At 70.0% G+C, this 56,555-nt stretch carries 48 protein-coding genes and 8 pseudogenes (2 of these 56 only partly in view); 21 read left to right on the top strand and 35 right to left on the bottom strand.

What is annotated here, in order from left to right; genetic code table 11:
* Window positions 1-491, top strand: partial view of a nucleotidyltransferase domain-containing protein gene (locus tag ACIQCJ_RS19235; protein ID WP_401722332.1) — the 3' portion only. Its footprint begins 271 nt before the window's first position; only the last 491 of its 762 coding nucleotides appear in the window; its start codon lies off the left edge, out of view; it ends in the stop codon at window positions 489-491.
* Window positions 492-760: 269 nt separating this feature from the next.
* On the opposite strand, the gene ACIQCJ_RS19230 is transcribed toward ACIQCJ_RS19235, so the two are convergent.
* Window positions 761-1,153, bottom strand: coding sequence for a VOC family protein (locus ACIQCJ_RS19230; RefSeq protein ID WP_401853989.1), 393 nt, complete (start codon window positions 1,151-1,153; stop codon window positions 761-763).
* A complete protein-coding gene (locus ACIQCJ_RS19225; RefSeq protein ID WP_401722329.1) occupies window positions 1,150-1,452 on the bottom strand; it encodes an ArsR/SmtB family transcription factor in 303 nt (100 codons plus the stop codon). The genes ACIQCJ_RS19230 and ACIQCJ_RS19225 overlap by 4 nt, the downstream gene beginning before the upstream one ends.
* A gap of 317 nt (window positions 1,453-1,769) precedes the next feature.
* Here ACIQCJ_RS19225 and ACIQCJ_RS19220 point away from each other — a divergent pair, with 317 nt between their 5' ends.
* From ACIQCJ_RS19220 to ACIQCJ_RS19210, 3 genes are all read left to right on the top strand, one after another.
* The gene (locus ACIQCJ_RS19220) at window positions 1,770-2,975 is read left to right on the top strand and encodes a S8 family peptidase (RefSeq protein ID WP_402711997.1); all 1,206 of its coding nucleotides are present in this window, start codon (window positions 1,770-1,772) and stop codon (window positions 2,973-2,975) included.
* Between the two features lie 356 nt (window positions 2,976-3,331).
* On the top strand, window positions 3,332-4,057 hold the full coding sequence (locus ACIQCJ_RS19215; RefSeq protein WP_402711996.1) for a dienelactone hydrolase family protein: 726 nt from the start codon (window positions 3,332-3,334) through the stop codon (window positions 4,055-4,057).
* A 276-nt stretch (window positions 4,058-4,333) separates the two neighbouring features.
* Entirely contained in the window at window positions 4,334-4,723 is a 390-nt protein-coding gene (locus ACIQCJ_RS19210) for a PPOX class F420-dependent oxidoreductase (protein ID WP_391045309.1), read from the top strand.
* A gap of 414 nt (window positions 4,724-5,137) precedes the next feature.
* On the opposite strand, the pseudogene ACIQCJ_RS19205 reads toward ACIQCJ_RS19210, so the two are convergent.
* Window positions 5,138-5,407, bottom strand: a pseudogene (locus tag ACIQCJ_RS19205) (transposase); the annotation flags it as partial.
* Here ACIQCJ_RS19205 and ACIQCJ_RS19200 point away from each other — a divergent pair.
* Complete coding sequence (locus ACIQCJ_RS19200) at window positions 5,370-5,903, top strand: hypothetical protein (protein WP_402711995.1); 534 nt, start codon at window positions 5,370-5,372, stop codon at window positions 5,901-5,903. The pseudogene ACIQCJ_RS19205 and the gene ACIQCJ_RS19200 overlap by 38 nt on opposite strands.
* Before the next feature lie 244 nt (window positions 5,904-6,147).
* Here the strand turns inward: ACIQCJ_RS19200 and ACIQCJ_RS19195 are convergent, their stop codons facing one another.
* From ACIQCJ_RS19195 to ACIQCJ_RS19170, 6 genes and pseudogenes are all read right to left on the bottom strand, one after another.
* Entirely contained in the window at window positions 6,148-7,161 is a 1,014-nt protein-coding gene (locus ACIQCJ_RS19195) for an RCC1 domain-containing protein (RefSeq protein WP_402711994.1), read from the bottom strand.
* 46 nt (window positions 7,162-7,207) lie between these two features.
* Complete coding sequence (locus ACIQCJ_RS19190) at window positions 7,208-8,509, bottom strand: hypothetical protein (RefSeq protein ID WP_402711993.1); 1,302 nt, start codon at window positions 8,507-8,509, stop codon at window positions 7,208-7,210.
* Window positions 8,510-8,601: 92 nt separating this feature from the next.
* The gene (locus ACIQCJ_RS19185) at window positions 8,602-9,567 is read right to left on the bottom strand and encodes a hypothetical protein (RefSeq protein WP_402711992.1); all 966 of its coding nucleotides are present in this window, start codon (window positions 9,565-9,567) and stop codon (window positions 8,602-8,604) included.
* Window positions 9,564-10,094: a hypothetical protein gene (locus tag ACIQCJ_RS19180; protein WP_402711991.1), complete on the bottom strand. Its 531-nt coding sequence runs from the start codon at window positions 10,092-10,094 to the stop codon at window positions 9,564-9,566. Before ACIQCJ_RS19180 ends, ACIQCJ_RS19185 begins: the two co-directional genes overlap by 4 nt.
* Before the next feature lie 854 nt (window positions 10,095-10,948).
* A complete protein-coding gene (locus ACIQCJ_RS19175) occupies window positions 10,949-11,230 on the bottom strand; it encodes a hypothetical protein (protein ID WP_402712146.1) in 282 nt (93 codons plus the stop codon).
* Window positions 11,231-11,237: 7 nt separating this feature from the next.
* Window positions 11,238-11,455 (bottom strand): annotated as a pseudogene (locus ACIQCJ_RS19170) (IS5/IS1182 family transposase); the annotation flags it as partial.
* 598 nt (window positions 11,456-12,053) lie between these two features.
* Between ACIQCJ_RS19170 and ACIQCJ_RS19165 the strand changes: the two are divergent.
* Window positions 12,054-14,453, top strand: coding sequence for a SufS family cysteine desulfurase (locus ACIQCJ_RS19165; protein WP_402711990.1), 2,400 nt, complete (start codon window positions 12,054-12,056; stop codon window positions 14,451-14,453).
* Window positions 14,454-14,809: 356 nt separating this feature from the next.
* Here the strand turns inward: ACIQCJ_RS19165 and ACIQCJ_RS19160 are convergent, their stop codons facing one another.
* The 8 genes and pseudogenes from ACIQCJ_RS19160 to ACIQCJ_RS19125 form a co-directional block, all read right to left on the bottom strand.
* Window positions 14,810-15,640: a hypothetical protein gene (locus tag ACIQCJ_RS19160; RefSeq protein WP_402712137.1), complete on the bottom strand. Its 831-nt coding sequence runs from the start codon at window positions 15,638-15,640 to the stop codon at window positions 14,810-14,812.
* Window positions 15,641-16,432: 792 nt separating this feature from the next.
* Window positions 16,433-17,794 carry a hypothetical protein gene (locus ACIQCJ_RS19155; RefSeq protein WP_402711989.1) on the bottom strand — a complete coding sequence of 454 codons (1,362 nt, stop codon included), beginning with the start codon at window positions 17,792-17,794 and terminating at the stop codon, window positions 16,433-16,435.
* 170 nt (window positions 17,795-17,964) lie between these two features.
* Window positions 17,965-18,714 (bottom strand): class I SAM-dependent methyltransferase, encoded by a 750-nt coding sequence (locus ACIQCJ_RS19150; protein ID WP_402711988.1) that lies wholly within the window; start codon window positions 18,712-18,714, stop codon window positions 17,965-17,967.
* Between the two features lie 113 nt (window positions 18,715-18,827).
* Window positions 18,828-19,025: an MbtH family protein gene (locus ACIQCJ_RS19145; protein ID WP_355345479.1), complete on the bottom strand. Its 198-nt coding sequence runs from the start codon at window positions 19,023-19,025 to the stop codon at window positions 18,828-18,830.
* 13 nt (window positions 19,026-19,038) lie between these two features.
* On the bottom strand, window positions 19,039-20,487 hold the full coding sequence (locus ACIQCJ_RS19140; RefSeq protein WP_402711987.1) for a thioester reductase domain-containing protein: 1,449 nt from the start codon (window positions 20,485-20,487) through the stop codon (window positions 19,039-19,041).
* Window positions 20,488-20,651: 164 nt separating this feature from the next.
* Window positions 20,652-22,088, bottom strand: a pseudogene (locus tag ACIQCJ_RS19135) (amino acid adenylation domain-containing protein); the annotation flags it as partial.
* Window positions 22,085-25,330, bottom strand: a complete 3,246-nt coding sequence (locus ACIQCJ_RS19130) for an amino acid adenylation domain-containing protein (RefSeq protein ID WP_402711986.1) — start codon at window positions 25,328-25,330, stop codon at window positions 22,085-22,087. The gene ACIQCJ_RS19130 and the pseudogene ACIQCJ_RS19135, both read right to left, overlap by 4 nt.
* Before the next feature lie 424 nt (window positions 25,331-25,754).
* Window positions 25,755-26,509, bottom strand: a pseudogene (locus ACIQCJ_RS19125) (transposase); the annotation flags it as partial.
* A gap of 117 nt (window positions 26,510-26,626) precedes the next feature.
* Here ACIQCJ_RS19125 and ACIQCJ_RS19120 point away from each other — a divergent pair.
* Window positions 26,627-27,028: a hypothetical protein gene (locus ACIQCJ_RS19120; protein WP_402711985.1), complete on the top strand. Its 402-nt coding sequence runs from the start codon at window positions 26,627-26,629 to the stop codon at window positions 27,026-27,028.
* 286 nt (window positions 27,029-27,314) lie between these two features.
* Here the strand turns inward: ACIQCJ_RS19120 and ACIQCJ_RS19115 are convergent, their stop codons facing one another.
* A complete protein-coding gene (locus ACIQCJ_RS19115; RefSeq protein ID WP_355345467.1) occupies window positions 27,315-27,704 on the bottom strand; it encodes a hypothetical protein in 390 nt (129 codons plus the stop codon).
* Window positions 27,705-27,959: 255 nt separating this feature from the next.
* On the opposite strand from ACIQCJ_RS19115, the gene ACIQCJ_RS19110 reads away from it, so the two are divergent.
* Together ACIQCJ_RS19110 and ACIQCJ_RS19105 are read left to right on the top strand one after the other, a co-directional pair.
* Window positions 27,960-28,367 (top strand): DUF3224 domain-containing protein, encoded by a 408-nt coding sequence (locus ACIQCJ_RS19110; RefSeq protein ID WP_402711984.1) that lies wholly within the window; start codon window positions 27,960-27,962, stop codon window positions 28,365-28,367.
* 139 nt (window positions 28,368-28,506) lie between these two features.
* Window positions 28,507-29,075, top strand: a pseudogene (locus ACIQCJ_RS19105) (transposase family protein); the annotation flags it as partial.
* A 132-nt stretch (window positions 29,076-29,207) separates the two neighbouring features.
* Here ACIQCJ_RS19105 and ACIQCJ_RS19100 read toward each other — a convergent pair.
* The 3 genes and pseudogenes from ACIQCJ_RS19100 to ACIQCJ_RS19090 form a co-directional block, all read right to left on the bottom strand.
* Window positions 29,208-29,543 carry a hypothetical protein gene (locus tag ACIQCJ_RS19100; protein WP_355345461.1) on the bottom strand — a complete coding sequence of 112 codons (336 nt, stop codon included), beginning with the start codon at window positions 29,541-29,543 and terminating at the stop codon, window positions 29,208-29,210.
* A 58-nt stretch (window positions 29,544-29,601) separates the two neighbouring features.
* Window positions 29,602-30,084 (bottom strand): hypothetical protein, encoded by a 483-nt coding sequence (locus tag ACIQCJ_RS19095; protein ID WP_402711983.1) that lies wholly within the window; start codon window positions 30,082-30,084, stop codon window positions 29,602-29,604.
* Window positions 30,085-30,407: 323 nt separating this feature from the next.
* Window positions 30,408-30,545: pseudogene (locus tag ACIQCJ_RS19090) on the bottom strand (IS5/IS1182 family transposase); the annotation flags it as partial.
* Between the two features lie 117 nt (window positions 30,546-30,662).
* Between ACIQCJ_RS19090 and ACIQCJ_RS19085 the strand changes: the two are divergent.
* Window positions 30,663-31,292, top strand: a pseudogene (locus tag ACIQCJ_RS19085) (IS5 family transposase); the annotation flags it as partial.
* 70 nt (window positions 31,293-31,362) lie between these two features.
* On the top strand, window positions 31,363-31,692 hold the full coding sequence (locus tag ACIQCJ_RS19080; protein ID WP_402711982.1) for a hypothetical protein: 330 nt from the start codon (window positions 31,363-31,365) through the stop codon (window positions 31,690-31,692).
* Between the two features lie 11 nt (window positions 31,693-31,703).
* Here the strand turns inward: ACIQCJ_RS19080 and ACIQCJ_RS19075 are convergent.
* Window positions 31,704-31,805: pseudogene (locus tag ACIQCJ_RS19075) on the bottom strand (IS5/IS1182 family transposase); the annotation flags it as partial.
* An 871-nt stretch (window positions 31,806-32,676) separates the two neighbouring features.
* On the opposite strand from ACIQCJ_RS19075, the gene ACIQCJ_RS19070 reads away from it, so the two are divergent.
* A complete protein-coding gene (locus ACIQCJ_RS19070) occupies window positions 32,677-33,699 on the top strand; it encodes a hypothetical protein (protein WP_402711981.1) in 1,023 nt (340 codons plus the stop codon).
* 374 nt (window positions 33,700-34,073) lie between these two features.
* Window positions 34,074-35,198 carry a hypothetical protein gene (locus tag ACIQCJ_RS19065; protein ID WP_402711980.1) on the top strand — a complete coding sequence of 375 codons (1,125 nt, stop codon included), beginning with the start codon at window positions 34,074-34,076 and terminating at the stop codon, window positions 35,196-35,198.
* Between the two features lie 362 nt (window positions 35,199-35,560).
* Here the strand turns inward: ACIQCJ_RS19065 and ACIQCJ_RS19060 are convergent, their stop codons facing one another.
* From ACIQCJ_RS19060 to ACIQCJ_RS19035, 6 genes are all read right to left on the bottom strand, one after another.
* Window positions 35,561-37,327 (bottom strand): thiamine pyrophosphate-binding protein, encoded by a 1,767-nt coding sequence (locus tag ACIQCJ_RS19060; protein ID WP_402711979.1) that lies wholly within the window; start codon window positions 37,325-37,327, stop codon window positions 35,561-35,563.
* Window positions 37,320-38,159, bottom strand: coding sequence for a hypothetical protein (locus ACIQCJ_RS19055; protein WP_402711978.1), 840 nt, complete (start codon window positions 38,157-38,159; stop codon window positions 37,320-37,322). The genes ACIQCJ_RS19060 and ACIQCJ_RS19055 overlap by 8 nt, the downstream gene beginning before the upstream one ends.
* Window positions 38,152-38,913, bottom strand: coding sequence for a hypothetical protein (locus ACIQCJ_RS19050; RefSeq protein ID WP_402711977.1), 762 nt, complete (start codon window positions 38,911-38,913; stop codon window positions 38,152-38,154). Before ACIQCJ_RS19050 ends, ACIQCJ_RS19055 begins: the two co-directional genes overlap by 8 nt.
* A gap of 255 nt (window positions 38,914-39,168) precedes the next feature.
* The gene (mdlC, locus tag ACIQCJ_RS19045; protein WP_402711976.1) at window positions 39,169-40,722 is read right to left on the bottom strand and encodes a benzoylformate decarboxylase; all 1,554 of its coding nucleotides are present in this window, start codon (window positions 40,720-40,722) and stop codon (window positions 39,169-39,171) included.
* Window positions 40,713-41,402: a hypothetical protein gene (locus ACIQCJ_RS19040; protein ID WP_402711975.1), complete on the bottom strand. Its 690-nt coding sequence runs from the start codon at window positions 41,400-41,402 to the stop codon at window positions 40,713-40,715. The genes mdlC and ACIQCJ_RS19040 overlap by 10 nt, the downstream gene beginning before the upstream one ends.
* Before the next feature lie 9 nt (window positions 41,403-41,411).
* The gene (locus ACIQCJ_RS19035) at window positions 41,412-42,452 is read right to left on the bottom strand and encodes a UbiA family prenyltransferase (RefSeq protein ID WP_402711974.1); all 1,041 of its coding nucleotides are present in this window, start codon (window positions 42,450-42,452) and stop codon (window positions 41,412-41,414) included.
* Window positions 42,453-43,292: 840 nt separating this feature from the next.
* Between ACIQCJ_RS19035 and ACIQCJ_RS19030 the strand changes: the two genes are divergently transcribed.
* Window positions 43,293-43,904 carry a flavin reductase family protein gene (locus ACIQCJ_RS19030; protein WP_355350251.1) on the top strand — a complete coding sequence of 204 codons (612 nt, stop codon included), beginning with the start codon at window positions 43,293-43,295 and terminating at the stop codon, window positions 43,902-43,904.
* On the opposite strand, the gene ACIQCJ_RS19025 is transcribed toward ACIQCJ_RS19030, so the two are convergent.
* Both ACIQCJ_RS19025 and ACIQCJ_RS19020 read right to left on the bottom strand, forming a co-directional pair.
* A complete protein-coding gene (locus tag ACIQCJ_RS19025; RefSeq protein ID WP_355350249.1) occupies window positions 43,861-44,664 on the bottom strand; it encodes a VTT domain-containing protein in 804 nt (267 codons plus the stop codon). The two genes, ACIQCJ_RS19030 and ACIQCJ_RS19025, sit on opposite strands and share 44 nt — an antisense overlap.
* Window positions 44,665-44,832: 168 nt before the next feature.
* The gene (locus tag ACIQCJ_RS19020) at window positions 44,833-46,068 is read right to left on the bottom strand and encodes an MFS transporter (RefSeq protein WP_355350247.1); all 1,236 of its coding nucleotides are present in this window, start codon (window positions 46,066-46,068) and stop codon (window positions 44,833-44,835) included.
* 507 nt (window positions 46,069-46,575) lie between these two features.
* Here ACIQCJ_RS19020 and tuf point away from each other — a divergent pair.
* Window positions 46,576-47,763 (top strand): elongation factor Tu, encoded by a 1,188-nt coding sequence (gene tuf, locus ACIQCJ_RS19015; RefSeq protein WP_402711973.1) that lies wholly within the window; start codon window positions 46,576-46,578, stop codon window positions 47,761-47,763.
* A gap of 371 nt (window positions 47,764-48,134) precedes the next feature.
* Window positions 48,135-48,935: a spermidine synthase gene (locus tag ACIQCJ_RS19010; protein WP_402712136.1), complete on the top strand. Its 801-nt coding sequence runs from the start codon at window positions 48,135-48,137 to the stop codon at window positions 48,933-48,935.
* Here ACIQCJ_RS19010 and ACIQCJ_RS19005 read toward each other — a convergent pair.
* A complete protein-coding gene (locus tag ACIQCJ_RS19005) occupies window positions 48,875-50,275 on the bottom strand; it encodes an MFS transporter (RefSeq protein WP_402711972.1) in 1,401 nt (466 codons plus the stop codon). The two genes, ACIQCJ_RS19010 and ACIQCJ_RS19005, sit on opposite strands and share 61 nt — an antisense overlap.
* A gap of 115 nt (window positions 50,276-50,390) precedes the next feature.
* Window positions 50,391-51,656, bottom strand: a complete 1,266-nt coding sequence (locus ACIQCJ_RS19000; protein ID WP_355341310.1) for a hypothetical protein — start codon at window positions 51,654-51,656, stop codon at window positions 50,391-50,393.
* Window positions 51,657-51,728: 72 nt separating this feature from the next.
* Between ACIQCJ_RS19000 and ACIQCJ_RS18995 the strand changes: the two genes are divergently transcribed.
* Window positions 51,729-52,181, top strand: coding sequence for a DUF4442 domain-containing protein (locus ACIQCJ_RS18995; protein ID WP_402711971.1), 453 nt, complete (start codon window positions 51,729-51,731; stop codon window positions 52,179-52,181).
* 163 nt (window positions 52,182-52,344) lie between these two features.
* Entirely contained in the window at window positions 52,345-53,007 is a 663-nt protein-coding gene (locus tag ACIQCJ_RS18990) for a DedA family protein (RefSeq protein ID WP_355341304.1), read from the top strand.
* Window positions 53,008-53,135: 128 nt separating this feature from the next.
* Here ACIQCJ_RS18990 and ACIQCJ_RS18985 read toward each other — a convergent pair whose 3' ends face one another.
* Entirely contained in the window at window positions 53,136-53,648 is a 513-nt protein-coding gene (locus ACIQCJ_RS18985) for a gamma carbonic anhydrase family protein (protein ID WP_402712135.1), read from the bottom strand.
* A 143-nt stretch (window positions 53,649-53,791) separates the two neighbouring features.
* On the opposite strand from ACIQCJ_RS18985, the gene ACIQCJ_RS18980 reads away from it, so the two are divergent.
* Together ACIQCJ_RS18980 and ACIQCJ_RS18975 are read left to right on the top strand one after the other, a co-directional pair.
* On the top strand, window positions 53,792-54,544 hold the full coding sequence (locus tag ACIQCJ_RS18980) for an acyltransferase (protein WP_355341301.1): 753 nt from the start codon (window positions 53,792-53,794) through the stop codon (window positions 54,542-54,544).
* Window positions 54,545-54,608: 64 nt separating this feature from the next.
* On the top strand, window positions 54,609-55,139 hold the full coding sequence (locus tag ACIQCJ_RS18975) for a YbaK/EbsC family protein (RefSeq protein ID WP_401721862.1): 531 nt from the start codon (window positions 54,609-54,611) through the stop codon (window positions 55,137-55,139).
* 33 nt (window positions 55,140-55,172) lie between these two features.
* Here the strand turns inward: ACIQCJ_RS18975 and ACIQCJ_RS18970 are convergent, their stop codons facing one another.
* Together ACIQCJ_RS18970 and ACIQCJ_RS18965 are read right to left on the bottom strand one after the other, a co-directional pair.
* On the bottom strand, window positions 55,173-55,409 hold the full coding sequence (locus ACIQCJ_RS18970) for a hypothetical protein (RefSeq protein WP_355341295.1): 237 nt from the start codon (window positions 55,407-55,409) through the stop codon (window positions 55,173-55,175).
* A 22-nt stretch (window positions 55,410-55,431) separates the two neighbouring features.
* Complete coding sequence (locus ACIQCJ_RS18965; protein WP_402711970.1) at window positions 55,432-55,839, bottom strand: CoA-binding protein; 408 nt, start codon at window positions 55,837-55,839, stop codon at window positions 55,432-55,434.
* Window positions 55,840-55,947: 108 nt separating this feature from the next.
* Between ACIQCJ_RS18965 and ACIQCJ_RS18960 the strand changes: the two genes are divergently transcribed.
* Window positions 55,948-56,555 carry the 5' portion of a YigZ family protein gene (locus tag ACIQCJ_RS18960; RefSeq protein WP_391045207.1) on the top strand. Its footprint extends 25 nt past the window's final position, so 608 of the gene's 633 nt are visible here — the first part of the coding sequence; the start codon lies at window positions 55,948-55,950; the stop codon falls past the right edge of the window.

The following is a 56,555-nucleotide window of genomic DNA, read 5'->3' as shown; positions in this document are numbered from 1 at the left end:
AGGTCGAGACGCACCATGTCACCTGGGCACACAGCATGATCCTGGAACGCCCAGTGACACCGGTCACCCGCCGAGAACTGCTCGACGGCGGGCTCACCCTCCATGGTCCGTCGCCGACGGAACTGCTCCCGCCGCTCACGTGCGGGCAGTTGGAGGACTTCATCCGGCGCGACCTGGGACAGTTCTGGCTTCCGGCCACAGGCAAGCCCCTACTTTGGCTCCGGGACGTCTGGGTGGATCTGGGCCTGCTGGTCCTGGCCCGAGCCACCGTCACGCTACGCGACGGACGGCTGATCACAAAGGGTGAGGCCCTCGCGGAACTGCTGGAACTGGGTGCCCCGGCAGATGTGGTTCGAGACATCCATGAGCGCCGGTACGCAGATCCCAAGCCGATCAGCCCTTTGCGGCGAATCCGCCGAGCGATGCGGGCCCGCGCCTTCGTGCGGCGTGGTATCAAGCGCACTCTGGCCATGGGCGGAAGCCCCGAGTAGGCGTCGCCCAGCGTGGATACGTCATGACGGGCCGCCGGATGCACCTTCGGCTGATCGGATGAGTAGCAGGCCAGGTGGCGACCGGGACGTTCAAGGTCGTGAGCGTCTACGACGGCACCACCGACCTGTCCCGCTCCTGGCCGCACTACAACGAATGGAAACGCTTCGGCGTCGCGGGCGACTCAGGACTCGACGTACTGCTCTGCCTGTCCATGAACTACCCCGACGACGCCGGATACGCGACGCAGGCGGGTGCGCGGGGCGGACGGCTACTGGGGCTGGGTCGCGATCTGGATGAGGTTGCCGCAGGTGTCGTCGAAGACGGCGGTGGTCACGGGGCCCATTTCCAGGGGCTCCTGAGTGAAACGGACGCCGAGCCCGGACAGGCGCTCGTACTCCGCCTTCACGTCGCTGACGGCGAACTGGGCGAGCGGGATGCCATCCTCGAAGAGCGCGTCGCGGTAGGGCGTGACGGCCGGGTGGCCGGCGGGCTCCAGGAGGAGCTCGGCACCGCCGGGCTCGTCGGGTGAGACGACGGTCAGCCACCGGTCCTTCTCGCCCACCGGCACGTCGTACTTCTTCACGAAGCCGAGGACGTCCGTGTAGAAGGCCAGGGCCTTGGCCTGGTCGTCGACGAACACACTGGTCAGATGGATCCTCATGGGGTGCTCTCCCTTGGTTCGGACGTGCCGCGGACAGGCCAGCGCTCGGTGATCTGCCGCAGTGGGTCGGTGTTCAGGTCGTGGAACTTGTAGCGTCCCTCCCGCCGGGTCTCGACGAGCCCGGCCGCCTCCAGCACGGCGAGGTGCTGCGAGACCCCCTGACGCGAGAGCCCGAGCCGATGCTTCATCGCCAGCCGCGAGCAGATCTCGAACAGCGTCTGTCCTGACTTCTCTGCGAGCTCGTCGAGGATCGTCCTGCGGGTGGGGTCGGCCAAGGCTTTGAACAGGTCATCGGCCACGCTCCCATGATAGGCAAGTCCCCACTTGCCTATCAAGCCGAGGCACACGGCGGAACCGTCGATGACCAGGCGGTGGTCACGGACCCGACGGCGGCGTGAACCTCGCCGACGGGCCCGGCCGAGGGTTTGAACCTCGCCAAGACGTCCGCTCGGAGCTGTTCCGGCAATCGCCGGTAGTCCGCCGGGCGGTCCGGCTGCGGAGCGAGCGTCTGCGCGCTGACCCCGAGGTATCGGGTCAGAAGTCTCAGGAGCAAGTCGCGCGAATCGCCGGGAGGTGTCCTTGGGAGGGATCGTTTCCGCGTGATCACCTGAGCCGAGTGAACACTCGTAGCAACATCGCTCTCGCCGGTGCCGTCGTGCTCGCCCTTACCGGGCCTCTCGTCGCCGGTACGCCCTCTGCTTCCGCCTCCGCTTCGGCCTCGGGGCCCGCACCGCTGGTACGCGCGGCGGACCGGGTGCCGGGCGAGTACATCGTCACCCTCGACAAGAGAATCGACCCCGCCGGAACGGCGGCGAAGCTGGGTCTGAAGCCGGCCTTCTTCTACAACACGGTCCTCAACGGCTTCGCTGTCCGCCTCACTCCCCAGCAGTTGACGCTCGTCCGCGGCAGCCTCGGGGTGGAGGCGGTGGAGGAGGACGGGAAGGTCGCTGTTCCCGACCCGGCGACCGCGTCCACCCCGGCGGTACGCCTGGGCCCGGCGGCCTCGTCCTGGGGCCTGGACCGGATCGACCAGCGCGATCTGCCGCTCGACGGGAAGTTCATCACCACCGGCAACGGCGCCGGAGTGACCGCCTACATCCTCGACACCGGCATCGACTACGGCCACTCCGAGTTCGGCGGGCGCGCCACGTTCGGCTTCGACGCGGTCGCGGACGGCAGGGACGGAGCCGACTGCAACGGCCACGGCACGCATGTCGCGGGAACGGTCGGCGGCAAGACCTACGGCGTCGCCACCAAGGCGAGTCTGGTCAGTGTCCGAGTCCTGGACTGCCGGGGCAACGGCGACGACTCCGCGGTGATCGCGGGCCTGGACTGGGTCGCCAGGCACGCCGTGCAGCCCGCCGTCCTCAACGCCTCCATCGGCGGCGAGAAGTCCCCGGCGCTCAACACCGCCACAACCGCCCTCTCCGACGCGGGCGTCCTGCCGGTCCTCGCGGCGGGCAACGACGCGAAGGACGCCTGCGAGCAATCCCCCGCCTCCGCGCAGCGGGTGGTGACGGTCGCGGCGAGCAACAGGTCCGACGAACAGAGCACGTTCTCCAACTGGGGCCCATGCGTCAATCTCTACGCCCCCGGAGAAGGCATCCTCTCAGCCAAACTCGGCGGCGGCTCCGCCTCCCGGAACGGCACCTCGATGGCCGCACCGCACGCCACCGGAGTCGCCGTCCTCTACAAGCAGGAACATCCCGCGGCCGACCCCGCCGAGACCGCCGAATTCCTGGAGACCACGGCCACCCGGAACGTCCTGACCAAGCTCAACCCGACGTCCCCCAACGCACTTCTGTTCACCGACGGACTCTAGCCCGGACCAGCCGTCGGCATCGTGACAGGCGGATCGCGCCACCCGGCCGTCAACCGTGCCCCCGCCCATGTGGTGGCCGACCGGGATACGACGGCCGGTGGACTGGCGGCATCCGCCACCGGCGCCCGGCGCCCCTCCACGGCTGCGGCAGCCCCGCCATCGTCCGCCTCGCCGCACCCTCACCGGGCGACGCCAAACGACCCGCTCGGCTTGTCCGTCATCTACCAGGACCTGCCAGGTCTACCGATGACTTGGGAACTCGGGCCGGGCGGGCGCGAGGTGTGCGCGGATGTTTCTGTTCCGCCGGCGGAGAACAGCGCCCCGACCGGGCTCGACGGCCACTACGGTCCAACCGTATGACGACGGTTACCACGCGTACGGTCGAGTACCCGGCTGACGGTTTGACGATGGTCGGGCACCTCGCGCTTCCGGCCGGTACCGACCGCCGGCCCGCGGTGCTGCTCGGGCCTGAGGGCATGGGGCTCAGTGACGTCGAGCGCCGCCGGGCGGATGCTCTCGCCGAGCTGGGATACGTAGCGCTGGCCTTCGACCTGCACGGCGGGCGCTATCTGGGGGACCCCGAGGAGATGCTGGCCCGTTGCCTGCCGCTGCTCGCCGACCCGGACCGGATGCGGGGGATCGGCTACGCGGCGCTGGACGTGCTGCGCGCCGAACCGCGCACCGACCCCGACCGGATCGCCGCCATCGGTTACGGCACCGGCGGCGCCATCGGGCTGGAACTCGGGCGCGACGGCGCCCACCTGCGCGCGATCGGCACCGTCAACGCGACGACCACCGGCCGGCCGGGCGAGGCAGCGCGCATCCGCTGCCCGGTGTGGGCGGGCGTCGGGTCGGAAGACCCGATCATGCCTCCCGCGCAACGCAACGCGTTCACCGCCGAGATGCAGGCCGCCGGCGTCGACTGGCGCCTCGTGGTCTACGGCGGCGCCCTCCACGCCTTCCACCACCCGCCGGTCGACCACCCCATGGTCCCCGGCGTCGGCCACCACCCACAGCACGCACAACGCGCCTGGCGCGACGTCATCGACCTGCTCACCGAGTGCCTGCCCGTAACGGAGTGATCCGGCCGGCAACCGCCCTTCCGGGCCGCGAACCAGGCCGGTAGATCGCCACCGGCTCTGGCGGCTCCGGTTTGCAGGACATCACCGCAGCTCGGATTCGCTACGAAGACACCAACTCCACAAATCCACTCCGCCGTTGGACGGAGGCAGCACGTCACCACCGCGCGGCCGACGATCGCCCAACTCCGTTCTCGCACCCACGACCTGGTCTTCTGCTCAAGCGCATGCCGGGCACGCAGAGGGAGGCTCCATCAAGCCGTGACGTACCCTTCCGCCATGACAGATGGTCAAACGGACCTTGAGCGGCTGGCATCGGGCAAGTACGTCCGGGTCACTACCTTCCGTCGGGACGGCACAGAGGTTCCGACCCCGGTGTGGGTGATCCGGGATGGTGACGCCCTCGGTATCTGGACGGTCGCCGACTCCGGGAAGGTCAAGAGGATCCGCAACCGCGCCGACGTCCTGGTGTCCGCCTGCGACATTCGCGGCAACCCCTCGGGCGAGCCCGTCCCAGGACGGGCGGACATCCTCACCGGCGAGCAGACCCAGCACTACCGCCGTCTGCTGGCCCGCAAGTACGGGTTGACCGGAAGACTCACCCTGCTGGGCAGCCGCCTGCGCCGCGGCCTGGACGGCACCGTCGGCATCCGGATCACCCTCGCCTGACCGTGCGGCAGCGTCCCCGCCCGCCAACGCGATCCCGACGTCGCCGAGGCGGTCGGCGGAGGAGCTGGGGCCGGGTGGTGTCGCGATCCGGCGTGGGGATCGGTGGGGGTGCATGGATGCTGAGGACCCGAAATCTGCTTCAGCCGGTGGCTCGGTCTTCGTCCTGCCGACCGCAGAGACCAGGTGACCGCACGTCCGCACAGTGAGGCCCGGCTCCGCAACCGGCGGGTGCGCGTAGGTATGCATCGTCTCGTTGAACTCCCTGTGCCGGGAGAGCGCCTGCACGGCCTCGGGGTTCAGGCCAGAGTCAAGGAGCCATGTGGTGGAGAAGTGCTTCAGGCGGTAGGACCGGGTTCTCTTCGGCAGCCCGGCTAGCTTTACCGCTAGGCCGTTTCGTTTGGATCGGCTGGCAGGCCAGAGGAAGATCCCCGCGATGTGCAGTCCAGCCAGGTAGATGGTCCCTGTCCTGTCGTCACGGGCGGCCATGCCCCGTCACTGCTTCAAGCGGTTGATGCAGCCTTCAACGGTGTCGCGCTGTTTGTACGCCTCGCGGTCAAAGGCTGGTGGCCTTCCGCGTCGCAGGTGGTGGTCTCGTTGATCGGCCGGAACGGGGATAACCGCCCGAATGCCACGCTCGCGCAGGTGCTTGCGGATCGCGCGGGAGGAGTACGCCTTATGGGCCAGGCCACGTCCGGATGGGGACGGTGATCCGACCGCGTTCACCGCGGCCTCCGGCGGCGGGTGGAAGCCCGAACCGGGCGCGGAGGACCTGACGCTGAGCGGCTCCCTGCTCACCGGCACCTTCACCCTGAAGGACGCCGAAGGCACGACCACCACGTTCGCGAAGGTCGACCCCTCGGCCACGACGTGGCGGGTCACCTCGACGTTCCTGCCGACCACCAACTCCACCTCCCAGGTCGTCTCGGAGAAGATCCCGGTCGGCAATACGTTCCTGGCCCGCCCCAAGTACGCCATCGCACCCACGTCCGCCGTCACGCAGGCCACCTGCTCCACCACGTCCGCGACCAAGTGCTGCCGCGTACTGGAATACGTCTACGCCAACGCCACCACCGCAGGTGGGCTGGGTGCCTTCTTGCTTGACCAAGCCGGGGTTGACGCCGAGCTAGAAGCTGCCGGGCAGCGGCTTGCCGTCCTTGCAGGCCAGGACGTCCAGCGCTGAGGGGCCGTCGGCGGCGTAGACGACGCAGTCGGACAGGACCGCGACCGGGTACTGGCCGGTGGACGCGGCGTGCTTGATGATTCGAGCCGCGCGGTGTTCTGCCCAGCCCGGTAGCGGTAGTTGGGGAGATCCTGAGCGGGGTTGCGTGGCGGAGTGAGGCATGTGAACCGGCTGCCGCGTGGCCTTTGGCGAGCGGCAGCCGGTCTACGTCGGGGGCCTGTTGCGCGATCGGCGTTTCAGGTGGTCATGGCTGGGCGGGCGGGTCGCCGCGCAGGGCGAGGGAGTGGTAGCCGCCCGCTGCGATGGCCTGCACTTTGGTGGCGGCGTCGGTGGTGAGTGCGGTGAGGGCCGTGGTGTTGGCTTTCCATTCAATGGCCTGGCCGTTGTCGCGCAGGGCGACGATGCGGTCGTATCCGGCTGCCACCGCGACGACCCGGGTCTGGGCGGTAGTCGGCACCCACTGGTTGGTCATCGCGGTGCCCCAGGCGTAGACGCGACCGCCTACGACTGCGACGGAGAAGTCCTTGCCGGCGGCGATGGCCGTGGCCGTGCCGTTCTTGACCGGGGTGACGACGTCCGTCTGCTTCTTGCGGTTGTCGCCCCACGCGATGACTTTGCCGTCGTCGGTGAGGGCGAGAGCGTGGTAGGCGCCGGCGGCGATCGCGGTGATGCCGGTGTGGGTTCCCTCGGGGGTCTGGGTCTGGCCGTAGCGGTTGTCGCCCCAGGCCAGGACTTGGCCGTGCTTCAGGGCGAGCGAGAAGAACTGGCCTGCCGCGACGGCGTCGACGCCGGTCTGCGCGGCGGCGGGGACGGCTGTGGAGCCGTAGCGGTCGCTGCCCCAGGCGATGACCTGGCCGTTTTTGACGGCGAGGGAATGGAGATAGCCGCCGGAGACGGCGGTGACGTCGGAGTGGAGCGCGGCCGGGACGTCTGTCTGGTGGTAGAGGTTGCTGCCCCAGGCGGTGACGGCGCCGTCCTTGACGGCCAGCGAGTGGAAGGCGCCGGCGGCGATGGCGCTCGCCCCCCGCAGCGCGGCGCCGGGGATGGCGGTCTGGCCGTAGGTGTTGTCGCCCCAGGCGAGTGTTGCCCAGTCGGTTGCGGCGCGCTGGGCGGGAGCCGGCGTCACGACGGCGGGGGCGGTCCCCGGGGTGGCGGAGGCCGGCTGGGTGAGGGCCGGCAGGGGGCTGACGGCGGCCAGGGCGATCAGTACGGCCGCGGGTCTCCAGTGGCGTCGGCCTGCTTCACGGCGGGTCGGCATGGGGCGGTTTCCCTTTCCCTGGGAACTCGGGGAGGTGGTGGTCACGTCAGCCACGGTCGGCTCCGGCTGCCGGCGCGCCCGCGTCGACGGGGGTTTCGGCAGAGGGACGGTTGGAGCGGCAGCGTGCCTGCTCACCGGAGGTGAGGGGACCGGTGCGCTGGTAGACGCGGTCGGCGAGCTGGGTGGAGGGGTGGTCGACGACCGTGTAGAGGCGCCAGTCGAGGTTCGGGTCGGCGGGTGTGGGATTGGAGGTGTACCAGCCTTCGGTGCGCTGGCGTCCGCTCTGGGTTTCGATCCAGGAGACCTCGCCGGGGCTGATGACCTCACGGACCGTCCGGTCGGCCGCCGGGGCCCATGCGGGGGTGGTGCCGGTGCCGGTGGTGAACTGGCCGTTCATGTTCGAGCGTGCAGCCGACCCGGGGGCCGGGGGCAGTCCGGCGGCGGCGGGCAGGTCGCTGATGGTGCGTGAGGAGATCCGCAGCGGCCGTTCTCGGGTGATGGTCGCGCGGGTGCAGTTGATGTATCCCTCCTCGGCCTGCCTGGCGGGCTCGTAGTACGCGAAGGAGTAGTCGGACTCGGCCGTGAACGTGCAGCGGCTGGCGGCGGTGTTGCACTCGGTGACGGCCTCGGTGACGGTCCGCTTGTCGTTGCCCCTGAACGCCAGCGAGGGCGGCAGTTCGTTGTTGCGGATGGTCTTGTCCAGTGGGGGCGGAACCTGGACCGCCGTGATGTTGGTGATCATCGGTCCGCACTGTCCGCCGTTGGTGCCGGTGCCGGCCGCGCCGCCGTTGGGTTTGACCGGGACCGTGGAGGCGAAGGTGAGCAGCGGCTCGTAGGCGTTGGCGGTGAAGGTGTAAGTGCGCCCGGTGCGCCAGACACCTGCGCCGAAGACATTCCATTCCTTGTCCGGGTCGGGCTCGGTCAGCTCGTCCTGAACGGCGCCGCCCTCACCTTGGACGGTGTAGGTCTGCCCCTGTTCCACCGTGCGGGGGGCACACTGCATCGCGATGCCGGGGCTGTCGTCGAAGGTGACCGTGACCCGTGCGCCCGGCCGCACACCGCGCAGACGCTGCTTGAACTCGTAGGACGAGCCGTTCTGGGGCAGCATCGCCGCGGCCTTCCCCCCGGGGTGGCCCGTGACGGTGCCCGCGTAGCGAAACACTCCGCTGGCGGTTCCGGCACCGTTGTTCGCGGACGTCGAACCCACCGACCATCCCGTGGGCGTGAGGGTGTCGCCGTTTCCGCTGATCGCCGGAAGCGCCAGGTCGCCGTTGATCACGGCGACCGGCTCGGGCGTGTCCGCCGAGGACGCCTCCGGAAAGGCGACGGCCACCAGGCCGAGACACATGGCCCCGACAGCGGCACGGCGAAGCACGGGGCGGGCTGTGGTCACGAGGGTCCTCTCCGGGGCCGGACCGTGCGGCGGCTTCGTGCGGGCGCTCACGAGGCGACGCCCGCGAGGTGAACGCGGTGCTTGAGCCAGGCGCCCGCGGGCAGCCTTTCGACGGTCAGGCCGGCGTCGGACCCGGCGCGCGCACCGGCACGGCGGGCCGGAACGCTGCGGGTGGGCGGGGGCGTGGTGGTCTCGTCGATGGCGTCCCTGCCGCCGGGCCGCAGCCGCTGGCAGGTGTTGCCGGGCACGGTGTAGGTGTCCGCGACGAAGGTGCTGCGGTTGACGGTGGAAGGACCGTCCACGAAGACGTTGTGCGCCCCGAGGCCGCTTCCGGTGAGGATGCTGCCGGCCACGCGCTGCATCGCAGCGCTCGCGCCGAACATGAGGGCGTCGCCCGGGGCGACGGTGGCCTCGTATGTGGTGGACTCCGTCTGCTGGGTGCTCCAGTTCTTGGAGTACGACAGCTTGAAGGCGCCCTCGAAGGCGGCCCGCAGGCCCGCCGTGCCGGTCAGGGTGCCGCTGCCGTTGGCGGTTCCCTTCGCGGTGGCCTCGGCGCTGGGCCCCTTGGACTGGTCCGGGGTTTTGAAGGTCCCGCCGGCCTCGCCGCCGACGCCGGCGGTCACCGAGCCGGAGGCGTTCAGGCTTCCCTCGATGGTGATCTGCCCGGTGATCTCGCCGCCGAGGTTGTCGGAGCTGGAGACCTGGAGGGAGACCTGACGGCTGACCTTGATCGGCTCCTTGGTGCAGTTGAGGACCGCATTGCCCAGCGATCTGACAGCGGTGACGTACTCCCTGGAGGCGTCGCGGTTGATCTCGAAGCGGCAGGCACCGGCGTGTGCGGCACAGTAGTCGCTGATCTTCTGCGGGGAGTCCAGCGGCTTGTCGCCGTCGAAGGCCTGCGCGACGGGGACGGCGGGGTCGGGGCCGTCGGCCGCTGCGGCGGCCGGGGCGGACAGCGCGATCGCCAGGGCTGCGGCGGCGGCAAGGACTCGGCGGTTCGTCGTGGCGGTCATGGGTTCATCAACTCGCAGACGCGGGTGAGGTCGGCGGGGTCACCGGAGGACGACAGCGCGGGGGGCAGATCGGCTCCGAACGCGGAGCACTCGCCGCTGACCGCGGTCTGTGCGTTGTCTGAAGGAGCGGGGTGGACGCCTTCCAGTTCCTGCTGGGTCTTGGCCATGCCCTCCTTCTGCTCGTGGCCGTCCCCGGCGAGGTTGGTCATGCAGTCCTTCGAGGTGGGCGGGCACTTGGTGGCCTCGCCCTTGGCGGCGGCGATGTCCTCCTTGGCCTGCGCCTCGTCCTTCTCCACCTTGTCGCGCTGCCCGTCCACTTCCTCACGGTCCTTCGTGGACGCGGGGCAGGGCTTCTCCGCGCCGTCCGGGCAGGTCGAGTCGGTGGGGGAAGGCGTCGGATCGTCGGCCGCGCGGACGACAGCGACGGTGGGAGCGTCATGCAGAACTGCCCGGGAGGCGGGGAGGGCGGCAGCGGTGATGGCCACCGCGAGAGCGGCGATGCCGCGGGAGACAGGGATACGCGTCATGTTTCTGGGCACGACCTTTCCAAACACATGTTCATATACGGTGCATGTCGTCATGAACATATGAAAATCAGTACAATCTCAAACCCATCCGTGCCGCAGCCGGAAAACGATCACGCGATCGGCTCTGCGACCCGCCTCCTGAGCCCCGGCCACCGCCGGAACGGGGGCTGTAGACGCGGCCAGTGGACGTGGATTCGCGCGGTGGACGTCGTGGCGGACCCTGCGGAAGGGAGGCGTCGCCCTGACCTGGGGCCCCACGGGAGCGCAGATACTCCGCCAAGCCGTCGGGTCGAACCGTTATACCCGGGTGGAGTTGTCTCGCGCCGCGCAAGCGCGTCCTGGGCGAACCACTTGCGTTTGAGCACGTGTCCGCCGTCAACTGTCGGGACAAAGGAGGCGTAGCCGCGCTCGGCTTCGGGCCCGAAGACATCGGCCAGTGCTGCCGCTGCGTGCGCTGCTCACGCCGGTCCGAGCCAGCACAGCGCCTCGGGGAATGAGCCTGCACCAACCGGCTCGTCGGTGGGGACGAAGCAGGCGTCCTCGGGGTGGGCGCGTCGCAGCCGAGCGCCTTACGAGGGCGACGAGCGGCCACGGTGACGGTTACCTCCGATCCCGGGCTCTATCGCTTACTAAGCTCGCGACCTTGACCATGGGTATCGGTGACCCCAGCGAAGCTGTAGCCACGGCCCAGAAAGCGCTCAGCGAAGTCAGCGGGTTGAGGTCCAAACGCGCTCTGACTGACGTGGCGGCGCTGTCCGATGCTGCCCGCCCCTTCGGGCGCAGGCCAGAGGCGGCCGAGCTGAGGCGGAGAATCGCCGATGTCGTCGCGCTATGGCCCGGCGCGAGTCGAAGCATCACGGCACATCCTTCAGGAAGTAGCCAGTACCGCCCACTTGGCAGCTGACGACTCCGAGCCGATCCGGTTCGCCGAAAACGATCTCTGACGGATCCCTGGTGGCATCGTCGTGCGCATCGCCCGGCCGGGGCAGGACGCGGCAGCAGCGCGTGAAGTCGCCGTGGCAAGTTGGCTTGCCGGCCACGACGTCCGCGCGGTCGTGCCCCTGTCCATCGAGAAGCCCCTCGTTGCCGTTGGCCGACCGGTGACCTTCTGGCATGAACTGCCCGAGCACCAGCACGGCACCGCCCGAGGACAGCCCTAAGCTCAACTGCCTGGCGCAGATGGATCAGCGTGGCCACCAGCCGATCGACGAGCATCAGCTAGTGGCGAACTCCGGCACCCTCGGCCCGCTTGCGGATTCCGCCCCGCACAGCATGACGGCGGCCTGCCATGGTGCCGCCAACTCCTCGATCAGACAAGCGAGATGACGCCGGGAGATCCTCGTGAACAGCCGGCGCGCCAGTACCGCCCGATTGACCTTGGGACCCGATGACGGTGGTGCGGCCGGATGCCGCTCGGCCGCGAATCGGAGGCCGAAGCTTGAGCGCTCGGAGTGTGCAGGTTGTACGGTCTCACCCGCACCGGGGGCTTCGACGGGAACCCGTGAAGATGCTGGCTGCGCCAGAACGGGCGTCGGGGACTTGAAAACACCGGTGCCGGACCGTCCTGGTCGGCAGACGGTCGAGCCGAGCGCCGTGCTCGGCCGACGCCGTAGCGCCCAAGCGCCACAGCCCGGCGAGTTTGATGAATCGCCCTCGACCCGCAGCGGGTTGATGGTGATCACCGCGATGCCGTAGCAGCACGTCGCGTCAACTGAAGTTCTCCGCCGCCGCACCAGGCGCGTCCCGCGTGGCGTCAGCAATTGTAAACGTCCCGGCGCATTTAACACCTCCGTCACCGGCTTCTCTACACGTCCCCTGCGGAGAGTTGGTTAATGGGCGTGTTGCGACCGTCCTCGAACTCATCGAATGAACTGGAGGGTGCATATGAATGCAGATTCTGACTGTCCGTGCGGTGCGCACTCGGCCCTGCGGGACTCTGTGCCGGGTGCGAGCCAGCGGGTGTTTGACCTCGACGAGATCCGGGCGGACTTTCCCATCCTTTCGCGCCGGGTCGGAGGCGGTGTTCCGCTGGTGTATCTGGACAGCGCGGCCACCGCACAGAAGCCGGAGATGGTCCTGGCGGCCGAGGCCGACTTCTACCGTCTTCACAACGCCAATGTGCACCGAAGTTCCCACCAGGTGGCGCGTGAGGCGACGGATCTGCTGGAGCGGGGGCGGGCCAGGATCGCCGGCTTCATCGGCGCCCGGCCGCAGGACATGGTCTTGGTGAAGAATGCCTCCGAGGGGCTCAATCTCGTCGCATACGCGTTGGCGAACGCCTCCCGTGCGGAGCGTGAGTTGCGGTCCATGGCGCTGGGGCCGGGGGACCGCGTGGTCATCACCGAGATGGAACACCACTCGAACCTGATGCCCTGGCAGCAGTTGTGCCGCCAGACCGGTGCGGAGCTGGCGTGGCTGACGATCACTCAAGAAGGGCGACTGGATCTGGACAACCTCGACGAGGTGGTCAACGAGCGCACCAAGGTTGTGGCCTTCACTCACCAGTCGAACGTGTACGGCACGGTGAACCCCTTGTCGGTGCTGGTGAAGCGCGCCAAGGAGGTGGGGGCGCTGACGGTCCTGGACGCGTGTCAGTCGGTGCCGCACTTCCCCGTCGACGTCACCGAACTCGGGGTGGACTTCCTGGCGTTCTCCGGGCACAAGATGTGCGGCCCCACCGGGATCGGGGTGTTGTGGGGGAGAGGAGAACTCCTGCGGGCGCTTCCACCGTTCCTGACGGGCGGGGAGATGAATGACACCGTCGCCATGGGGCACTCCACCTACGCCGACCCGCCGCAGCGATTCGAGGCCGGCACTCCCATGATCGCCCAAGCCATCGGACTCGCCGCCGCCTGCGCCTACCTCGACACGCTGGGCCGCGACCGGATCGCCGAGCACTGCGCCCGACTGACCGCCCGCGCGCTCGAAGGGCTGGCGAACATCCCGGGCGCCCGGATCGTCGGCCCCGCTGACAGCCGTGATCGCGGGCCAGCGATCTCTTTTGCGGTCAAGGGACGCTTTCCCGACGAGATCGGAGAACACCTGGACGAGCGCGGGATCGCCATCCGCGTCGGTCACCTGTGTGCCCGTCCGGCGTGTGTGCGCTTCGGACTGCCCGCCACCACTCGAGCTTCCTTCTACGCCTACAACACCGAGGACGAGATCGACGTGTTCCTCGAGGCGGTCGCTGAACTCGCCGAACACACCGGGCATCAGGCGGGCGGTCCACCCACGCGGGAGAAGGCGGAGGCGCGTGCGGTCGCCTCTCCCGAGCCCGCGGCGGATTCGGCCCCGTCTGACCTGGTGACGGCCTTTTCCGACCGGGTGTTCACCGACGCGGCGACCGCGGTGGGAGGACTGGCTGTCTCACTCGGCGACCGCCTGGGTCTGTACCGGGCGATGGCCGGCGCGGGACCGCTGACACCGGCCCAACTCGCCGAACGGACCGGTACTCAGGAGATCTACGTACGCGAGTGGCTGCACACCCAGTACGGCGCCGGATACGTGGTATCACCGGGCACCGAAGCGGACGGTCAGCGCACCTACGAGCTCCCCGACGCCCATGCCCAGGTCCTCGCTCACCCCGACGCCCCAACAGCCGGCGTCGGCATCTTCACCGCACTGCAAACCCTCTACCGGGTCGAAGACCGGCTCGCCCAGTGCTTCCGCACCGGCGAGGGCGTGGACTGGAGTGAGTACCCGCCACAGATGTTCCGAGCCGTGGCGCGGTTCTTCCGGCCGGCCTACAACGCGAACATTGTCACTCGGTGGCTGCCCGCCCTCCAGGGAGTGCGCGAGCGCCTCGACAGCGGCGCCCAGGTCGCCGACATCGGCTGCGGGGTCGGCTACTCCACCATGCTGATGGCAGCGGCCTTCCCTCGATCTGCGTTCGACGGATACGACTACCACGCCGAGTCCATCGACCGGGCTGCGATCATCGCCGAAGAGCGCGACCTCGACGACCGCGTTCACTTCCACACCGTCGCCGCCGCCGACCTTGACGCCGACCGCCCGGCTTACGACCTGGTGACCTTCTTCAACTGCCTCCACGATATGGGTGACCCTCTCGCGGCCCTGAAAGGTGCACGCCGCATCCTCAAGCCGGCAGGCACGGTCATGCTCGTCGAGCCCAACGGAGAGGCGGATCCGACGATGAACACGCACCCCGTCAGCAAACTCTTCATGGCACTGTCCGTAGGGTTGTGCTTGCCCGCAGCGGTCGCCCAGCACGGCCCCCAGGCCCTGGGCAACCACGCGGGCGAACACGCGCTGCGTTCGCTGGCCCGAGAAGCCGGCTTCGCCCACTGGCGCCGTGCCGCCGAAACACCGCGCAGTGCCGTCTACGAAATCCGCGCCTGAACCCGGCGGGTAAGGACGATGCCCACCTGTACCCCCAGGGGGGGCACACCGCGCGGCGGTATCCGTTCGGTCGCCCCGTCTCTCGGCTCGGTACCACCGCGCCGCCCTGGCATCGGGCGTCGGTATCTGCCGGTAGCGCCCCCGTCGGGAGGGGCGGCCTGTCCAAGCCCTCCGCGGAACGACGCCGGGCCTGGGCCGGCGCGCCCACTGCGAAGGCCGGGGGAGGTCTGGATGGAGGGGCTCCGCCTTCTGTGCCTCCAGCATATGCCGTGGCCAGTCGCGGGCGATTTGCCTATATGTCAACTTCCGCAAGGCCCCTCCCGTCCAGGTGCTCAGTCTCCGCATACGGCGCGGTACTACAGGTGCGCTCCGATCTCGTCCATGCGTCCGTCTGCCGGCCGGAGGCCGGTAGTTTCAGTCGGGGAGGTCCTGGCCGACCGGAGGATGTGCTGGATGTCGTACTTCCGTGTCCGGTACTGCCGTTGGACGACGCTGAGCGGACCCAGCCCGGAAAGGGCGGTGAGGATCTGCCGGGTGAGGTGGGCGGAGTCGGGGCCACGTTCGACGAGCCCCACGGTCGGTGCCTGCGCCAGATCGTCGGGGTGCAGGTCGCCGAGACCGTCGATGTGCCGGTGCCGCTTGGGAGGCACGATGGCCCCGGCAGCGGGGAAGGGGCCGTGCCCGACGGTGATGAGCAGGTCGCTCGCGTCCGTGACCGAGGCGGACGCGGCACGGAAGTCCGATTCCGCGTAGCACCACTGGTCGGGATGCTGCCCGCGCAGCCTGGGGAAGCGGGTCCGCAAGACGCCGAGGATCTCTGCGGCCGGCTCGACCGGGGTGCACGGAGAGAGGACGAATGACAGCCGGTCGGGGTCCGTCGGCTGGAAGTGACGGGCGTGCTCCACGGTGGCGATGACGGTGACGGCGGTCCCACTTTCCCCTGCGGCACCGGGCACCTGGGGCACTCCGGACCGCCCGAGTACCACCACCGTCTCGCCCCGGGCGAGGAATTCGGCCGTCAGCATCTGGCTTGCGAGGCGGTGCGGGCATTGCCGGGACGCCCGCCCGCTCGGCAGGCTGCGGAGCGGGTGGGCGTTCTGAGCGGATCCGGCAGAAGCGGCCGGCCCGCGGAACAGCCCGGCGCACCGGTCGTCGGCGGAAACCAGAAGCACGCGCCGGGTCCTCATCGCCTGCGTCCACCGGTGCACCGCGTCCTCGGCCTCCTGCCAGTGCCCGGCAGACGCGACGGCGATGCCCACTGCCGTACCGTCGGGTTCGAGGTACGTAGTCCCGAAGACGGCTTCCGTGTCCCGCCGCGTCGGACCGTGAGAGTCGAGGGCTCCGAACGGCTCTTCCCGCACCTCGGCTCCCGCGCGTCCAAGCCACTCCGTCACCACGCCGGACGCCGGACACCGCACCTCGCCCCTGGTGGGATGGAGGAAAGTCGTGGCGATACGGAAGTCCGCAGTGGAGCGGTCTGCTGTGACATTGAAGCGCTCGGTCTTACGTGTCCTGTTCATGCCCAGCCCTGCCTTACGCGATCTGTCCTATGTCCCAGTCATAGGACTGGCTCAAATCAGCAGAGCACAGACAGGTCTGCGCATAAAGGAAAAGGCCCGCTTTCGAATATCTTTCCGGAGATTCCCAGCCACCTTTGACGGGCTGCGGTCAGCAGCGCACGGGGCCGTACTCCGCCGTGACCTGGGCTAGTTCGGAGGGGGACGTTTGCCCCGGCTTGCGCGGGCGGCGGTCAGAACGGCCGTGGTGGACGCCGGGCGCCCGCGTAGCCCGGCGGCGCGGGCGCTGACGCGGGAGATTCGACCGATTTCTGCCTCCGGCGCCGTCCTGCGGCCGGGTCGGCAGAGGGCTGGCCGGGCGGCGGCCCCGGCATGCGCGGCTTGAGAGCCGGCGCAGCCCAGTGCCGCACTGATAGTTCACCGACCCGACCCTTGTCGAGCCGTTCTCGACCGGTGCCTTCCTCAGCGCATGCCGGACGTCCCGCCGTCCCGGTCCGGGATCAGCGCGCTGTTCCGGCGCAGTAAGGCCGCGACTGCCGGAAGCGTACGGTAGGGGCGCAAGCGGGCGGCCAACTCGTTGCGGGCCCGGTCTATGCGCCGGGAGGTGAGGCCGGGGATGAGATCCAGGAAGCCGTGCCAGGTCTGGCATGCCGCTTCCACGTGGCCCTGGGCGAGTTGGCGCTCGGCCAGGCGCGCGAGCAGGATGGCCTGCGACCGGGCCTCGCCAGGTCGGCGTAGGCGTACGGACCGTTCCAGCGCGAGGAGCGTGTCCTTCTTCTGCCCCAGGTAATGCATCACCACAGCTTCCTGATGGGCGAAGGCGGCGGTGTCGAACGCTCCGACGTCGTGGGGCGCGTTCGATGTCCGGCCGAGGTTACTTTCGGCCCGGCCCAGCAGGCGCAATGCCTCCTTCTTGTTGCCGGACGCCGCCTCGGCCACGCCCAACTGTCCGATGAGGCTGGCCCGGACGTGGCGCGGGGCCTGCCGGGCGCCTCGCGCTACTGCCGCCTCGGCCAAGACGCGAGCGTTGGCGAAGTATCCGAGGGCGCGGGACTGGACGCTCAGCGCACGCAGGGCCAGCGCTGCGCCTGTTTGGTCGTCGGCGCCCTCGCACAGGCTGAGGCTCAGCCGGTAGAGGGACTGAGCGGTGCCCTGGCGCTCGTCGTCGAAGTTCATGAAACCGCACAGGTAGGTCAACCGGGCAGCGGTCGTGAGCAGTTCACGGCGGACACCGGGCGAGGCCGGGGCCGACAGCCAAGGCGCGACCGTGTGGGCCAGGAACCCCTGGAGCGCGGGCCTGGCGTGTCCGCCCCCGAAGGTGCGGTCCGCAACAGAGAACAAAGTGACCATCGAGCCGGCCCAGCGCAGTTCGGCGGCGGACGGGGCCAAACCCTCAACAGCCGCACCGTCCGGCCAGGCCATCGGGATCTCCTCGGTGCCGGGCAGGCTCGCTGCCCGATAAATGCGCGTGGCCCCGGCCGCGGTGGACGGCTTGTCGAGACTCGTCAGCAGGACACTCCTCCAGTGGACGCTGTTCTCCTGCTCAGCGGTCGACGCCGGGGCCTGTTTCTTTGCAAATCCTGCGTCGAGCGCCGTAACCCTGCGGCCCAGGCGGAGCGTCAGAACCTCTGCGACCAAGTCGCAGACCGGTAGACGGGGCGTGGTGCCCGCCAACCACTGGGATACCGACGCCCGCTGGTAAGACAGCGCCAGCCCGGATGATCGGCCGGCCCGGTTGACGGCTTGGGCGAGTTGCTCACCCGTCCACCCGGCCTCGGCCAGCAGCGCCCGTAACTGCGAATTCGGCACGTTCAGTTTTGCCATGACGGCTCCTCGGCGAACGGCGGGAACGCCCTGCGACCGCGGGTGGAGGGAACCCGTCGCTATGGCGCTCGCTCTGGCGAGCGTGCTCTCGCCCGAAGCAGGCTGTCAAACTCCTGGCGTCGTTGTCGGCCGAGGAGATCAGCAGCGTTCCCGGCTGGCCTCGCCGGTCGTCAACTCCTCCTCGTCAGCTGCTTGGCGGTGAGCAGCCCCGCGTGCGGGGCGTCCAGATAGGGGCGCCAGAACGTGTCGGGGCCAGCCGCGGCCGCGTCCGACAGCCGGTGCCTGTGCCACTGGGAGGGACCGAATCCGGTCTCGGCGAGAGCCTTTTCTAGGGTTGGTGCGCTCCAGTAGTGCGCGGTGACATGGGTGTCGTAGGAGCCGAAGAGGATGTGCAGGTCGACCTCGCCGCCGTCCTCGCGCCCGTGGAGGGGGTTCAGCCGGAAACCGTAGCGGGAGTAGTAGTCGGGGTCGGCGGGAACGTCTGGATGGATCGGGAGCGTCACTAACTCCCCTCCCGTGCGCAGCGCTCCGGCCGCGGTCCGGAACAGGTCCACCAGTTCCGGATAACTGCTCGCGTACGGCAGCACGTAGACGGCCAGCACCAGGTCGAACTTGCCGTGCAGTTCGGCGGGCAGCGGACCGGCGACGTAGCGGATACCGAGCCGCTCGGCCTCCTCGCGGCGCCGGGCGTAGCCGATCATCCCTGCCGACTCGTCCAGCCCGGTCACCGCGAACGCGCCGCGTCCGGCCAGCATGCGGCTGTACACCCCGCTGCCGCAGCCGAGGTCCAGGACCTTCCGCTCGGCGTTCACCGTGCCGACTGCCCCCAGGACTGTGGGGAACTCCAGGTGCTGGCGGAAGGGTAGGGCCGAGAAGTCCTCGTAGAGCTGGGCCAGGGCATCGAACTGACTCGACATCATGTCGTCACGTCTTTTCCTTGCTGGAGGACGGAGGAGGCGGCCGGGGTTCCGTGCCGCAGCGCGGAGCCCCCGGGGAGGGCGGCCCGCGGCTGACCCGGCCCTGCGCGCCGGGGTCAGCCGGCCGGGAGGTGGCCCATGTCGGTCCAGTGCGCGGCAATGTAGGCCGTGCACTCCTGGCGGCGCGCGGAGCGGACCACCGCGGACCAGCCGTCCGGGATCTCGGCGAAGGCCGGCCACAGGGAGTACCGGCCCTGTTCGTTGAGCAGCACGTGGAATGTGCCGTCCTGGTCGTCGAAGGGGCTGTCGGTCATCGCTGTCTCCTGATCAGTCGTCCTTAGGTGCGACGGGGGCGAGGAATCCGCTGCGGGTGAGCTCCCGGACGTATTTCGGGAGCAGTTCGTCGGTGGTGGGGCACGCCTGGCCGGTCAGCGCCCTGACGGTGTCCCAGGTCCGCGTGCAGGACAGCGCTGGCATCCGGTCCTCAAGGTAGAGTTCGAGGACGCTGGTGCCGGACTGCTCCAGGCGTTCGGTGAACAGCGGCAGGAACGGCGCTATCTGGGACTCGGCGTCCCGCGCGGCGTGCGCGGCCAGACGGTCCACCCATATCTTCCACGGGACGGTGTCGACGCCGTGGCCGGCTTGGTTGAGGTGCTCGATGAGGTCTTCCAGCAGGGCGTAGCGCGGGCTGTTGAGGTGGTAAGCAGAGCCGTTGGCCGGACGGTCCAGCGAGAGCCGGACGATAGCGCGGGCAACAGTGTCCACCGGGGTGAAGTCCATCGGCAGCCGGATGTCGGGGGCGGCTCCGACATCGGTGAAAGACTTAATGAGGCTGCACAGGAAGCCGTCGGTCTTCCACGCCCCCGTTCGGGAGTGGCCGGTGACGTCGTGCGGCCGGTAGATGGCGAAGGGCAACCCGAGGGCTCCGGCCTTTCGGATCAGCTCCTCGGCCACCCACTTGGTCTCGGGGTACCCCATGAAGAGGTGCTCGGGGTGGACAGGGATGCTGCCCTCGTGGACGCCCCGGACACCGGACAGGCCGGCGGCCGAGAAGACCGCCTGGGTGGAGACGTAGTGGATGGACCTCGTCCGGCCGACGGCGGCGAACCGGACGACCTCCCTCGTGCCGCCGACGTTCACCGGGGAGAGGGCGGAGTAAGGGTAGAGGAAGTTCACTTGTGCGCCGTTGTGGTAGATGAGGTCCGTCTCCTCGGCGAGCCACCGGTAGCGCTCCGGGGTGAGACCCAGGCGGTCGGCGGCCAGATCCCCGGCGACGGCGACGATCCGCGAGGCGTCCCGGTCCGCGACTTCCAGGCCGTTGCCCCGCAGGGCCGACCTGACCCGCAGCAGTGCCTGTGCGTCGTCCGCGGCCCGCACCAGGCAGTGCACCGTCAGATCCGTGTCCGCCAGGAGGGCGGCGATCAGGTGGGCGCCGAGGAAGCCGGTCGCCCCGGTCAGCAGTGCCTGGCGGGGGCCGCTCGCGCGGGACGCCAGCGTCGCGGCGAAGTCGAGAGCGGTGCCCGGGTCCGACTCGGCGGCGAAGTCGGGGAGGATGCGCCGCCGGGCCGGTACGGAGGGCGCGGCGCGGGCGGTGCGCACGGCCGCGGTCAGTGCGTCGGGGGTCGGGTTGGCCAGCAGCGCCTGGAGTACGGCGCGGCTGTCCTCGGGGCGCAGTCCGAACGCCTTGACCGTGCGGGCGACCAGCCGGGTGGCCTGGAGCGAAGTGCCGCCGTGCGCGAAGAAGTCGTCACGCGGTCCGGCTCGGCGGCCGCCCAAGGATCGCGCCCACAGAGCGAGCACCTGTTCGCCGGTGTCGTCCTGCGGCGCCGCAGCGGGCGAGGCCGCGGCAGGGGTGAGGGGCCTGGCGGCGAGAGCGGCCCGGTCGGTCTTCCCGCTGGTGGTGAGCGGAAGCCGGTCCAGCCGACCAGTACGTCGGGCACGAGGTGCGGGGGCAGCTCGGCGGCCAGGTATCCGCGGACAGACTCGGCGGAGGGGCCAGTGCCGTCGACGGTGAAGTAGCCGACGAGGCGCTTGTCGGCGGGTGAGTCCCCGTGGACGACGACGGCGGTCCGGCCCACCTGGGGATGGCGGGTCAGCGCGGCCTCCACCTCGCCCGGTTCGATGCGGCGCCCGCGAACTTTCACCTGATCGTCGTTGCGCCCGGCGAAGACCAGGTTGCCGTCCGCCGACCGGAAGCCGAGGTCGCCGGTGCGGTACATCCGCTCGCCGGGGAGCCCGAATGGGCAGGCGACGAAGCGGGCGGCCGTCAGCACCGGCCTGGCGACGTATCCGTCCCCGACGCCCTCCCCCGAGATGTACAGCTCGCCGACGGTTTCGTCCGGCACTTCGCGCAGACGCGCGTCGAGCACGGACACCCGGCTGCCTCCGAGCGGGCGGCCGATCGGCACCGGGTCCCGCACATCGCCCTGGAGCCGGAGCCGGTGGCTGGTGGCCGCTACGGTGGTCTCGGTGGGGCCATAGGCGTCCACGACGGTGAGATCGGGGCAGTGCGCCAGCACCTCGCGCACCGCGGCGGCCGGTACCGCCTCCCCGCCGGTCCACAGCTCCCGGACGCCTGCCAGGCAGCCCGGATCCTCTTGGGCAACCAGTTGCAGCAGGCTTGCGGTGAGCAGCAGCGAGGTGATGCGGTACTTCGCGATGCAGTGGGCCAGCCCGGCGATGTCCAGTGGTCCGTCCGGTGCCAGCACCGCCTGGTGGCCGCTGAGCAGCGGCGCCCACAGCTCGTACGTCGAGGCGTCGAACCCGTACGATGAGTGGACCAGCACCCGGCTGTGCGCGGCACTGCGCAAGCGGGGGTCCAGGACCAGCGCAGCGACGTTGGCCTGGGTGACCATCACCCCCTTGGGGGCGCCGCTGGAACCGGACGTGAACATCACATATGCCAGGTCACTCGCGGCCGGCGGGCGGGTGCGCTCGGCGTCGCCCAGGTCGTCGGGGGCGGCCGCAGCCAGTTCCCTCGCCGTCTGCGGGGCGTCCAAGAGCAGCACGTTTGCGGCGAGGCCGTCAGGCAGCCGGTCGAGCAGGCGGCTCTCGGTGAGGGTGAGCGCCGGGGCCGTGTCCGCCGCCATCTGCGCCAGTCGCGCTGGCGGATGGCCCGGATCGAGCGGCAGATAGGCCCCGCCAGCCTTCACCACTGCCAGGACGGCGACGATCTGGTCCGTCGAGCGCGGCAGCAGCAGGGCGGCGGTCGTACCGGGGCCGACGTGCCGGTCCACCAGAAGGCGGGCCAGTCGGTTTGCGCGGGCGTTCAACTGCCCGTACGTCAGCGCGCCGTGGGCGCCGCCGATCGCGGCCTCATTGTTGTGCGCGGCGGCCTGGCGTTCGAAGAGGTGTGACAACGGCGGGGTGGTGGTCATGGAGCGGGGTTCCTTTCCGTGCGGGCCGGGTGGGCGGTGGGCGTCGCGAAGGACGCGGCCAGGAGCCGGCTGAGCGATAGTCCCGGGTCACCCACGGCGGCGGTGAGGAAGCGCCTGAGCCGGCCGAGGACCGCGACGACCGTGCCCCTGTCGTACAGCCTCGGGTCGTACTCGGCGTCGCAGGTGAGGCCGAACAGTTCGCCGGCGGGGTCGCGCCGCTCCCAGAACTCCAGCAGCAGGTCGAACTTCACGGCACCGTTGTGGGGCACAATGACGTGGGCCGGACGGACGCCCAGATCGACGGTCGGCCAGGGGATGTTCTGGAGCACGACGACTGTCTGGAACAACGGGTTGCGGCCGAGACTCCGCGGCGGGTTGAGCCGTTCCACGACCCGTTCAAAGGGGACGTCCTGGTGCTCGAACGCAGCCAGCACCGTGCTCCGGACGCGGTCCAGGAGTCCGGCGAAGGAGGGGTCGCCGGATGTGTCGGTGCGTAATGTGAGGGAGTTGACGAAGAAGCCGATCGCCTCCTCCCACCGAGGGTCGCTCCGGCCGGCCGTCACCGTGCCCAGCGGGAGGTCTGTGGCTGCGGCCGACTCGGCCAGCACTGCGGCCACCCCGGCCTGGAGCACCATGAACAGCGTCGCCCCGTTGCCGCGTGCCAGCGCGACCAGCTCTCGGTGCAGGGCGGCGGGCCAGAAGGCGCCTACCGAGCCGCTGCCGCCGCCCATTCGCGCGCCCGGCGTCCTGGGGCGGTCGTACAGCCCCGGGAGTTCGGCGGGCAGATCCGCCAGCGTCTTCTCCCAGAAGGCGAGCTGGTCGGCGGCGGGCCCGGCGGGGTCGGCGCCGGCCCCGAAGGCCCGATCCTGCCAGACGGTGAAGTCGGCGTACTGCGCGGGTGCTTCGCGCGGTGCCTCGGCCCGCCCGGCAAGAACGGCCCGGTAGGCGGCCGCCAGATCCCTGGCCAGCGGCCCCACGGACCAACCGTCGCACGCGATGTGATGCACGACCAGCACCAGGACCGACCCGGCGAGGTCGGACCGGCCGCGCAACAGCCACGCCCGTAGAGGCGCTTGACGGGTGAGGTCGAACGGCTCGGCCACTGCCTCCCGCACCGCGACGTCGATCCCGTCCGGCTCGACGCGCTGCGTCCGTAGCGCCAACGGGCAGTCGCCGGGCGCCAGGACGTGCTGGACGGGCTCCCCGTCCAGCACCGGGAAGATAGTGCGCAGGCTCTCATGTCGCTCGACCAAGGCGCTCAGCGCCGCCCGCAGGCCGTCCGGGTCCACCGGGCCGTCCACCGGAATGAGCAGCGGCACGTGGTAGGCGGGGCCGGGGTCGAGCTGGTTGAGGTGCCAGAGCCGGGCCTGGCCGGGGGACAGCGGAAGCGGGTCAGGGCGCCGCTCCATGCGGCGCGGGCCCGCTTCCGGCGGCCTCGGTCCGCTTCGGGGATCCCCGCGGCGGGCCGCGCTGACCAGGTCGGCGACCGCGCCGAGCGAGCCGGCGTCAAAGACGGTGCGGATCGGGAGGCCGACGCCGAACTCGCGGCGCGGCAAGTAGGTGAACCGGGTGATCTGGAGAGAGTTGGCGCCCGCGTCGAGGAAGGCGGCGCCCTGCTCCACCGGGGGCAGCCCCAGCGCGCTCCACAACGCGGCGACCCGGTTCCGTGGCTCGTCGTCCCCGGCTGCGGCGTTCGTCGGCCCGTCCGGCAGCGGGCGGTCCGCGAGGAGGGCGCGGTCCACCTTGCCATGGGCGTTGAGGGGCAGCGCGTCCAACGGGATGACGGCGTCCGGCACCAGGTGGGGCGGCAGTGTACGGCGCAGGGAGGCCCTGATCCCGGCGCTCTCCAGGGCGCCGCGCGGACGTATGTACGCCACCAGCCGTTTGTCGTCGGGGCCTGTCTGATGGACGACCACGGCCGCCTGCGCCACCTCCGGCCTGCCCAGCAGGGCGGCCTCGACCTCGCCGGGCTCGATGCGGTGCCCGCGCACTTTGACTTGGGCGTCGGCGCGGCCTATGAAGTCCACGACGCTCTCCGGCAGCGAGCGTACGAGGTCGCCGGTGCGGTACATCCGCTCGCCCGGCGCGCCGAAGGGACAGGCCACGAAGCGCTCGGCCGTGGTCTCCGGTCGGCGCAGGTACCCGCGGGCGACTCCCGCCCCGGCGATGAAGAGCTCGCCGACCTCTCCGGCCGCCACCGGCCGTAACCGGGTGTCAAGTACGAAGAGCCGCTCCGTGTCGAGCGGGCCGCCGATCGGGATGGACGGACCGGCCGCGTCCGCTGTGGTAACTCGCTGCTGGGTGGCGAAGGTGGTGGTCTCGGTCGGGCCGTACACATGACGCAGCACGGTGTGCGGAGCGGCGCGAAGGAAAGCCCGCATGGCCTGCGGTGAACAGGTCTCGCCGCCCGTCAGTACCTCGTCCAGACCTGCGAGGGCCGCCGGGGCGAAGCCGGTGATGACGTTGAACAGCGCCGTCGTGAGGAAGACGGCCGAAGCGCCGCTCGCGGTGACGACGGCGCCCAGCCGGTCGGAGTCGAGGGCGTCCGCCATCATTATGGCCCGGCCGCCGTTCAGCAGCGGCACCCACAGTTCGTAAGTCGCGGCGTCGAAGGTTTGCGGGGAGTGCACGAGCACCGCGCGGTGCGCGGGAGTGCTGAAATGGCGGTCGGAGGCGAGCGCGAGGATGTTGGCGTGTGTGGTGATCACCCCCTTGGGGCGCCCGGTGGAGCCGGAGGTGTACATCACATATGCCGAGTCGTCACCGCTGCCGCTCATAGGCCCGCGCCCATCCTCCGTACAGCCCCGGCGCGTCCCGGTGAGGGAGCGCAGGAACGCCGGGTCGTCCAGGACGATCCATGCGGCCCGGCCGGCCGTCGTGTCGGTACCGAGGCGAGCGGCGATCCCCCGTCGGGTGACCAGCGCGGCGGGTTTCGCGTCGTTGAGCATCAGGGCGATCCGGTCCTCCGGATAGGCTGCGTCGAGCGGGAGGTACGCCGCTCCGGCCTTGAGGATCGCCAGCACGGTGACGGCGTAGTCGGCCGAGCGTGGGAGGGCGAAGGCGACGATGTCGCCGGCCCGGACGCCGTGCGCGGCAAGTAGCGCGGCGAGGCGGTCGGCGCGCGCGTCCAGTTGTGCGTAGGTTAGCTCGCCGTCGTCCCCGGCCACCGCGACAGCGTCCGGCGCCACCCGCGCCTGCCGCTCGAAAGCCGTCGGTACGGTGAGGGCCGGTTCAGCTGCCATGGTGGCATCGGCCGGTATCTGCGCACTCGTCACACTCACGTCCTTGGCGTTGTGTCCTGACAGATGGCTGCGGTCTCCTGGCCGGGATCCGTGCTGATCCGATGACGGCTGCCAGGGACGGAATCCGCAGGCTCGGCAGCTCCGCGGGCCCGTCAAGGAAAGTGACGATGCCGGCTCGGACCGTACCGGCGCGTCCCGGCCGGTACGTGCTGCGGACTCCTCCCAGCTTGGTGCGGCGACCTTGCCGAATACGGGGTCTGCCAGATCGGGACTGTTAAAAAGTCGGCGCTGTCAACAACAGACCGACCATGCGCGGGCGGTAGCGGTGGCCCGGACGAGAATGGCGAGGCGGTTCTTGACCGTCGGGCGGCGGGCGCCGTCGGCGATCCACGCATCGACGGTGTGGTCGAGGTCGCCGTTAGCGGCGTGCGACGTCGGCGTCGGTGGCGCCGGTGCGTGACCACCACAGCCAGACCGGCTTGTTCACCCCGCCGGACGGCAGGTGCTCGACGGCCAGGCGGATGACGGTGCCCTCGATGACGGGCAGCGGGTCGTCGTAGTCCAGCCGCGCGGCCCGCTGGGCCAGCCTGGGGTGCAGGCGGTCCCATGCTGAGCGGTGGCCCTCCAGTAGAGGCGGGGGTCGGTGACCGTGACGGCCTGCACGGGGACCCAGGTGGCGGGGTCGCCGGAGACGAACTCCCCGCCGTGCTTGGGCGGCCGGCCGCCCTTCGGGCTGGACCGGAGGAACTCTTCGCCCGAGGGCGCCGGGCGGCGCATCACCCGGTCCGATCGGGTCCGGCAACAAGACCGCGACCGGCAACCCGGAACGAGCGGTTCGGCACGGTCCCGGCGTCCGGCCGAAGCCACGGCGAGACGTCCACCGCCAACACCAGCCGGCCGTCCGCCGCCCTCGGCAGCGGCACCCCCGGCCAGGACCCGCCGCGGCCGGGCGGCCTCCACCCGGCCGCGGTTCAGGCCGGCGTACAGGGAACCGTGCCCACGGCGGTGCTCGGGCGCCAGCGCCAGGTCGACCAGCGACCACGCCGGTCCGTCCGTGCAGAGCACGGCGTCGGCCAGCTCGAACAGCGCGTCCGCACGGGCGGTCAGGCGATCGTAGAAGTCGGTCAGAACTGCGTTACTGCATGACCGCCCCTCCCTCGCGCCGTGAACATCCCACATCCCATTGCACCCAGGTTGGCCGGGATTCTTCTCGCTCCTCCTCTTCGGATTGGGCAACGGTGTTTGAAGGGGCTACGGGCGGACGTTGAGCCCCACGTTTTGAGAGGAACGGGTTACGTGAAGGTACGCAGGCACATCACCACGATCACGGCCACCGTCGCGCTTGCGGGGTTGGTCGGCTTAGGTCTGGCGGCGCCAGCGCAGTCGGCCCCGCAGTCCTGGAAGTGTCGTGACGCCACCGCCTCGACCACCGGGGCGAAGATCGCTGCATCCATCTGCTGGAGCGGGAGTACGGCCAAGGTGGCTGGCCAGGTCTACGACACCAAGGCCGACAGGCACAGCGGCTGCGGAGAGATCATCAAGGCCTCCAACTCGGCCTACAACTACTGTGCTCGCAAGGGTGCGGGGACATCGGTGCACTTCGTCACCGGCGAATTCCACTACAGCCATCCCGTGTGGATCAGGGCATGCACGGAGAATGGTCCCGTATCCGGTCAGAAATGCTCGGCTTGGCACTGACGGACACGCCCGATGGCCGCCAACGTCTTGAACTGATACGGGCCCGCACCCACAGGTTGGTCGACATGCCACCTGGGTGCGGGCCCCCGCGGGGAACGGTCACGGCGGCCGTTCCCCGAACGGAACCTCTGAGGCTGGTGTGATGGGAGGGAGCGGAGCCGCGACGCTGATCAGCCTCTCCGCCCCGGACCCACCGAAAACGCTCGGGACCTTGATCGTTCTCATGTTCTCCAGGGGCACCTTGGCCCAGGGTCTTGCCTGATTCGGAGGAACCGAGGGCTCACGTCTAAAAGCAGAACCAGCCGTTCTGCACGAAACCCTCCGCGTTCACGTTGCCCCAGGCGAAGCCCCGCACGTACTCGCTGCCGAACTCCGCATAGTTCTGGTGCACGGTGAACGTTTGTCCGTAAGTGAGATGGTTGAACGGCGTGCCGCCGTAGGAGCTACGGACATCGAGGGTCTGAGCGCACACGGTCATGCGCTGACCTATGTTGCCGTCGTTCGCCCAGAGGTAGGGGCCGCCGGCATAGGCGGCGGACTGGGTGACGGTGAGCATTACCGCCGTGAATACGGCGGTGAGAGAGCTTCCGAGGATGGCACGCCGCGCCAACCGCCGGGGACGACGGTCCTTGCGCAGGGTCGGTTCGAACTGCTGACGTAACGCTGACGCGACCATGGGGTTGTCTCCTTGTCTCGGGGACTTACGGCACGGACACAGTAAAGGGACAGGCAGGCATGCGACAGCCACCCGGGCCAGTAACCGACAGGGTCAAGCCACCTTCGAGTATCGGTAGCCGATGAACTGCCATGGCCTCCCCTTGATGATTGAGGTTCCGAAACAGGCATTTAGCTTGTTCTTTAAAGTCTCCTTGGGGGCTGGGGTTGCCTCAGGTGCTGCTTGATTGTCAGACCCCCTCGGTACGGTCGACGCATGAGAGCTACGGCAACCTTCACCGTCAAAGCGTTCGTCCCTACCGAGCTGAAGCCCGGGCCAGCCGTATCCACGGCGCTGCCGGTCGGTGTCGCGACCATGGAGAAGCACTACGAGGGGGAGGCAACCGGCCGCTCGGCGACCTTGTTCACTTCCGCGTTCGACCAGACGACCGGCGTGGGCACATACATTGCCATGGAGTCGTTCGACGGATCGCTGCACGGTCGGCAGGGTTCCTTCAACTTCGCGCACTCGGCGACAACGTCTGGCAACGACCGCACTGCGGAGTTCTTCACCATCGTGCCCTCAAGCGGCACCGGCGAGTTGGCGGGGATCGCTGGCGCTGGCGGGATGGCTGTGGAGGCTGACGGCACGCACCGTATCTGGTTCGACTACCAGCTCGGCTGAGCGGCAGGCTTTGGAACGGAGCCGCCTGACATCCGTTGGTCTTCCTTCTCCTGACCGGCCGGGTGGTCACTCCTCTTACCGACGCCGGACGACGCTCAGAACGTGATCACTCGTACGGGGATTCCTCGGGCATGAACACGATCGGCTGGTGGCGACGCTGATCCATCCGCGGCACGACCTGCCGCACTCGGTGCTGGGGCTGCTGTTCGGCGTCGACCGGTCCACCGTTACCCGGGCGATCGGAGAGATGCGCACGCTCCTGGCGGAGCGGGGGTGCGCAGTTCCCGACGGCCCCGGCCTGAGGCTTCGGACGCTGACGGATGTGTTCGCCTACGCCCGGGCCGAGGGCGTCGAGCTGCGTTTGGACGCCACCGAGGTTCAGGTCCGCCGGCCACCGGCCGGCCGCGGCGGACGGCGCGCGTTCGTCTCGGGCAAGAAGAAGCAGTTTGCCTGGGCCTGAGCCGCGACCACCGTGGGCAAACGATCACGCCTCCGAGAAAACCCTGCCCGTGGGCACTACCCGGCAGAGTGGAACAGTGGGAACGAGACCGCCACCGCCACGCGTCCGACCGAATCACCGTCGAACACGCCCTCGCCGACCACAAACGCTGGAAGCAGCTCCAGCGCTGGACCCATCGCCGTGACCGCCTCCCCGACACCTACCGAGCCATCGCAGGCATCGTCTCCGACTGCAACATCCCTGCCTGAAATCGGGCCATGCACGGTGCAGGCGGTCACCCAGGTCGTCCACACCGAACGAATCGGGGGAGCAGGAACTCGCAGCCGCGGATTTGGCGCGTGGGCCGTCCCCTCCACGCGCCTGTGGGGGAGGGTTGCGGATCAGGGCTGAAGGATCTCCTGGATGCCGGGAACAGGTCCCACTGCCAGGTCTTCGATGACGAGGATGAGGAAACAGTCCGCAAGGGCGGAGGCGTTCCCCTCCGCAGACTCCCCGGCGAGCGTGTCCTCCGGGAGGAACTCCGTCTCCCAGGTCCGGGCTGACTGCCATTGATCTGATTCCACCGTCCCCCGGACGCGGATCGGCCACCTCGTCCCCGTGCCCTGCGCGTCGATGATGCGGAGGGCGCCTGCCTGTGGGGAATGGCCGGTTAGACCTTTCATCTTCTCCGCGACGAGCCGCGTTGTCTCGGCGGGTGGGAATTCTTCGCCTACCATGCCGCCACTGTACCTTCTTCGAGCTGCGGTCCGGCAGTATTCCGCAGATGCCGAGTTGTCAGCACGCCGGCTGGACTTCACCGCGATGGAGCGTTATCGAGTTTTCGTGGTAGGCGGTGATGATCCCCTTGATGCCGGTGGACCCGTAGCTGTTGAACTGGACCACAACCCGGAACTGACCTTCGCAGGGGGCCAGGTCACGGAGGATGAACGCTATGGAATTCCCCCCTTGCGGGACAGTGGAGGTGAAGTATGTCCACGTGTTGGCAATATCCTCGTCGACGTGGGCGGACCAGTGCTTGGAATGAATGTGGTTGAAACCCCAGGTGCTGCTTCCACACCGAAGCGGTACAAGTGCGTACGGCACGTGAGGCGCGTACCACTTAACGATGTGCCCCGCTGTCTGGCCGTTGCACGCGGTCGGGCTGAGCGCTGCTGGCTGGACCGGCGCCGCTTGCGCGGTGGTGGATACACCTCCGGAAATGATAAGTGCGCCCAATGCGGCGGCGATTTTTGTCGTTTTGCGCATGGTCAGCTTCATGGGGTCTCCGTGATTTTTCTTTGTCTTTGTTGTGAGAAATCTATGAAGGCAGCCGAGGTCGAGTCAATTCATTAACGGTGTGGGTGATTTAACGTTTCCGACCTGTGGTTCGGTTTCGGACGTCCCTCCTCTGGGTGTGCTGCATGTGAACGGAACTCAATGATCATCGATTGTCAGGCTGGCTGCACCAATGGATCAAGATGCATCCGGAATGCACTTGCGTGATGACCTCTTCGCGGCTCAGCAGGTCGAGTATGGCGCACATCTATCGGCGACACGGGCGACGTCCTGTATGGGGCGTTACTTACATCGGCTAACAACGGCTAACACAACGAGCCGAGTTGTCGGTGGGAGATGAGGCAGCAGGCGAGTTTGAGGAACGCTTCGCGGATGTCGGCTCGCCGTTCCCCTCGGATGCGCAGACGTCGGAAGCCGTGCAGCCACGCAAAACTCCGCTCGACCCCCTGGGGTGTGTTTTGAAAGTCGGCTCTGTTCGTCGTCCCATGCCGTGATGATCACGGTGTGGGACGAGGGGATCTTTCTGACGAGCAGTGGGCGGTGCTGAAGCCGTTGTACAGCAGGCTCGGGCGGATGCGGCAGGTCTGATCACGTGGGAGGTCAACGTCGACTCCGCAATCTGCCGGGCCTATTACCACGCCGCAGGCGCCCGCCGGGACGGACATGCTCAGAAGAAACCGCCCGGCGGAACCCGCACGGAGCCCGACGACCACGGTCTGGGCCGGTCCCGGGGCGGCTTCACCACCAAGAATCATCTGGCCTGCGAGCAAGGCCAACGGCCGCTGTCTTTGCTGGTCACCGCCGGACAGCATGGTGACAGTCCTCAGTTCGCCGCCGTCCTGGACGGTATCCGAGTACCCCGCACCGGGCCGGGCCGTCCCCGTGTCCGGCCTCTGCGGGTGAGGGGTGACAAGGCGTACTCCTCCCGCGCCAACCGGGCCTACCTGCGAAAGCGTGGGATCCGCTGCACCATCCCGGAGCCGGCCGACCAGGTCGCCAACCGCAAACGGCGCGGGAGGGCCGGCGGGCGGCCTCCGGTCTTCGGCCGCGAGGACGACAAGGCCCGGCACGCGGTCGAGTGCGGGATCAACCGGCTCAAGCGCAACCGGGCGGTCGCCACTCGGTTCGACAAACTCGCCGTCCGCTTCGAAGCCACCGTCCTGATCGCCGCGATCAGCGAATGGCTGTGACCCCTGAACTGTCGGTTCCACGTGCCATGCTGACCACGGCCAAGGTGAACCGGGCGAGGGAGAGACAACGATGGGGGCTCAGTACTACGCCGCCGACAGCGAGAACGGCGACCGCATCGATGACCCCTCCGAGGACGCGCTGTTCATGATGCTCAGCGACCTCAATGACTCCGACAACACCTTCGTGGTCGTCCAGCCCGACGAGGACGACCCCGTCTGGTTCGCCTCCGTGGCCGTCCTGGACGAAGGCGGCTACGAGATCGTCCGCCGCGACACCACCCGCAACGAGCACGAGGTCACCACGGCGAACAGCATCAACGACATCGCCCGCGCCCTCACCATCTGGATGGCCGCCCGCGACTTCCCCGGACGGCCAACCAGACAGGCCACCGACTTGTAAAACGCGGCCTTGCGGTAGGCGCCCAGTCCGGTGCCGTGCAGGGTGCCGCGGCGGGCGATCGCGGGCACGATGCGACGTGCGCTGACCTGGTCGCTGTGGATGTCGTGGTCGTAGGTTGGGGCGCAGTCCCGCCGCAGGCTTGAACCGGTTCCGGTGAAGGTCGAGGGCTTGCGTTCGAACGCCGTGCGTCTGGCCGCATGTGGTTGGCTGGCCGAGGACAGGCCGGAGACGTTCAGCGTCCCTGCCAGCCCGAGGCGGCGGCATGACCGTGGTCATCGCCTGGGCGCTGTCGGTGCGCCGTTCTTAGTCTCGGGCCAGGCAGCGCGAGCGCATCAGGCCCGCGAACGTCCGCTCCAGCAGCCTGCGCGCCCGGCCTCGCGGTCGGTGACCGTTGCTGCCGTGACCATCACGTTCAACAGCACCCTGAGCGTGTCCACCATGAAGTGCCGCTTGCGGCGGTGACCTTCTTCGTAGCGTTGGAGCCGCTGGAGCCGTTCCCCGGCTGGGCATCGCTGCTGTCCGGGGCGGGCTCAGAGATCGCATGAGGAGGCGGTGGGTCGGGCGTGACACGAATGGGTGAATCCAATTGGCATATGCGGAGGCGGGCAATATTTGTGCCTTGGGCAGGGCACGAGTACGCAGTAGGAAACGCGCCGTTCGTTATGTTTGTCGTCGTTGTGTGGTTCCCGGCGGAGGCGTGGTCCGGTGCGACGGGAGTGTGCCGATGGAAAGGGCTGCCGAGACATGCAGAGGTCGTGCAGGACGGAGCACTGGCAGGTAGCGGCTGGCCTGGAAAGCCGGGAGGAGATCACCGTCTTCGCGACGGTCCGTCACCCCGTCCGGGGGCTCGTCCATTGTCGGGCGGCGGAGTTCCTGGGAGGGGCTCTCCAGCGGGAAGGCTGGTCTGTGCGTTATGAGGACGAATCTCCTCCGCTTCTGTCGAGCTTCCCGGACGGGGCCGGTCATGCTGCGGCAGGAGTCCAGGTGCTGTCCTACTTGCAACGTGACCGGCAGGCGGCAGGGTTGGCAGGGGCGGCTCCTTCTGGTGGGGCCTCGATCGCGTTGCAGAGGGCGCTGGCTTCCTGGCGGGCTGTGATGCGGACTCGCCAGTTCGTGGTCGCGGAAGGTGATCCTTTGTGCTGGGGTGCCGTGCGCGCCCAGGCTCTGCTGGACGGGGCCTTGTCGGCCGGTGGCGGCCAGGTGCGAATTCTGGCCGGCACGATGCCGCACTATTCAGCCGGTGCCGGTGATGAAGGACACTCCGCGTTGTCGACGGACGAACTCGACCGAGTGGCGGCGGGCACCCGTGTGGTGATCGGACCGGCTGGCGTGGCCCCAACTGTGCGAGCCTCCCTGGTCCGCCAGGGGCTGCGCGTTATTGATGCGACCTGTCCGCTGGTGACGGCCGCCCAGGCCGAGGTCCGCAGATTCGCCGCGCACGGCGAAAGCGTCGTTCTCATCGGACCTCGGGACAGTGCCGTGCTGCCCGGCATGGTCGGGCAGGCTCCCGACGCGGTCCGGACGGTGCACGATGTCGCCGAAGCAGGAGACATCCGGGTGGAGGCCCCCGGCCGTGTGGCGGTGGTGACCGCGCCGGGGACCCCAGGCGAGCGGAACCGGATGGTCGCCGAGGCGGTACGGGGCGCACTGGGTCATGTGCTGCCCCAGGACCCGACCACGTACTGCCACGCCGCCAGCGATCGGGAGCACGCCCTGCTCAGACTGGCCGCATCCAGCGATGCCGTCCTGGTCCTGGGACGCCAAAACTCCCCCACTCTGGCCAGCCTGAGGAATTCCGGTGTGCGGGCGTACGGGGCAGCTCGCAGTGCAGAGGTGAGGCCCGCGTGGCTGGCGGGAGCCGCCGCGGTCGGCATCGTCGCGGCCCCTGGAGCCAGCCCCGCTCTCATGGCCGACACGCTGCGGGCGTTGACGGGTCTGGGGCCGTCGGCCGTGACCCGACAGGTTACGACCACCCTCGTGGACCGGGGCGACACGGAGAGCGGCTGACCGTCAGCTGGTCCTCTGGGCCCCGGCGTGCCGGTGTATACCGCATGGGTGGGGCGTGCGGCTGCCCGCGCAATGTGTTCATCACGTGGTGTAGCCGGGGCGGACCGGGACATCCCGAGGTGCTGACGGAGGTTCTGGCGGGTATGTGTTCTGTTCCCCCTAAAGGCAGAAAAGAGAGGGGATGCATCTCAATGGGTCGATTGCCCAACATGCGGCTGCGAGCTCTCTTACGCGAGGCGAACATGACAGCCGGACATTTGTCCAGGGCCGTCAACCAGGCAGGCGGCGAAGTCGGCTTGGCCCTGCATTACGACCGTACGTCCGTCTCGCACTGGCTTTCCGGAACTCGTCCTCCGGAACCGGTGCCTTCCCTGGTGGCCGAGGTCCTCTCTCGCGCGCTGGGACGGCAGGTCACTGCTGCGGACACCGGCCTTCTGAACGGTAATGCTCCGGTCGCCACCCGCCAGTCGGACGACCTCGGCCTGTCCTTGGTGCGGCTGGCTCGCCCGCCCACGAAAGAACTCGCGGATTCCAGCGTCTACACGACCCTCCTTGAACTGGACGCGGCCGAGGGAAACTTCGCTGTACCACTGGCGCCATCGGTACCGCACGCCCGGGAGGCCGAGCCCACCTCGGTGCCAGCCACGGAGTTGATGCTTCCCGTCTTCGCCCGGATCGACACGGCTTTCGGCGGGGGAGCGGCCCGCCAAGCCCTATCCTCCTACTTGGCCGTCGACATCACGCCGCGGTTAGTCCTGAGGATGCCTCCGGGACGCCGCGACCGCTTTCTGCGCACCGCCTCCCGGCTCACCTATCTCGCCGGGTACATGCACTTCGACGACAACATGAACGGAATAGGGCAGTCGTACTACCAGACTGCCCTCCGCATGGCGGCCGCGTCAGCGGACCTGCGCACTTATACGACCGTCCTGCGGGCGATGAGCATCCAGGCTCTGCATTTGGGCCATCGGTCTCTGGCACTGGACATCGCTGAGGCCGCAGCTCGGCACAACACAGACCTCCCGCCGGGGCAAGCCGTACTGCTTACTTCCCAGTGGGCACTCACCCTGGCGGCGAACGGTCAGCGCCGCAAGGCCTTCGCGGAACTGCGCCGGGCTGAACAGACCTTTGCCCGAGGCCCATTGAGCACGGGAACGATCGATGACTTCCACGCCGCCGCCTTCGCACACCAGAGCGCGGAGACATTCGCCTACGCGGGCGAGCCCGCCCGGGCCATCCGGGAACTTACCTCCTCGCTGAGGCAACGGCCTGCGGACGAACGCCGAGCACGTGCCCTGATCAATGCGCGGCTCGGCGGGCTGCAACTCGACCAAGGGCACCTCGAACAGGCATGCGCGGCCTGGCACCTCTTCCTTGATGACCAGGCCCACTTGCGGTCAGGTCGGATCGCCTCCGCGCTGGCTGAGATGCGGTCACGACTGCGGCCCTTCAGGCAGCAACCAGTAGCGCGAGAAGTCCTCAACCGGAGCCACTCATAGGCGTTCGCCAGCGGCGCCCCGCCGGCCGATTCACCGTAATGCCGAGCAGGTCGTCCGGAACGGGAAGGCCACGTCCAGCGGGAGCGCGAAAGCGCTGAGGGCGGCGAGGAGATCGTCGTCGGATCCGGCGAGGACGGGTCCGATGTGGAGCTGGCGCTCCCAGGTCTACTTCGCGGTCGGCGGCTCGCCGGAACGGCCCTGCGGCCACTGCCCGGTTCCCGGAAACGCGGGTCGGATCCGCACACAGGCAGTGCGGCCGATACGGGCGGGCCGTTCTCGCCGACCCGCCGGCCGAGAACGCCGGCAGGGCGGGAAGGGGCGGGCGAACGGATCCAGGGGCCCCGAAGGGCGCGCTGCTGAAGTCAGTGACCAAGGCCGGCGGAGGGGACGTGTTTGAGCCCGGCGAAGCGTCGCTGAGTGGGAGCGAGTGCTTCGGGGTCGATCAATACGTCGACAACACATGGGCCCTGGACGGTTGCGGCTTCCCGCAGGGCGTCGTGCAGAGCCTCCGGGGCGGTGACGCGGATGCCGCGGGCACCGAGGGCTTCGGCGTACTGGGCGAAGTCGGTCATGGGGAGCGAGGAGTCGGCGTAAGGCAGGCCGAGAGCTTTCGTTCCCTGTCTGCACATACCGTAACTCGCGTCGTTGAGGACGATCCACACGACGGACGCGTTGTACTGGACCGCGGTGCTGACCTCGTTCTGCATCAGCATGGCCCCGTCTCCCACCAGGGCGACGGCGCGTCTGCCGGTGGCAAGGGCCGCGCCGACCGCTCCGCAGGCGAAGTGCCCCATGGAGCCCAGGTAGAGGTTGCTCACACGCCACTGCCCCGGGCGGGAGAAGCGCAGGTAGCGGTTCCCCCAGGCGAACGCGTTGCCGTTGTCCCCCATCACGAGGTCGCCCCGGTCGACGAACCGGCTCTGGATCTCGTGCAGGAGTCGGCGTGGGTGCACGAGGCGCTCTGTTCGCGGCGGTGGGGCTGAGGGAGTGTGCCTCGGTGCGGGGCCGCCGGTGTGATGCGTATTGGTGGGCGGCGCGCACATGGCGGGCGCCGCTTCCACGAGCGCGTACGCGAAGGCGGCGACGTCAGCCTCTACACGGATGAGCCGGTCGGCCGGGTAGACGTGAGGCAGGTCGTCGGGAGCGAGGTCGACCTGGATGAGCTGGGCTCGGGCGAGATACGCCTCGTCGTAGCAGGAGGCCCCGTCACCAAGCCTGCTGCCCAGCGCGATCACGAAATCAGGGTCGTGGCGCCGCAGTGCGTCGGCGACCTCGGGATCGCCCCCCAGTCCGGTCACGCCCAGGTATCGGGGACCTGCCTCGGGGAAGATGCCCTTGCCGCGGGGAGTGGACATCACCGGCGCGTCGAGACGTTCGGAGAGTTCGGCGACGGCCGCTGCTGCCCGGCGCGCGCCCCAGCCGACCCACAGCGCGCACCGACCGGCGGCCAGCCGGGAGAGGAGCGCCTGGTCAAGAGCCGGTGTGTCCGCAGCGGTGGCACGCGGAGGAGCGGACAGCGGCACGGGAAGGTGACCGCGCTGGGCCGGAACGGTCAGGGCGAGATGGTGCACATAGCCGGTGGACCGGGCGAAGCCTGCCGCGCACGCCTCCCATACGCCGGCCAGAGATTGCGGGCTGTCGAGGATGGTGACTCCCTGGACCGTCTGGTTGGGCGTGTGCAGCGTCTGCGGTGGCAGGGACAGAGGGCTCGTTTCCTGGATGGGGAATCGGCCGACATAGGCAGGATCGGTGTAGCCGCTGATCAGCAGCACCTTCGCGCCCTCGTAACGCGCCGCCATCAAGCCGGTGAGACTGTTGGTCAGACCTGGTCCCGTGGTGACGAACACAGCGACCGGACGGTCGGCGGCGATGCTCGCCTCACATGCCGCGAAGAGGGCGCCTGTCTCGTGTCGGCAGTGATAGGTGGGGACGCCGGAGGCGGAGAGGGCATCCCACATGTAGACGATGCCTCCTCCGGAGACACCGAACGTCTCTTTGACACCCAGTGCCCGGAGCATCATCACCACGCCCTGCGCGAGTGTGGAGGCGGTGCCGTCCGGGGAGGCTGGGCGAACGTCGGCCGGCCGCGCGGGGGCGGAGGCTTCTGCCTGGTCGGACACGTCAGCCACGGAAGGTCCTATCGTCGCGTTCGGCGTCGCGGTGGCGTGGACTCGTCCGGGGGGCGACTCCCCGGTAGCGCAGGGCGGAGTGCGGCAGAGAACGCAGGACAGGGGCCTGCTGTGCGGCGCCCTCGACGGCGTTGCCGATGAAGGACGGCTGAATGATCAGCATCATCATCACGGCAGCGGTGTCGGCCGCGAAGCCGAGGTCGAGCAGGACGGCGATGCCGAGGCCGCCGATGTTCACTGCCGTCTTCCTCCTCCGGGACAGCTCGGCCTCGACGTCGTAGACCAGCAACTGGTAGGTGCCGACCGGCCATTGGCGGACTCGGACGCACTGCTGGAATGCCAGCACACGTTCGTCCGCGGGTCGCAGCGGCACTCCGAAACCCGGCAGCCGGGGGTTGCGCTCCAGCAGTTCACCCACTGCGGTGGGCAGGCTCACTCCCTCCGCGGCACTCAGCCGGCTGCGCAGATCGAGCAGCATCTGTGCGCAGAGCCGGGAGGTGCCCGGGCCGGCCACACCTGTGGCGGCAAGGACGGACGCGGCGAACCCTGCCGTCGGATTGCCCCAGGACGCCGCGATGCGGCCCGCCTTGAGCGGCCAGATCCGCGGATCCGCGAGAGCGGACGACGCGGCGAGGTCGTCGAGCATCGAGCTCTCCGCGTCCGTCAGCTTGCGGTGCCCGAACACCAGCGACATCAGACTCCAGACGGACGTGGAACCGGCGAGGTCACCGGCGACCGCGTAACCGGCCAAGTGGTTGTCACCCCAGCCGAACCTCCCGATCGCTGTTCTGATCTCATCAACGTTCCTGGCTTCATCAAAGGTCTCAGCCATTGCCTTCGGACTCCGGGACATAGCGGACGGGTGGCAGGTTGATGGGGTAGCGCAGCATTTCGGTCGCCGAGTGGCGTAGTACCTCAGCGGTGACTGCGGGCAGTTGAGCCATGACGATCGAGGTGATCAGTTCCTGCGGATCCCGCAGTCCGCAGCAGAACAGCAGGGCCAGCGCGCCCGCCGTGACGGTCGGAACGAAGGATCTCGGGCCGGGAAGGAGGGTCTTCGCGTCGGCGGGCACGGCCTGCCAAGCGGCTTGGTCGTCCGGTGTGCTGGCGGCGTAGGCCGCGGGCGGCGTGTCCTCGGGACCCCTCAGCCACTCCAGCCACGCCGTGTGCTCGTCGAGCACCCCTTGAGCCGATTCGGCTAGCGTGATCGCCGCGACCGACAGCACCTGAGCCGGTGGGCACGCCGTAATGCGGGCCAGCAGTGCCGCATGCGCGCCCGCGTCGGTCAGCGGGACGGGCATCAGCAACGTCCACGCGGTCTCCATCGCGACGGCCTCCGACTCGGCAGGCAGTTCTCCGCGCCAGGCGAGGAATGCCAGTTCGGAGAAGCGATAGTTCCGCGCGAGGTCGCCGAAGACGCCGTAGCCGTGCATCCGCAGCGGCACGGAGGGATCGACGACATTGCAGGTCAGCCGAGAATCCCAGGAGGTGCGTTCGAGAGGCCCGGCCTCCGTGTAGGTACGTCCGTCCGGGCTGTCGGTCGTGCTGCCTTCTGCTGACGTTGTCCCTGGTGAGTCCGACAACACAGCTCAACCATCCTCTCTCCAAGGAGTTCGGGATGCCGGTCGTATCGCGTGAAGCTCCCTCCCGGCGCTCTATTTCTGCCGCGGCGGTGTCCGGAGCCAGGATTCACAAGACCATCAATGCACAGCCTCGGACGGGAGCGCCATGCGTCGCCCGAACCGGAGGCGTTGAATGTTCCGCGGCGTTGAACGTCCACGGCTCTCCTCCCCACCGCCGTTAGCGGGGTGGGGTCGCTCGGCTGGAGGAGGACCGGGTCGTCACAGATCGGCGACGAGAACCTTCGGACGCTTTTCGGACACTGGATGGTGCAGTAGGGCGGGCAGGGCCGCGAGGTCGACGACCTGATGCGCGGTGGCTCCGTAGCCACGGGCCAAGGACAGGTGGTCCAAGCCCGGGATGGTCAGCCCAGGGACCATTTTTCGGCCGGTGAGCTGGGCGTACCAGTCCAGGACGGCGTAGCGATCGTTGCGCAGGACAAGGACGGTCAGCGGGAGCCGAAGAGCGGCGGCGGTCCATAGGGCGGTGATGGAGTACTGGGCCGATCCGTCGCCGATCACGGCGACCACCGGGCGGGTGGGGTCGGCGAGTTGGATGCCGACAGCTGCGGCGAGGCCGAAGCCGAGGCCGCCGTCGGGGCTGGTGTAGTAGCCGCCAGCGCGGCGGATGGTGACACGGTTCCAGAAGGTGTCCAGGGTGGAGGGGGACTCGTTGACGATGACGGTGTCGGGGGACAGGTGGGCCAGGCAGTCAAGGATCTGGTCGGCCCGGTCGGTGGGTGGGGCTGCGGCGGGGCGTCTCGGGACCAGGGGCCGGTGGCCGCCCGGGGCGGCCAGATCGGCCAGGGCGGCGAGGGCGAGGGCCGGATCGGCCAGTACGGCGTCACCTACCGGGGCGCGGGCGGCCTCGTCCGGATCGTCGGTGAGCAGAACCAGTTCACAGCCCGGGGGGATGAGGGGGCCGGGCAGGTCCAAGTAATGGCGGAAGACCGGGGCTCCGACGACCAGGATCAGGTCGTGTTCGGCGAGTGCCTGGCACAGGAGCGGCGCGGCGGGGCGGAGGACGCCCTGATAGTGAGGGTGGTCTTCGGGGAACGGACTGCGCCCTTGGGAAGGCGCAGTCCACACCGGTGTTCGGGTGCGTTCGGCAAGATGGACGGCGCTGGCGCGCCCCGCCTCGGAGTCCAGGCCGGAGCCCAGAACGAGCACGGGTCGTCTGGCCCGGTCGAGGCGGTCGGCCAGGGCGGCGAGGGTGCCCGGGGCGGGAACGGACCGGGCACTGATGCGGCGGCCGGTGAGCGGGGCCGGGTCTTCGCCCTCGACGTCCCAGTCGTCCGCGGGCAGTGACAAGAACACCGGCCCTTGGGGAGGCTGCATCGCCAGGTGCCGGGCGCGGGCCAGGGCGGCCGGGACGTCCTGCGGGCGGGGCGGTTCGAAGGCCCACTTGACCGCCGGCCGGGGCAGCGTGGTGGCATCGGCGTTGGTGAGCAGCGCTTCCATGGTGACGAGGCGTCGGGTCTGCTGGCCGGCGGTGATGACCAGGGGCGCTCGGCCAGCCTTGGCTGCGAGGATGGCACCCATCGCGTTGCCGAGGCCAGGGCCGCTGTGGAGGTTCACCAGTGCCGGCCGACCTGTGGCCAGGGCATGGCCGTGGGCGGCATGGACGGCGACGGCTTCGTGCAGGGTCAGGACGTAGTTGAGGTCGCTGGGGAAGTCCTGCAGGAATCCGAGTTCGGTGGAGCCGGGGTTGCCGAAGATGGTCGTCATCCCCCATTGCCTGAGCATGTGGTGGACGATGTCGCGGATCACAGCCACTTGGCGGCCTCCTGACCGGGCAGCGCCTCGGCACCGGCACGGGCCGTTGGTACGCCGGCGCCCGCTGTCCTGCGGGAGCGGACGGCATCGCGCACGGCGAGAACGTAGAGCAGGTCGAACACGAAGATCGCGGCACACAGGAAGTGGATCAGCGAGGAGTCGCTGTAGGGGCGCCGGTAGAGGGAGAACGCCAGCGAGGCGGGGACCGTACCGAGCAGTTTGGTGACCGCGATTCCCAGGGACTGGCCGGCCAGGGTGCCGCGGTGGTGGAGCATGGTCAGGAACAGTACGGACATGGCCAGGTTCTGACCGAAGGCGGCGTAGGCCCCCCAGCGGTCGCCGAGTTCGCTGCTCAGCAGCAGAACACTCAGATAGGTGGACGCCATGGTCAGGGCGAACATCGCGTAGAAGATTCCGCGTTTCAGGGAGGGGAACTGCGCAGGCCCGAACTTGAGGGCCTGGTACACCAGAATCAGGTCGACGCAGAACCAGACGACGGTGACGGGGCGCAGCAGGTGCGGGTAGGGGTGGACGAACGCGAAGATGAACTCCCAGGAGATGTTCGCGCACAGCGCTGCCAGTGGCATGCCGTAGACGCGGTCGCGGACGCCGTGCTGGATGATCTGGACGTAGGTCGCGGTCCAGCCGATTCCGGCGGCGACGACCAGGATTGCGAACACGGTTCACTCCTACGGGCTGGTGTGCTGTCCCTGCGTCGGACGAGCCGACCGGGTTTGTTCGTAGGCCGCGCGCATGCGTTGCTGGGTGAGCCCGCTCAGAGTGAGCAGCAGCGCGAGCGCTGGCAGGCACCACCAGCCGATGCCGATGGCGAGTACGGCGCTAGTGAGCACCAGGCGTTCCAGCACCAGCACCTCATGGCCACGCAGAGCAGTCGCCTGGTCCAGAGCTCCGCGGCGGCGGTACAAGCGCCAAAATCCGAGCGCGCCCATGACGGTCGCGGCAGCTACGAGACTGCCGAACAGCAGGTGGTGCCTGGGCCTGGCAAGAAGTTCCACTGCCCACCCGATGGAGAGCGCCACCGAGTAGCTGGCTGCGGCCACAGTGAGAGCGGGCCCAGCACCGTAGCGCACGGGAAAGGTGCGATAGCCGCCGGACCGATCGCCGTCAATGTCGCGCAGAGTGCCAACCAGGTTCGAGGCGGTGTCATGAGACAGGAATGCGAGAGCGAGTGGGATGACGAGCCGCCAGTCCGGGTGGCCTGGGGCGAGCGCTCCAAAGACGAATGCCGCCGCAGTCAGGCAGCCGCGGACCAGGTTTCCGGCCAGCCCTCGCGCTTTCAACGCGCCGCTGTACAGAAAAATCCCCGCACCGATCGCACCAGCGGGCAGGAGTTCGCGCGCACCCAGCACCACGGCGGTGCCACTGAAGGCCAATAGCCCCAGTCCTGCGCTGGCGAGCGCGGCCTGCTCAGCGATGCGCCCGGATGGGATGGGGCGGCCTGGCTTGGCGTGGGCGTCCAGTTCCCGGTCGAGGAAATCGCCTAGGTAATGAGCGGCGATCCAGGCGGCGGTCGGTCCCAGCCAGGCACACACCAGGCCGGCAGGAGCGGCATCTCCGGTTAAGCAGGCTCCGGACAGCCCGACCAGCCCGGGATACCAGATGGTGTAGAGCCGCCACGTTTGCAGGTGCGCGACGCAGACCTGACGGTAGCCGAACAGGACGGCAGGCTCGATACGAAAACATTGAGAAGTCACGGCAGAGCGGGACATGTTGTGTCTCCCTCGGGGTGGCAGTACCGGACGTGCTGTCGGGCAGCGAGGTAATCCCGGATCAGCGCAACCGAGAACGCCGACGGACGACCTTTCGCAATCGTCCGGTACCCCACGGCCGCCAGCCTGCGGCCTTCTCTGTTCTCAGTAGTGGCGGCCGGTCCACCGGGAAGCCTTACACGATGATGGTGGCACTGGACCGAGGAAATCGACCAGCTTTTTTTGTGACCCGCCTGTTGAAAGTTGGTCGCGTGTTGAAAGCCGCTTAGGCGGCGGCGAAAGCAACCAGTAAAGGTCAACCCGCCTCCCAGATGATCGACCAGTGTCATAGCCACGATTTTCCTCGGCACAGTCTGGGATCAATACCGAGCGCACCTCAGTGAACCTATTTTATTATGAACATTCTGACGTCGGGACTCTTCCCCAGACTGGCTGGAACAACAGGGTTCGCGCAGGAGTGCAACGGGGACGTCACTCGATTCCGGCGATGGGAGACAGTTGAGCGACTGCTCGCCTCCCGGCCGGGAAGTCTGCAACGTCGGCAAGGCGTTGCAGGCACCCGGCGCAAGTCTGGCCGGTGTTGGCCCTCTTCGTCGTGGACAGGTCGCGATGGTGAGCCCCTGGCCGAGGTCGCGCGGAACGGCGCGAAAACCGTTGCGGTCGGAGACCGGTCGCATATTCGGGTGATCGGGGTCGGCGATCTGTTCGGTAGAGGGCACCATCAGGCCGGGCCTTGACGCTCAGGGCCGGGCTACTGGAATGCTGGCTTGCATCTCCCATCTGAGAAGAAGCCGCGATCCGGCGTGGGGATCGGTGGGGGGCGCATGGATACTGAGGACCATGCGCATCGACATTGATCCCGGCCAGGTTGAACGGAACGTCTTCTACAAGCTTCTGACCTCGGTCGTTGTACCCCGGCCGATCGCCTGGGTGTCGACGACGTCGGCGGCGGGCACGGACAATCTGGCCCCGCACAGCTTCTTCACGGTGGCGTGTGTGAGTCCGCCGGTGGTGCAGTTCACGTCGGTGGGGCGGAAGGACTCGGTGCGGAACATCGAGGAGACCGGGCAGTTCGTGGTGAGCCTGGCGCCGGAGCATCTGTTCGAGCAGATCAACGCGACGGCGACGGACTTCCCGCGGGGGACGAGTGAGTTCGACGCGGTGGGGATCGCGCGGGAGCCGAGCCTGAGGGTGAAGCCGCCGCGGGTGGCGGCCTCGCCGGTGGCGCTGGAGTGCGAGCTGCACAGCACGGTCCGGCTGGGGGACTCGACGGTGGTGTTCGGGCGCGTCGTGCACGCGGCCGTCTCGGAGGCGGTGATGGACGACGGGCACCCGGACGTACGGAAACTGCGCCCGCTGTCACGGCTGGGCAAGGACGAGTGGGGGACGCTCGGCGAGATCCTGGAGATCAAGCGGATTCCGCTGGCGGACTGGTCCGGTCCGGGGATGTGACCGCTTCGGCGACCGTCTCGGAGGAGTCCGAGGGCTCGGCGGAATCCGGGTCGGCCGCGCGCGCCGAGCGGGTGCGGCGGGCCACCATGGCCGCCGCTACACCCGTGACGCCCAGGAAACCGAGGGCCAGCAGGAAGACCGGCGAGGTCGGTGAGGCGGCGCGGCTGCCCGCGACCACGTAGGCGGCGGTGTTCGCCGCGCTGCCCGCCGCCGTGGCGGTGAGGAAGGGCAGCAGCCGGATACGGGAGACGGCCGCCGCGTAGTTGGCGGCGGCGAAGGGCACACCGGGGAAGAGCCGCAGCGCGAGTGTGCTGCGGAAGCCGTGCCTGCTGAGCTGCCGGTCGAGCGAGAGCGCGATCCGCCCGCGCAGGAAGGGCCGTACGGCGTCACGGCCGAGCAGCCGCCCGAGCAGAAACGCGAGACCCGCGCCCAGCACGGTCCCTGCTATGGCGGCGGGCAGCCCGGCGTGGATGCCGTAGAGCGCCCCGGCGGCGGCGTTGAGCAGCGGTCGCGGGACGAACGCGACGGTGCACACGCCGTACGCGAGCGCGAAGAGGACGACCGCCATCGTGCCCGACGTACGCGGCAGGCCGTGCGTCAGCAGATGCTGCGGCTGCCACGCCAGTACGGCGGCCCCCGCGCCCGCCAACAGCAGGATCAGCAAGGCGAACCGCGCCCACGGGGAGAGCAGTACGCGCGAAAGACGGACGGCCGCCCCGTACGGAGCGGAGACCGGGACTCGCGGGAAGCGGTCGAGCATTCAGGCAGCGTAATCGAGACGGGCGGCAGATGGCGCCTGTCGGGGTGCCGCACGGCGGGGGCGGGGCGCCGCGACACGTCTACGGCCGGGGACGGGTGCGTGGCGCACGCCGTACGGGCCGAGCGCGGAGTCCGGCGGAAGACCGTCGAACTCCGCGCGGCACCCGCGTCACACCGTGTCCGCCACCGTCAACTCCCCGTCGCCCTCCGCCTTCTGGAGCTGCGGGCCGCTGCCGGTGACGACAGGGGAGGCGGCGTGGGGCGTGCGGCGGTCGAGGACGCCGGCGGTCACGGCGATGCCGAGTCCGGCGGCGGCGAGGACCGCGCCGACCAGGGCGGGGGAGGTCCAGCCCCAGCCGACCGAGATGGCGACGCCGCCGAGCCAGGCGCCGCCGGCGTTGGCGAGGTTGAACGCGGAGTGGTTGGAGGCGGAGGCCAGGGTCGGGGCCTGGCGGGCCTTGTTCATGACCAGCATCTGGATCGGCGTGGTGGTGAGGAAGCCGACGGCGCCGAGCACGACCACCCCGATCGGGGCGGCGACCTTGGACTCGGCCGCGTAGTGGAAGCCGAAGAGGACGACGGCCAGGGCGCCGAGCGAGAAGTACAGCGTCGGCCGCAGGGCCCGGTCGGTGAGGGGGCCCGCGGCGAGCGTGCCCAGCGTCATGCCGACGCCGAAGAGGGCGAGCAGCCACGTGACGGAGGAGTCGGCGTAGCCGGTGACCTCGGTCATCATCGACGCGAGATAGCTGTAGACGGCGAAGATCCCGGCGAAGCCGAACACGGCGGTGAGCAGGCCGAGCAGCACCTGCGGCTCGCGCAGGGCGCGGAACTCCTGGGCCACTCCCACGTGTTCGTCGGTGGGCAGACGCGGGATCAGCAGCGCGAGCGAGCCCAGCGCGATCAGGCCGATCACGGACACCACGAGGAAGGTCGCGCGCCAGCCGAGACTCTGGCCGAGCGCGGTCGCGGCCGGCACGCCGACGATGTTGGCGATCGTCAGGCCGAGGAACATCGCGGCCACCGCCCGCGCCCTGCGGTCCTCGCTCACCATCCGGGCCGCGACGACGGCGCCGACACCGAAGAAGGCACCGTGCGGCAGGCCCGCCAGGAAGCGGCCCACGAGCAGGGTGCTGTAGCCGGGGGCCACGGCGGAGGCCGCGTTGCCGAGCGTGAAGAGCGCCATCAGCAGCAGGAGCATCCGCTTGCGCGGGACGCGGGAGCCGAGCGCGGTGAGCAGGGGCGCGCCGAGCACGACGCCGAGGGCGTAGGCGGAGACGAGATAGCCCGCGGTGGGCACCGATGTGCCCAGGTCGTCAGCGACGTTGGGCAGCAGGCCCATCATCACGAATTCGGTCGTGCCGATGCCGAAGGCGCTCACCGCCAGAGCGAGTATGGCCAGGGGCATGGAGCAGCATCCTTCTGAAGTGTTCGGGGTTCGGGGCCCGTGGGCGCCGGGTTCGTACGGGGAGGGTTCGTGCACGCCGGGTTCGTGCGGGCGGACATCGTGAGTGCCGCGCTCGGGCTCGCGGCGGTGCCCGGCACCTTCTAAGTTCCTTCGCGGAACAAATTCTCGCACGCGGTTGCTTCGCATACGTCACCACCGGGTGAAGTCGTGTCGACCATCACGCCACGCCTCCCCGGAAGGCGACGGAAAACCTTTGGACGTACCACCGACCCGGCAGGGATGATCACCGCATGTTCCGGCTCACCTTCCTCGCAGACGCCACCGCAGCAGCGGTCGCGCCGACGAAGGCTGCCCGGAGCGCACGGGACACCTTCTTCGACGGCGCACGACGCTGACCCTCCCCGGACAGTCATCCGGCGGACCCCGCAGGGGGAGGGTCGGTCCGGCTCATGGGGTCCGGCCGCGTCAGACAACTCCGTCAGAGGAAGAGAAGAGACGACGTCCGTCATGTCCAAGCAGAACTACGTGCGCACCAAGCCCCACCTCAACATCGGCACCATGGGTCACGTCGACCACGGCAAGACCACCCTCACCGCCGCCATCACCAAGGTCCTGGCCGACCGCGGGACCGGCACCTTCGTGCCGTTCGACCGGATCGACCGGGCCCCGGAGGAGGCGGCCCGCGGGATCACCATCACCATCGCGCACGTCGAGTACGAGACCGACACCCGGCACTACGCGCACGTGGACATGCCGGGGCACGCCGACTACGTGAAGAACATGATCACCGGCGCCGCGCAGCTCGACGGCGCGATCCTGGTCGTCTCCGCGCTCGACGGCGTGATGCCGCAGACCGCGGAGCACGTCCTGCTCGCCAAGCAGGTCGGTGTCCGGCACATCGTCGTCGCGCTGAACAAGGCGGACGCGGGGGACCCGGAGCTGGCCGACCTGGTCGAGCTGGAGGTGCGCGAACTGCTCACCGCCCACGGGTACCCGGGCGACACGCTGCCCGTCGTGCGCGTCTCCGGGCTGCGCGCGCTCGACGGCGACCCGCGGTGGACCGCCGCGATCGAGGCGCTGCTCGACGCGGTCGACACGCACGTGCCGGTCCCGGTGCGCTACACCGAGGCGCCGTTCCTGCTGTCGGTGGAGAACGTGCTCACCATCACCGGGCGCGGCACCGTCGTGACGGGCGCGGTCGAGCGAGGGACCGTACGGCCGGGCGACCGCGTCGAGGTGTACGGCGAGGGGCACGGCGACGGGCCGCTGGTGAGTGTGGTGACCGGTCTGGAGACCTTCGGCAAGCCGATGGAGTCCGCGCAGGCGGGTGACAACGTGGCGCTGCTGCTGCGCGGTGTGCAGCGCGCCCAGGTGCGGCGCGGCGACATCGTCGCGGCGCCGGACAGCGTGGCCACCCACACGCGGTTCACGGCGACGGTCTTCATGGTGCCCGCGGCCGAGGGCGGCCGGCACACGCCGGTCTCCACCGGCTACCGGCCGCAGTTCTACATCCGCACCGCGGACGTGGTCGGCGACGTCGACTTCGGCGGGCCGGGCGGCATGGCGCTGCCCGGCGACACCGCCGACATCAGCGTCGAGCTCGGCCGTCCGCTCCCGCTGGAGCCGGGTCTCGGCTTCGCGATCCGCGAGGGCGGGCGCACGGTCGGCGCGGGCACGGTGATCGCCGTGGGCTGAGCCGCCCACCCGGCGACCGCGCCCAACAGGGCCCGGCCGCAAGAGGGCTCGCCCATCGCGGCCCGGCCGCGACAGAACCCGGCCCCGTCGACCCCCGAACAACCGGGGGACGACGGGGCCGGGCCGTGCGCGGGGCCCCGCGCACGCGCCGGTACGGATCACGCCCGACCCCCGCCCGCTCGGCAGCCCCGATCCCACGACGGCGGCCATCGGCCCGCACGGACACCCGCACCCCCGTACGGAAACCGCCCGCCTGGGACAATGACCCCGTGAGCCACACCCCGGAGGACCCGACAACCACCCCAGAAGAGGCCCCCGCCCCCGAAGCGGTCCCCGTAATCCGCCCCGTGGACTTCGGGGAAGCCCGGCTGATGCCGGACGTGGACCGGCCACGGGGCTGGCTGTTGACGGTGGACGGGGCACCGCAGTCGTATGTGGACCTGGACGATCCGGAGTGCCTGGAGTTCGAGTACGTGCGGCGGATCGCGTACGCGCTGGAGGCCGGGAGCGCGCCGGGGGAGCCGGTGGCGGCCGTGCATCTCGGGGGCGGCGGGATGACGGTGCCGCGGTGGCTGGCGTGGGCGCGGCCGGGGTCGCGGCAGGACGTCGTCGAGGCCGACCGGCGGCTGGCCGCGCTGGTCGCCGAGCATCTGCCGCTGGCCGACCCCGCGTCGGTGACGGTGCACACGGCGGACGCGCGCGCGTGGCTGGCCACGGCGGCCGAGGCGAGCGCGGACGCGGTCGTGGCGGACGTCTTCGGCGGCGCGCGCGTACCCGCGCACCTGACGTCGGTGGAGTTCGTCCGCGCCGCGCACCGCGTCCTGCGCCCCGGCGGCGTCTACGTCGCGAACGTCGCCGACGCGGCCCCCTTCGCCTTCCTGCGGTCCCAATTGGCCACGGTCCGTGCCGTGTTCCCCGCCCCCGCCGAGATCTGCCTGCTCGCCGAGCCGGGCGTGCTGCGCGGCCGTCGCTTCGGCAACGCGGTGCTCGTGGCCAGCGCCGCGCCGCTCCCGGTGGACGCGCTCGCCCGGCTGTGCGCCGCCGACGCCTTCCCCGCCCGCGTGGTGCACGGCGCCGCGCTCGACCGTTTCACCGGCCGCGCCCGCCCGGTCTACGACACGTCGGCCGCGCCCTCGCCGACCCCGCCGGACGGCGCCTTCACCGTCGGCTGAGCGGGAACGGCGTCCGCGTGCGCCACGCTGCTGCCCGCCACCACCCCGTGCCCGCCGCCCGTACGCCGTTCCAGCCGTCGTACGTCCGGCAGCGTCAGCACGGCGCCCGTCAGCAGCACGACCACCGCGGAGCAGCCCCACAGCGCCTGCGTACGGCCGAAGAGGCTGGCGGCGGGACCGGCGAGGGCCAGGGCGATCGGTGTCACGGCCACCGAGCCGAACCAGTCGTACGCCGACACGCGTGACATCTTGTCCTCGGCGATCTCCTGGTGCAGCGCGAGCATCCAGCCGACCGCGAAGACCTCGATGGCCACGCCCGTGATGAACATGGCGAGCGCCAGGATCCACAGCGGGGAGGCGAGGGCGAGCGTGGCGCTCGGCAGGGCCAGTGGGAAGACGCCGAGGGCGCCCGCGAGCAGCATGCGGCGCGGTTTCCAGCGCATCATCAGCAGGCCGCCGCCGACCGTGCCGACACCGAAGGCGGCCATGGCCAGGCCCCAGGGTCCCGCGCCGCCGAGATGGTCGCGGGCGACCAGCGGCCCGTACACCGCTTCGGCCGCGCCGACCACCGCGTTGACCACGGCGAACTGCACGACGATGCCCCACAGCCAGGAACGGGAGACGAACTCCCGCCAGCCCTCGCGCAGATCGCCGACGATGCCGGACGCCCGCGCCGGGCGGTCGCCCGCGGCGACGTGCAGCCGGGAGCGCATCGCGGCAGCGGCGGCGAAGCCCAGCGCGTCGATCGCCAGCACCCAGCCGGGCCCGAACGCGGCGACGAGCGCGCCGCCGACGGCCGCGCCGCCGATGGTCGCGCCGTTCATCGACATCCGGAAGACGGCGAAGGCCTTGCCCGCGTGCGCGGACTCGACCGTGGAGAGCACCATGCCCTCGGAGGCGGGGGAGAAGAAGGCGTGCGCGCCGCCGCCGACCGCGGTCAGCAGCGCCATCTGCCACAGCGCGGCGTGCCCGGCCAGGACGAGCACCGCGAAGGCGGCCTGCGAGAGCGCGTTGACGAGGTTGGCCGTCACCATCACCCGCTGACGCGGGATACGGTCCGCGACCGCGCCGCCGATCAGCAGGAAGACCACCATGGCCAGGGTCCTGGCGGCGGCCACCAGACCGACGCCGGTGGCGCTGCCGCCGGACTCGATGACGGCGTAGGCGGCGGCGATGAGCGCGCCGGAGTTGCCGAGGTTGGTGATGAACGAGGCGGTGACCAGCAGTTGGAAATTGCGCCCGGCCCAGGACGGGAGGCGGCTCCTGGGATCCCGAGAACGCGGACCGGGCGGGCGGGCGTCGGAGGGGCCGCCGCTGCGGGCCGTGTCGTTCGAGGTCACCCGGGGGACTATGCCCGCAGTCCGTTTCCTCTCGCAAACGGATTCCGGCCGGTCCGGGAGCGGCGGGCACCCGCCGCTCGCCGCTCCCCGCTCGCTCGCTCCCCGCCGCTCCTTGCTACTTCTTCAGCGGCCGGATCGTGCTCTTGATCTTGTCGATCACCGAATCCGAGAGCTGGTCGGGCACCCCGCGGTCGGCGTAGAGCACCCACACCACGAGCTTCTTGGCGGCGTCCGTCTGCGTCGGGTCACTCCAGGCGACGGTGTACGCGGCGCCGTCCGCCGAGCACTTGCTGCTCTTCGGGATGTTGGCGGCGGTGGCCGACGCCTGCCAGCCCGAGATGCCGTGCGCGTTGTGGAACGCCTTGCTGTTCTGCACCTTGGAGAAGGTGCCCTTGCCGTTGTCCTGGTAGGCCCAGTACGCCCACGACACGGCCTGCACCTCGGCGGCGTTGCGCACGCTCTTCGCCCCGTTGGCGCCCTTGGTGCCCACGGCGGCGCGGTCGGCGCTGCTGTTGCCGTTCTTGCACCAGTCCTTCTTGTAGTACGCGGGCGCGCTCATCGCGACGGCCGGGTCGCCGTTCTTGTCCTCGAAGCCGATCGTCATGCCCTCGCTGTCGACCGACCAGTCCGGCGGTACGTCGAAGGCGACATTGCGCTCGCTGCGGATGACGACCTTCCAGCCCGGAATGACCGGCTTGACGTCGAGCGCCGCCGGATCGCCGCGCGGCGAGTCGCCCGTGTCGGCGTTGCCGCCCGTGGCGGTGGAGGTGGGCGCGGTGGTGGACGGCGTGCCCGTGGGCGACTGCGGCGCCGACGCGGTCGGACTCCCGTCCTTCGCGTCCGTCTTCTTCTTGTCGTCACCGGTGAGGTAGACCGCGCCGACGACGACCGCGGCGATCACCGCGACAGCGGCGGTGATCGCGATGCCGACCGTCAGCCCCTTGCGGTCGCGCTGCGGCGGCTGGCCACCAGGGCCGCCGGGACCGCCGGGACCGCCGGGCACGGGCGGCCCCCAGTTCTGCGGAGTCGGGTAGCCGCCGGGCGGCTGCTGCCCGTAGCCGGGCTGGCTGTACGGGGACGGGGTGCCGTAACCGGGCTGCCCGTACGGCTGGGTGGGCGCCGCGGACTGGTTCGGCGGCGCGGCCTGGCCAGGTCCCGAGGGCGGCTGGCCGTAGGGCGGGGCCGGCGGATGCTCCGGCGGCTTCTGGAAGTTCGGCGGACCGGACTGGGCGGGCTGGTTCGGTTGCTGCTGGTAGCCCGGCTGAGCGTACGGCGAGGGCGTGTCGTAAGGCGTCGGCCGGCCGTACGGCCCCGGCGGATTCGGCGGGGGGGCGCCCTGCGGGTTCTGCTCTCCCCCGTTGTGCTGTTCTCCTGGCCACATGGCTGGAAACACTAGGGGAGTGGGCCCGACGGTTCCACGCCGGATACCGCTACTGACTGGTAACATCGCGCCATGTCCGAGACCTTGCCTTCCATTGGCGACATGATGGCGGCCACCGTGCCGATGGCCCGCACCCTCAACCTCGAGTACATCGAGACCACGGCGGAACGCGCCGTCGTGCTGCTGCCCGACCAGCCCGACTTCCACAACCACGTCGGCGGTCCGCACGCGGGCGCGATGTTCACCCTCGCCGAGTCCGCGAGCGGCGCGATCGTGCTCGCCGCCTTCGGCGACCAGCTCGGCCGGGCCGTGCCGCTCGCCGTCCGCGCCGAGATCGCCTACAGCAAGCTGGCGATGGGCCCGGTGACGGCCACCGCCGAACTGGGGCGGCCCGCCACCGACGTGGTCGCCGAGTTGGACGCGGGGGAGCGCCCCGAGTTCCCCGTCGAGATCTCCATCAGCAGGGAGGACGGCGCCGAGACCGCGCACATGACGGTGGTGTGGACGCTCCGGCCGAACCGCTGAACCGGGCACTTCACGCCGGTCGCGGAGCGCCGCCCCGTACGGCCCGCCGATCGGCTTGTTTGACTCGCTCTTGACCGGACTTTCGCGGCGATCGGTCCGTTAGGCTTCGGCGGTGTGCGCCGCGTGCGCGCAACCCACCGTTGTCCAGGGGAGGAACCCCGCTGTGCACGTCCAGGAGTGGCTCGACGGCATCCCGCCGATCCTCGTCTATCTGATGGTCGGTCTGGTCGTCGGCGTCGAGAGCCTGGGCATCCCGCTGCCCGGCGAGATCGTCCTGATGAGCGCCGCGCTGCTGTCCTCGCAAGGGCACGTCAACCCCTGGCTGGTCGGCACCGCCGCCATCATCGGCGCGGTCGGCGGCGACTCCATCGGCTACTCGATCGGGCACCGCGGCGGCCAACCGCTGCTCGACCGGCTCGGCCGCAGATTCCCCAAACACTTCTCACCCGGCCATGTGGCCACCGCGGAACGCTCGTTCCAGCGCTGGGGCATGTGGGCGGTCTTCTTCGGCCGCTTCGTGGCCCTGCTGCGGATCTTCGCCGGGCCGCTGGCCGGTGTGCTCAAGATGCCGTACTGGAAGTTCCTGATCGCGAACCTGCTCGGCGGCATCGTCTGGGCGGGCGGCACCACCGCGGTCATCTATTACGTGGGTGTGGTCGCCGAACCCTGGCTGAAGAGGTTCGGCTACTTCGGACTCGCCGCGGCCGTGCTCTTCGGCATCGCCTCGTTCCTCTTCGTGAGGCGGCGCGCCGCCAAGGCGCAGGCGGAGTTCGAGCAGCAGGAGGCACCGGCGGCACCCGGTGTCGCGGTGGCGCAGGGCGAGTAGGCCATACGACACTGCGCGGACGGCGGGCCCGGACCTCCGGGCCCGCCGTCCGCGCGTCGGCCGTCGGTCAGGGACTCGCGGTGCGCGCATCGGCCGTCAGCCCCGCCACTCGCGGTGCGCGTCCGCCGTCAGCCCAGCGACTCCCGGTGCGCGTCGGCCAGCGCCACGTAATGCTCGGCGTTCAGCCGTACCGTCGCCTTCTCCTCCTCGGTCAGCTCCCTGCGCACCTTCGCGGGCACGCCCGCCACCAGTGATCCCGGCGGCACCCGCATCCCCTGCGGGACCAGCGCCGCCGCCGCGATCAGCGAACCGGTGCCGATGTGCGCCCCGTTGAGCACCGTGGCGCCCATCCCGACCAGGACGTCGTCCTCGATCACACAGCCGTGCAGGACGGCGTTGTGCCCGACCGTGACGCCCTCGCCGACGACGGCGGGGAAGCCGGGGTCGGCGTGCACCGTGCAGTTGTCCTGGATGTTGGAGCCCGCGCCGACCGTGATCGACTCGCAGTCGCCGCGCAGCACCGCGTGGTACCAGACGCTCGCGCCCGCGCCCAGCGTGACGTCCCCGAGGACCACCGAGCCGGGAGCGGTGAACGCGGTCGGGTCGATCTCCGGTGCGCGGCCCAGAACGTCCGCGATCAGCGGTACGGGGACGCCGCCGCCCGTCGTGCTCCCGCCCTCCGCGCCTGCCGCGCCCGCGCTCCGCGTAACCGCCGGGTCCGTCATGCCCACCGCCCTCGTCGTCGGTCCTGTGGTCTCCACCCGGCACCGTATACGGTGGGCCCGTGCCGAAGAACGAGAACGTGTTCTCCTCCGCGACCGCCGCCGCCACGGCCTGGCGTCGCCGCGTCGGATCGCGGATGGTGCACCGCGGCTGGCGCTGGGTGCAGAACGCGGGCGCGGTCACCGCCGCGCGCCCGGGACCGCTGCGCTTCGGCCGGATCGGCGAGGGCACCCGGCTCGCCTTCCCGCAGGGCACCGTCTTCGGCGAGCCGTGGATCCACCTCGGCGACCACTGCGTCATCGGCGAGCAGGTTACCCTCACCGCCGGGATGATGCCGGGCCTCGACCTCGGGCCCGACCCCGTCCTGCGCCTCGGCAACGGCGTCGTCCTCGGCCGCGGCAGCCACGTCGTCGCGTCCGTACCGGTGGTTTTCGGCAACGACGTCTACTGCGGCCCGTACGTCTACGTCACCAGCGACAACCACTCGTACGACGACACGACCCAGCCCGTCGGCAAGCAGTGGCCGCGCACCGCGCCGGTCGAGATCGGCAGCGGGAGCTGGCTCGGCTCGGGGTGCGTGATCCTGCCCGGCGCGCGGCTCGGCCGCAATGTGGTCGTGGCGGCGGGCGCCGTGGTCCGCGGCGAGGTGCCCGACTTCGCGGTGGTCGCCGGAGCGCCGGCCCGGATCGTACGGCGCTGGGACCCGGACACCGGCTGGCAGCCGCCCCTGCGCACCCCGCCGCCGCTGCCGGTCCCCGAGGGCGTCACCCCCGAGCAACTGCTGGCGCTGGCCGATCTGGAGGACCGGCCCTGAGCGCCCGGCCCCGGCGCTCGCCCTGAATCTCCGCCGCCGTGCGGGCATTTGTTACGTTGCCCGTATGCGCGCACCGATCGGCAACTTCGACGAAGCCCACCCCGCCACCGAGCGCCGCGACCTGCTCCCGCCGCCGGTCGCCGCCGCCGTGACACCCGACATGCTCTACGTCGACACGGACCCGGAGAAGGCCGACACCGCCGTCTTCGTCGAGACCTACGGCGACGACCTGCTGACCGCCTCGGCGAACTGCGTGGTCGTCGCGGGCAAGCGCGGCCAGGACGTCACGCTCGCCGCGTGCCTGGTGCTCTCCACCACCCGCGTCGACGTCAACGGCGCGGTCCGCCGCCACCTGGGCTCGCGCAAGGCGTCGTTCGCGCCGATGGACACCGCCGTGGGCGAGACGGGCATGGAGTACGGCGGCATCACCCCCGTCGGTCTGCCCGCCGACTGGCCGCTGCTCGTCGACGCGGCCGTCGTGGAGGCGCCGCACCTGGCCATCGGCAGCGGCGCGCGCCGCGGCAAGCTCATCGTGTCGGGCAAGGCGCTGGCCGCGCTGCCCGGAGCGGTCGTCCTCGAAGGACTCGGCATCTGACGACGCGGGGCCACCGGGCCGCGGAGCCGCAGGTCACGAGCGGTCCTCCAGCCTGCGGTGCAGGGCCCTGCCGCCCGCCACCACGGCTGTACCGACCGCCACGCCGGCCAGCACGGCGAAGATCTTCCACGCCCCGGACAGCACACCCATCAGCGCCACGAGGACGACCAGACCGAGGACGAAAGCCAGCACCGGCAGCGCGTAGTACCAGAGCTGCGCATACGTCCGCTCGTCGAGTCCGAACGGCGGCGGCGGAGCTTTGCGTCCCATACCCCCACCGTAAACCCACAGGTCAGGGCAGGCGCGGGATCTCGATCGCCGGGCAGCGGTCCATCACCATCTCCAGGCCGGCCGCCCGCGTGCGCTCGTACGCCGCCTCGTCGATCACGTCGAGCTGGAACCACACCGCCTTCGCGCCCACGGCCACCGCGTCGTCCGCGACCCCACCCGCGAGCGAGGAGTTCACGAACACGTCGACCACGTCGACCGGGAACGGGATGTCGGCCAGCGAGGCGTACCCCTGCTCGCCGTGCACGGTCTCGGCCTTCGGGTGCACCGGCACGACCCGCTTGCCGAACCGCTGGAGCACGCCCGCGACTCCGTAGGCGGCCCGTGAGGTGTTGTTCGACAGCCCCACCACCGCCCAGGTGTTCCCGGTACCGGTCAGGATCTTCCGCACCGTCTCCGCGTCGCCGTACACGCCGTCCTCCAGCCGCTCGCCGTCACATCGTCCACGTACTGCCGTCGTGCCTGGTCAAACACGCCTCCCGCGCCCGCCATTCCCGGTCGCGGCCCGTAGGCTGACCGGATGGTGGACCGGTATCTGACGGTGGCGCGGGCGGGGGTCTGCGAGAGCGAGATCAAGCGCTCGCGGTTCCTGTGCGCGCTCGCGCCCGTGGCGAGCGAGGAGGCGGCGCAGGACTTCATCGCCCGCGTCCGCAAGGAGCACGCCGGGGCCAGCCACAACTGCTTCGCGTACGTCATCGGCCCCGAGGGGCGGCTGCACCGGGCCAGCGACGACGGGGAGCCGGGCGGGACGGCGGGCACACCGATGCTCCAGGCGCTGCTGGGCCGCGAGGTCCGGGACACGGCGGCAGTCGTGACGCGGTACTACGGCGGTGTCCAGCTCGGGGCGGGCGGACTGGCCCGCGCGTACGGGGGCGCCGTCACCGCCGCGCTGGACGAGATCGGCACGGTCGAGCGGCGGCGGCTCGTCCTGGTCACGGTCACCGTGGACCACCAGCGGGCCGGGCGGCTGGAGAACGAGCTGCGCGCCGCCGGACACGCCATCCGCGGTGTCGCGTACGCCGCCGCCGTGACCATCGACCTGGGTGTACCGCAGGCGGATCTCCCCGGCTTCCGTTCCTGGCTGGCGGACGCCACATCGGGCGCCGCCGAGGTGACGGTGGGCGGAAG

The organism is Streptomyces sp. NPDC093221 (assembly GCF_044753885.1).
In the GTDB taxonomy this organism is placed as follows: domain Bacteria; phylum Actinomycetota; class Actinomycetes; order Streptomycetales; family Streptomycetaceae; genus Actinacidiphila.
This window is presented reverse-complemented; position numbering and strand designations above follow the sequence as displayed.

Excerpts from the sequence above, each read along its gene's own strand:
- ACIQCJ_RS19025 (WP_355350249.1), bottom strand. The coding sequence starts at position 44,664 with ATGCTCGACCGCTTCCCGCGAGTCCCGGTCTCCGCTCCGTACGGGGCG.
- ACIQCJ_RS19180 (WP_402711991.1), bottom strand. The coding sequence starts at position 10,094 with ATGACGCGTATCCCTGTCTCCCGCGGCATCGCCGCTCTCGCGGTGGCC.
- ACIQCJ_RS19055 (WP_402711978.1), bottom strand. The coding sequence starts at position 38,159 with ATGGCTGAGACCTTTGATGAAGCCAGGAACGTTGATGAGATCAGAACA.
- ACIQCJ_RS19210 (WP_391045309.1), top strand. The coding sequence starts at position 4,334 with ATGACAGATGGTCAAACGGACCTTGAGCGGCTGGCATCGGGCAAGTAC.
- ACIQCJ_RS19100 (WP_355345461.1), bottom strand. The coding sequence starts at position 29,543 with ATGGTAGGCGAAGAATTCCCACCCGCCGAGACAACGCGGCTCGTCGCG.
- ACIQCJ_RS19020 (WP_355350247.1), bottom strand. The coding sequence starts at position 46,068 with ATGCCCCTGGCCATACTCGCTCTGGCGGTGAGCGCCTTCGGCATCGGC.
- ACIQCJ_RS18970 (WP_355341295.1), bottom strand. The coding sequence starts at position 55,409 with ATGGGACGCAAAGCTCCGCCGCCGCCGTTCGGACTCGACGAGCGGACG.
- ACIQCJ_RS19110 (WP_402711984.1), top strand. The coding sequence starts at position 27,960 with ATGAGAGCTACGGCAACCTTCACCGTCAAAGCGTTCGTCCCTACCGAG.
- ACIQCJ_RS18995 (WP_402711971.1), top strand. The coding sequence starts at position 51,729 with ATGTCCGAGACCTTGCCTTCCATTGGCGACATGATGGCGGCCACCGTG.
- ACIQCJ_RS19080 (WP_402711982.1), top strand. The coding sequence starts at position 31,363 with ATGGGGGCTCAGTACTACGCCGCCGACAGCGAGAACGGCGACCGCATC.
- ACIQCJ_RS19035 (WP_402711974.1), bottom strand. The coding sequence starts at position 42,452 with ATGTCCCGCTCTGCCGTGACTTCTCAATGTTTTCGTATCGAGCCTGCC.
- ACIQCJ_RS19155 (WP_402711989.1), bottom strand. The coding sequence starts at position 17,794 with ATGGCAAAACTGAACGTGCCGAATTCGCAGTTACGGGCGCTGCTGGCC.
- ACIQCJ_RS19130 (WP_402711986.1), bottom strand. The coding sequence starts at position 25,330 with ATGGCAGCTGAACCGGCCCTCACCGTACCGACGGCTTTCGAGCGGCAG.
- ACIQCJ_RS19115 (WP_355345467.1), bottom strand. The coding sequence starts at position 27,704 with ATGGTCGCGTCAGCGTTACGTCAGCAGTTCGAACCGACCCTGCGCAAG.
- ACIQCJ_RS19030 (WP_355350251.1), top strand. The coding sequence starts at position 43,293 with ATGCGCATCGACATTGATCCCGGCCAGGTTGAACGGAACGTCTTCTAC.
- ACIQCJ_RS19190 (WP_402711993.1), bottom strand. The coding sequence starts at position 8,509 with ATGTGTCTCGGCCTGGTGGCCGTCGCCTTTCCGGAGGCGTCCTCGGCG.
- ACIQCJ_RS19150 (WP_402711988.1), bottom strand. The coding sequence starts at position 18,714 with ATGATGTCGAGTCAGTTCGATGCCCTGGCCCAGCTCTACGAGGACTTC.
- ACIQCJ_RS19160 (WP_402712137.1), bottom strand. The coding sequence starts at position 15,640 with ATGAGGACCCGGCGCGTGCTTCTGGTTTCCGCCGACGACCGGTGCGCC.
- ACIQCJ_RS19145 (WP_355345479.1), bottom strand. The coding sequence starts at position 19,025 with ATGACCGACAGCCCCTTCGACGACCAGGACGGCACATTCCACGTGCTG.
- ACIQCJ_RS19010 (WP_402712136.1), top strand. The coding sequence starts at position 48,135 with ATGCCGGACGTGGACCGGCCACGGGGCTGGCTGTTGACGGTGGACGGG.
- tuf (WP_402711973.1), top strand. The coding sequence starts at position 46,576 with ATGTCCAAGCAGAACTACGTGCGCACCAAGCCCCACCTCAACATCGGC.
- ACIQCJ_RS19185 (WP_402711992.1), bottom strand. The coding sequence starts at position 9,567 with ATGACCGCCACGACGAACCGCCGAGTCCTTGCCGCCGCCGCAGCCCTG.
- ACIQCJ_RS19230 (WP_401853989.1), bottom strand. The coding sequence starts at position 1,153 with ATGAGGATCCATCTGACCAGTGTGTTCGTCGACGACCAGGCCAAGGCC.
- ACIQCJ_RS19095 (WP_402711983.1), bottom strand. The coding sequence starts at position 30,084 with ATGAAGCTGACCATGCGCAAAACGACAAAAATCGCCGCCGCATTGGGC.
- ACIQCJ_RS19195 (WP_402711994.1), bottom strand. The coding sequence starts at position 7,161 with ATGCCGACCCGCCGTGAAGCAGGCCGACGCCACTGGAGACCCGCGGCC.
- ACIQCJ_RS18975 (WP_401721862.1), top strand. The coding sequence starts at position 54,609 with ATGCGCGCACCGATCGGCAACTTCGACGAAGCCCACCCCGCCACCGAG.
- ACIQCJ_RS19000 (WP_355341310.1), bottom strand. The coding sequence starts at position 51,656 with ATGTGGCCAGGAGAACAGCACAACGGGGGAGAGCAGAACCCGCAGGGC.
- ACIQCJ_RS19215 (WP_402711996.1), top strand. The coding sequence starts at position 3,332 with ATGACGACGGTTACCACGCGTACGGTCGAGTACCCGGCTGACGGTTTG.